Source organism: Streptomyces sp. NPDC034043 (assembly GCF_055575675.1).
On record NZ_JBVISF010000004.1, the window covers coordinates 448,946 to 506,616 of the forward strand.

The window sequence follows — 57,671 nt, forward strand, 5'->3', positions numbered from 1 at the left end:
TCGAGCGCGCTGAGAGTCATGCGCACAGGGTAGGCGGTGGCCACCCGGCCGGTGAGACCGGCGGCACCCGGAGTCCTACAGCCAGCCGTTGCGGCGCAGGGTCCGGTGGATGGCGAAGCAACTGCCCACGATGGCGGCCATCACCAGGGGATAGCCGTAGCGCCAGTGCAGCTCCGGCATGTGCTCGAAGTTCATCCCGTACACGCCGCAGATCATCGTCGGCACGGCGATGATCGCCGCCCAGGAGGTGATCTTGCGCATGTCCTCGTTCTGCGCGACCGAGGCCTGGGCCAGGTTCGCCTGGAGGATGGAGTTCAGCAGCTCGTCGAAACCGATGACCTGCTCGTGCACCCGCGCGAGGTGGTCGGCCACGTCCCGGAAGTACTTCTGGATGTCGGGGTCCACCAGCCGCATGGGCCGCTCGCTGAGCAGCTCCATCGGGCGCAGCAGCGGCGAGACCGCCCGCTTGAACTCCAGCACCTCGCGCTTGAGCTGGTAGATGCGGCCCGCGTCGCCGCCCCGGGCGACCCCTTTGGCGGGAGCGGCGAAGACCGCGCTCTCCACCTCGTCGATGTCGTCCTGCACGGCCGCCGCGACCGCGATGTACCCGTCGACCACGTGGTCGGCGATCGAGTGCAGCACGGCCGAGGGGCCCCGCGAGAGCAGCTCCGGGTCGTCCTGGAGGCGGTGGCGCAGGCTCCGCAGGGAACCCTGCCCGCCGTGCCGGACGGTGATGACGAAGTCGGGGCCGGTGAAGCACATCACCTCACCCGTCTCCACCACCTCGCTGGTGGCGGTGAGTTCGGCGTGCTCCACGTAGTGGATCGTCTTGAAGACGGTGAAGAGGGTCTCGTCGTAGCGCTCCAGCTTCGGCCGCTGGTGGGCGTGCACCGCGTCCTCCACGGCCAGCGGGTGCAGGCCGAAGGTGGCGGCGATCCCGGCGAACTCGTCGTGGGTGGGCTCGTGCAGACCGATCCAGGCGAAGCCCCCGTCCTCGCGCACCCGGCGCAGGGCCTCACGGGGCGTCAGGCAGTCCCCCTGCGCTCGCCGGCCGTCGCGGTAGACGGCGCAGTCGACCACCGCGCTGCTGGCGGAGGGGTCGCGGGTGGTGTCGTAACCGGGCTGTACGGGGGTGGGCTTGCGCAGTGCCGGACGGACGGCGGCACGGAGGTAGGGCAGCATCGACATGGCAGGCTCCTTCTCGCGCACGGCCGCTGGACCGTACGGGTGGGAGGCCCTCTGCGGACCGGGGGCGGGCAGCCCGGGGCCGACGGAGGGAAACAGGACGGGAGGACAAAGTTCTGCCGTCGCTCTTCTGCTGATCAGAAGATCAAAGGTGGCTGGAGCCGCCCTTGACGGACGCCGAAGAGCGATTGGTACTGCACGATCGACTTCGGTCCATCGCAGCCCCACCTCCTCCGGCCGGTCCCCCGTGGGGGACGTCCTGTCGCCGGAGCCCTGAAACAACTCTTCTGAGTGCGGCCCCGACCAGCTGTCAACACTATCAGCCGACGGATGGTCAAGACCCGCCCTTTACCCGCCGGATACGAGTTCTATGCTCGCTGCATGGCAGAAATTCTGGCCCTCGTCGAAGCCCGGCTGCGCAGCACGCTCGGCGAACCCGACGCCCGCGCCTCCGTCACCTTCCTTGGCACCGACCGCATCGAGGTCCTCCGCTTCACCGAGGGCGACTTCGTCCGGTACGCGACCCTCGGCATGTCCGCCCACCCGATGTCCGACCCCACCGCCGTCGTCGCCGACCCGGAGCGCGGCCCGCGCGCCGAACTGGTACTGACCGTACGCGCGGGCCTCGCGCCCACCGACAAACTGCTGCGGCCGCTGGCGGTGCTGGCGGCCTCCCCGATGGTCGAGGGGCTGGTCGTGGCCCCCGGCGCCTCCCTCGACATCGGCGAACCGCTGTGGGACGGGGCGCCGTTCAGCTCCGTCCTCGTCGCCGAGCCCGGCGGACTGGTCGAGGACCTGGAACTCGACGCGCCCATAGACCCCGTCCGCTTCCTCCCCCTCCTCCCCATGACGGCGAACGAGGCCGCCTGGAAGCGGGTGCACGGAGCCGCCGCGCTCCAGGAGCGCTGGCTCGCGCGCGGCACGGATCTGCGGGACCCTCTGCGTACGGCCGTCGCACTGGACTGAGCCCGGACGGGTGACCGCGTCTTGACGAGGCCCCGGGCGGGGAGGAGCGTGCTTCTTATGAGGGGCGAACCGAGTTGCCCGAAGTGCGGTGGCCGGGTCCGTGCGCCCGGCCTCTTCTCCGACTCGTGGCAGTGCGCGGTGCACGGCGCCGTCCACCCGCTACAGCCTGTGATCCCGCCCAGCGTCGAGGGGCTGGAGGTGGTCGTCAACCGGGCGAACGTGCCCGTGTGGATGCCGTGGCCGCTGCCGGTCGGCTGGCTGTTCACCGGCGTCGCGAGCGCCGGTGACGACCGCAGCGGTGGCCGCGCCACCGCCGTGGCCTGCACCGGCCCGGGACCGCTGGGCGGCCTCGGGGAGCTCGTCCTGATCGCGGAGGAGCTGGGCGTCGGCCTCGGCTCCCGCTTCGCCGGCATCGACGCCCCCGACCCGGGGCCGTACATCGACGTCTCCTCCCCGCCGCACGCCAAGGTCATCGCCGCCGGCCGGCCGACACCGCTGTGGCACCTCAACGGCGCCCCCGACGACCGCGCCGTCTTCGCGGGGGAGGCGCGCGGGCTGTGGCTGTGGGCCATCGTCTGGCCGGAGCAGACGGGCCTCCTGATGTACGACGAGCTGGTACTGACGGACCTCCGTGACGCGGGCTCGGAGGTCGAGCTCCTCCCGTGCGGCGCCCTGAGCCCCCGCATCCTGGGACCGTGAGGGCGGGCCGGGACACCGCCCCCACCCCACCCCCCCCGCCCCGTGGGGCCGGCTCGGGCCGCGCGAGCGGTACCCTGGAGTGTCCCCCGTCCGCGTGAACCCTGGAGTCCGGCTGTGCGCATCGACCTGCACGCCCACTCCACGGCCTCCGACGGCACCGACACCCCCGCCGAGCTGGTGCGCAACGCCGCCGCTGCCGGGCTGGACGTGGTCGCGCTGACCGACCACGACACCGTCGGGGGATACGCCGAGGCCATCGCCGCGCTGCCGGCCGGGCTGACGCTGGTCACCGGCGCCGAGCTGTCCTGCCGCCTCGACGGCGTCGGGATGCACATGCTGGCGTACCTCTTCGACCCCGAGGAGCCCGAGCTCGCTCGCGAGCGGGAACTCGTACGGGACGACCGCACCCCCCGCGCCCAGTCCATGGTGGGCAAGCTCCAGGCGCTCGGGGTGGACGTCACCTGGGAGCAGGTGGCCCGGATCGCCGGCGACGGCTCCGTGGGCCGGCCCCACATCGCCACCGCCATGGTCGAGCTGGGCGTCGTCCCCACCGTGTCCGACGCGTTCACCGCCGACTGGCTCGCCGACGGCGGCCGCGCGTACGCCGAGAAGCACGAGCTCGACCCCTTTGACGCCATCCGCCTGGTCAAGGCGGCCGGCGGGGTCACCGTCTTCGCGCACCCCGCCGCCGTCAAGCGCGGCGAGTGCGTGCCCGAGTCCGCGATAGCCGCCCTCGCGGCCGCGGGCCTGGACGGCATCGAGGTGGACCACATGGACCACGACACCGCCACCCGCGCCCGGCTGCGCGGACTGGCCGGGGACCTCGGTCTGCTGACGACCGGCTCCAGCGACTACCACGGCAGCCGCAAGACCTGTCGTCTCGGGGAGTACACCACCGACCCCGAGATCTACGGCGAGATCACGCGCCGCGCGGCGGGGGCCTTCCCCGTGCCCGGTGCCGGTGGAGACGCCCGCGCGTAAGCGCCGCGCCCACACCTCCCCCTCCCGCTTTTCGGTAACACCCCTCACTGCAAGGCATCACTGTGTTTGATTTCGCCGTCTTCGGATCCCTTTTTCTCACGCTTTTTGTGATTATGGACCCCCCGGGGATCACGCCGATCTTCCTGGCCCTGACCTCCGGCCGTCCCGCGAAGGTCCAGCGCCGCATGGCCTGGCAGGCCGTCTGCGTGGCCTTCGGAGTCATCGCCGTCTTCGGCATCTGCGGCCAGCAGATCCTGGACTACCTGCACGTCTCCGTCCCGGCGCTGATGATCGCCGGTGGTCTGCTGCTCCTGCTGATCGCGCTCGACCTGCTCACCGGCAAGACGGACGAGCCCAAGCAGACCAAGGACGTCAACGTCGCGCTCGTCCCGCTGGGCATGCCGCTGCTGGCCGGTCCTGGTGCGATCGTCTCCGTCATCCTGGCCGTGCAGAAGGCCGACGGCGTGAGCGGCCAGGTCTCCGTCTGGGTGGCGATCGCCGCCATGCACGTCGTGCTGTGGCTGACCATGCGCTACTCGCTGGTGATCATCCGCGTCATCAAGGACGGCGGCGTCGTCCTCGTCACCCGGCTCGCCGGCATGATGCTGTCGGCCATCGCCGTCCAGCAGATCATCAACGGCGTGCTCCAGGTGATCCGCGCCGCCTGACCGCCCCCACGCATGCGAAACGCCCCCGCACCGGATCGGTGCGGGGGCGTTTCGAAAGCATCAGGAGGACGCACTCTCGGCCGGTCGGATCAGGATGCGCTGGCCGATGGAGGCCGCCTGCTGCACGATCCGGTTGACGGAGGCCGCGTCCACGACGGTGCTGTCCACGGCGGTTCCGTCGACGTCGTCCAGGCGCAGAATTTCGAAGCGCACGGCTTCTCCCTTCGTCGGTGTTCTCCTTGCACAGGGGTCAACAGGTGCCGCGCGAGAAACATTCCCTACGCTAAGGAAATTTTTTCCCTACCTAACTACCGGGCGCTGGAAGATCGCCAGAAGTCCCCTAGAGCACCCGCCGTGACCTGCGGGTTCTCCGCGTTGGGGGAGTGCTCCGCGCCCTCAACCACCACACGGGAAGCAGCCAGACGGACGGCCATGTCGTCCATCAACGGCACCGGCCAGGCGTAGTCGACCACCCCGGACAGGACCAGCTTGGGCAGCGGCACCGCCGCCAGCTCCGCGACCCGGTCGGGCTCCGAGATCAGCACCCGCCCCGTGGTGATCAGCTGCTCGGGGACCGTGCGCAGCCACCGCTCGCGCAGGAACGCCGCCAGCTCGGCGGAGTCGGGCTCGGCGTCCGGCGGATCCTGGGCGCGCATCGCCGCCCATACGGCCCCCATGTCCTCCCTCAGCTCCTCCAGCGCCATGACCAGCAGCTTCGTACGGGCCTGCTGCTCCTCCGCGATGGCGGCGGGCCCGCTGCTCAGCAGGGTGAGGGAGGCGAAGGGCGCGGCGTCGCGGAGCACCGCGGCGCGCGCGACGAGCCCGCCCAGGGAGTGGCCGACCAGGTGCAGCGGCTCTCCTCCCGGGCCCGCGCCCAGGGCGCGGGCCTGCGCCAGCACGTCGAGCGCCAGCTCCGGGAGCTCGTACGCGGCCTCGTCGCGCGGGCCGGGGCTCTCGTACTGGCCGCGCCCGTCCACGGCGACCACCCGGTATCCGGCGGCGGCGAGCGGCTCCAGCAGGGCGATGAAGTCCTCCTTGCTGCCCGTGAACCCGGGGACCAGCAGGGCCGTTCCGCGTACGGGCTCACCCGCCTCGTGGACGGCGAACTCGCCACGGGCGGTGTGCAGGCGGTACGCGCGGGCGACCGGGGGCAGGGTGAGGCGCGGCGGCTTGCTCATGGCCCGAGGTTACCGGCCCGTAGGGCGGCCCGGGTACGGCGACGGCCCCGGCCCCCTCGAAGGGGACCGGGGCCGTCGTACGGGCGTCTTGCCCGGCCGGGTCAGCGGAACCGGCGGGTCGTCCTGACCGGCTCGACCGGCGGGGCCATCTGGAAGTCCGGCTCCGGAGCCGCGGCCACGGCCGCCTTCCGGGTCCGGGTCCGGCGCGGCGCGGGGGCGTCGGCGACGGCGCCCTTGACCACGTCGGGGATCGGGGTCGGCGCGGCCTTGCGCGTCGGCACCCGGCGCGGCTTGACCGGGGCCGCCTCGGCGGCCGGGTCCTCCACGGCGGGGGCCTCGGCGGCGGCGGCCTTGCGGGTCCGCGTCCGCTTCGGCTTGACCGGGGCCTCCTCGGCCACGGCCGGGGCCTCGGCCACGGGAGCCTCCACGACGGGGACCTCCACGACGGGAGCCTCCACGGCGGCGGCGGCCTTGCGGGTCCGCGTCCGCTTCGGCTTGACCGGGGCCTCCTCGACGACGGCCGGGGCCTCGGCCACGGGGGCCTCCACCACGGCCGGGGTCTCGGCCACGACCGCCGCCGGAGCGGCGACCGCGACCGGAGCCTCGGCGACGGCGGCCTCGGCCACCGCGGCGACGGCCGAAGCGCTCACCCGGGTCCGGCGGCGGCGCGGCCGGCGCGGCTCGTCGGCGGCGGGAGCCTCGGCGGCCGGGGCCTCGGCCACGGCGGCGGACTCGACGCCCGCCTCCGCGTCCAGCTCGGCACCGCCACGGGTCCGGCGGCGCTGACGCGGCGTCCGGGTACGCGGCGGCCGCTCCTCGGTCACCACGGCGGCGGCGGCAGCGCCGCGGCCGCCACGGCCACCACGCCCGCCGGTCTCGCCCAGGTCCTCGAGGTCCTCGGCCTTCAGGCCGGCCCGCGTGCGCTCGGCACGCGGCAGGATGCCCTTGGTGCCGGCCGGGATGTTCAGCTGCTCGTACAGGTGCGGGGACGTGGAGTACGTCTCGACCGGGTCGTTGAAGTCCAGCTCCAGCGCCTTGTTGATCAGCTGCCAGCGCGGGATGTCGTCCCAGTCGACCAGGGTGACGGCGATGCCCTTGTTGCCCGCGCGGCCGGTGCGGCCCACGCGGTGCAGGAAGGTCTTCTCGTCTTCCGGCGTCTGGTAGTTGATGACGTGCGTCACGCCCTCGACGTCGATGCCGCGCGCGGCGACGTCGGTGCACACCAGCACGTCGACCTTGCCGTTGCGGAACGCGCGCAGCGCCTGCTCGCGGGCGCCCTGGCCCAGGTCGCCGTGGACGGCGCCCGAGGCGAAGCCGCGCTTCTCCAGCTGCTCGGCGATGTCGGCCGCCGTGCGCTTGGTACGGCAGAAGATCATGGCCAGGCCACGGCCCTCGGCCTGGAGGATGCGGGAGACGAGCTCCGGCTTGTCCATGTTGTGCGCACGGAAGACGTGCTGCGTGATGTTGGCGACGGTCACGCCCTCGCCCTCGGGCGAGGTGGCGCGGATGTGCGTCGGCTGCGACATGTACCGGCGGGCCAGGCCGATGACGGCGCCCGGCATGGTCGCCGAGAACAGCATCGTCTGGCGCTTCGCGGGCAGCAGGTTCATGATCTTCTCGACGTCGGGCAGGAAGCCCAGGTCGAGCATCTCGTCGGCCTCGTCCAGGACGAGCGCCTTGACGTGCGAGAGGTCGAGCTTCTTCTGGCCCGCCAGGTCCAGCAGGCGGCCCGGGGTGCCGACGATCACGTCGACGCCCTTCTTGAGCGCCTCGACCTGGGGCTCGTACGCGCGGCCGCCGTATATGGCGAGGACGCGGACGTTGCGGACCTTGCCCGCGGTGAGCAGGTCGTTGGTGACCTGGGTGCAGAGCTCGCGGGTGGGAACCACCACGAGGGCCTGGGGAGCGTCGGTCAGCTGGTCGGGCCTGGCCCGGCCGACCTCGACGTCCGCGGGGACGACGACCCGCTCCAGCAGCGGAAGGCCGAAACCGAGCGTCTTGCCGGTTCCGGTCTTCGCCTGGCCGATGACGTCCGAGCCGGAGAGGGCGACGGGGAGGGTCATCTCCTGGATGGGGAAGGGGGACACGATGCCGACGGCTTCGAGGGCCTCGGCCGTCTCGGGGAAGATCCCGAGGTCACGGAAAGTAGTCAGGGTGCTGCCTCTTCTGTGAGACGCGGCGCGAGGCGGCGAGGGGGTCTTACCGTGCCGGGCCTGCAGTACTGCGCCCACGTTCGGGCGAGCCGTACAAAGCTGCGCGGGACCACTGGCCTTCGCTCAAGCGCTTCTGCCGCTGAGGGGGCCCCTCGTGCGGGCCGGTACGCATGGGCGCACCACCACGCTGAGGGCGGTCGGGTGGAGCCGATCGGGCCACCGACCGGGCATCCTCATTCGGATGGCCCGCCGAGTATCCGGCAGGCGCATTACCACTGTACCCCGGAATCGCGCAGGTGTGTCGGGTGAATTCACCACGTAGGCGTGTTTACACGGAGCGGCAGTGCGCGGCCGTGGTGACTTGTGCGCCCTTTAGGCGGGCTATTGTGCGGAGCATGTCGACCGTAGAAAACGCATCTCCCGCCGACGACAACACCCCGGGGGCCCAGGGAATCGCCAACCAGGACTGGGCGACGGCCTCCGCCTCCCCCCAGTACCGGGCCGCCGTCGTGGACCTGCTGGGCGCGCTGGCGTACGGGGAGCTCGCGGCCTTCGAGCGCCTCGCGGAGGACGCGAAGCTCGCCCCCACCCTCGGCGACAAGGCCGAGCTGGCGAAGATGGCCTCCGCCGAATTCCACCACTTCGAGCGGCTGCGCGACCGCCTCGCGGCCATCGACGCCGAGCCGACCGCCGCGATGGAGCCCTTCGCCAAGGGCGTGGACGACTTCCACCGCCAGACCGCCCCCTCCGACTGGCTGGAGGGCCTGGTCAAGGCGTACGTCGGCGACTCGATCGCCAGTGACTTCTACCGCGAGGTCGCCAACCACCTCGACTCCGACACCCGCGCCCTGGTCGTCGGCGTCCTCGACGACACCGGCCACGGCGGCTTCGCCGTCGAGAAGGTCCGCGCCGCCATCGAGGCCGACCCGCGCTGCGGCGGGCGGCTCGCGCTGTGGGCCCGCCGGCTGATGGGCGAGGCCCTCTCGCAGGCGCAGCGCGTGGTCGCCGAGCGCGACGCGCTGTCCACCATGCTGGTCGGCGGCGTCGACGGGATGGCGGCCGGCTTCGACCTGGCGGCCGTCGGCGAGATGTTCACCCGGATCACCAAGGCGCACACCAAGCGCATGGCGGCCCTGGGCCTCGCGGCCTGACGGTCCCGGGAACCCTCCCGGCACGCACCCCGCTCCACCCGGACGCGAGCTCTGCTCAGCCCCCCGACGAGAGCGAAAACGGAGCGCGCCGGGGGGACCGCCGGGAGCCGGCGGCGGGACGCAGCAGCAGGGAGAGCACGACGGCGGACACGCCGACGCCCCCCAGCAGGGTCGCGAACAGGGTGTTGTGCCCCGGGCCCAGCGACATGTGCGTCAGATACGCCCCGAAAAGGGCGCCGGCCACCCCGCTGACCAGGACCGTTCTCGTGGAGGGCAGTCGCTGCGCGAGGACCCGCGAGGCGGCGCCGGACAGTGCGAGGCCCAGCAGACCTGAGCCGAGCGCCTCCATCAGCAGCATCTGGTCACTCCCATGCGTCGGGGCAAACGGGTCACTGCGCTCCCTACCCGAAGCGGAAGAAAGGGAAACGGCCCGGCGGAACCATCCGCCGGGCCGTTTCCTTCGTCCTCGGTGCCTCGAAGAGCGTCAGAGCGCCCCGAAACCGACCTTGCGCACGCTCGGCTCGCCCAGGTCGACGTACGACAGGCGGTCGGACGGCACGAGGACCTTGCGGCCCTTGACGTCGGTCAGGCTCAGCAGCGGCGCCGTACCGGACAGCGCGGCGGCCACGATGGCCTCCAGCTCCTCGGCGCTCAGGTCGCTCTCCAGCACGATCTCCCGGGGTGCGTGCTGCACGCCGATCTTGACCTCCACGGCTTTGTCCCTCCGACGGTCCGGTTCGCGCGATCAGCCGCGCCGTACCCGGTCCACATTAGCCCGGAGAGGGGACACGATCGGCTCGCGGCGGACACGCTGGCAGCGAACAACCGCCGGTCAGGCCTCCGTGCCGTGCAGCGGGAAACCGGCGATACCGCGCCACGCCAGCGAGGTCAGCAGGCCCACCGCCGTGTCACGGGCGACCGGGCTCTCACTGGAGAGCCAGTACCGGGCGACGACCTGCGAGACCCCGCCCAGGCCCACCGCCAGCAGCATCGACTCGTCCTTCGACAGGCCCGTGTCCTCGGCGATGACGTCCGAGATGGCCTCCGCGCACTGGAGCGAGACCCGGTCGACGCGCTCGCGCACCGCCGGCTCGTTCGTCAGGTCCGACTCGAACACCAGCCGGAAGGCGCCCCCCTCGTCCTCGACGTACGCGAAGTAGGCGTCCATCGTCGCCGCCACGCGCAGCTTGTTGTCACTGGTCGACGCCAGCGCCCCGCGCACGGCCTGCAGCAGGCTCTCGCAGTGCTGGTCCAGCAGGGCCAGGTACAGGTCGAGCTTGCCGGGGAAGTGCTGGTAGAGCACCGGCTTGCTGACGCCGGCGCGCTCGGCGATGTCATCCATCGCGGCCGCGTGGTAGCCCTGCGCGACGAAAACCTCCTGGGCCGCGCCCAGCAGCTGGTTGCGCCGGGCCCGGCGCGGCAGTCGCGTGCCCCGCGGACGCGCTGCCTCGGTCTGCTCGATGGCTGTCACGCCGCCTCCCACTTTCTCTAAGAACACAGTGCGCTCTGCGCCGCGCCGCCATCGTACTTTTCGGTAACCGGATCTGGTGGGTTCAAGCCGAGTTTTCTCGCGGTACGGACCGCTCGGACACACGCCTGACACGCTGGTCAGCGCCCGTCGGAGGACGGGGTCAGCGGTAGTCCTCCTCGTCCAGCGGGACCACCCGGGCCTGCTCGGCGGCGTCCGCCACCGGCGCCTCGTCCGGATCCAGGCCGACGAGCGGATCGTCCTCCTGCGGCTGGATCTCGGTGTGCTGCTCGGCGGCGTCGGCTTCCGGCGCCTCGGTACCGAGGTCGTCCCGCAACTCTTCCCGGAAGGTGTCCGGCTCCGCAGGGTCCACAGTCATTCCGCTCCCCTCGCCTTCGCTCGTCATCCCACTACGAGACTAGGAGGATCGGCAGTCCGCCGCCAGACGGTCCTGTGACCGCGAACACAAGCGAACGCAAGGGGCCGGGCGTGATCGTCTCGTAACATTGGCCCATGTCTTCGACCGAGCCGCCGGGCGTACGGTCCACCACCGGACCGGCCTCCCAGGCGGGTGCCGTCCGGGTGGCCGACGGGGAGCAGCTGCGCACCGTCGCGCTGCCGGGCCTGGAAATGAACGTACGTTTCCGGCCGCCGCAGCGGGCGGGCCTGCCGCCGGCGCTCTTCGTCCACGGGCTCGGCGGTTCCTCCCAGAACTGGTCGGCCCTCATGGAGCAGCTGGCCGGAAGCGTCGACGGCGAGGCCGTGGACCTGCCCGGATTCGGCTGGTCCCCGCCGCCCGCCGACCGGGACTACTCGGTGACCGCGCTCGCCCGCGCCGTCATCCGCCACCTCGACGCCGCCGGGCGCGGGCCGGTGCACCTCTTCGGCAACTCCCTCGGCGGGGCGGTCTCCACCCGCGTCGCGGCCGTCCGCCCCGACCTGGTGCGCACCCTGACGCTCGTCTCGCCCGCGCTGCCGGAGCTGCGCGTGCAGAGGGCGGCCGTGCCCACCGCCCTGCTCGCCCTCCCGGGCGTCGCCGCGCTCTTCGGCCGGCTCACGTACGGCATGACGGCCGAACAGCGCACCCGGGGAGTGACGGCCCTCTGTTACGGAGACCCCTCACGGGTGACGGCGGAGGGCTTCCGCGCCGCCGTCGAGGAGATGGAGCGGCGCATGGCGCTGCCCTACTTCTGGGACGTGATGACCCGCTCCTCGCGGGGGATCGTCGACGCGTACACCCTCGGCGGGCAACACGGACTTTGGCGCCAGGCGCAGCGCGTGCTCGCGCCGACCCTGCTCGTCTACGGTGGGCGAGACCAACTGGTCTCGTACCGTATGGCGCGCAGGGCCGCCGCGTCCTTCCGCGGCTCGCGGCTGCTGTGCCTGCCCGAGGCCGGGCACGTGGCGATGATGGAGTACCCCGAGGTGGTCGCGGCGGCCTTCCGGGACCTGCTGCGTGACACCGCCGAGCGGGTATCCGACCGAAGTACCGAAGACGGCAAGGGCTGAGGACGTGGGACGACATAGTCGCAAGGCCTCCGCCCCGGTCCGTCCGCCCGCGGAGCCCGGGCAGCCGACGGCGGCGTACGAGCCGCAGGGATACGCGGCCGGCCCCCACGCCGTCGGCCCCCACCCGGACGGGCTGTACACCCCCGAGCCGTACGAACCCGAGGCCCCCGCGCACCGGCAGTACGCGCACGATCCGTACGAGCCGGCACCCCACGAGGCCAACGCGCACCGGCAGTACGCGCACGAGCCCGCGCCCCACGAGGCCCCCGCGCACTACCCGCACGGTCCGTACGAGCCGGCGCCCCACGAGGCCCACGCGCACCCGCGGTACCCCCACGACCCGTACGAGCCCGCGCCCCACACCGGCGCTGCCGGCGGAGCGCACGGGGACGCCGAGCCCACCGTGGTCCACCAGGGGTACGCGCCCCACGCCCGCCCCGCACCCCGCGGTGCGCGCCCCGGCGGTCACCCCGAGCAGCGCGAAGGCGGCGGCGCCGGCCGGGCCCCCGGGACGGGTGCCGTCCACGGCGACCGGTTCGGCGCCCCCCGGGCCGCCACCGCCGCGCCCGCGCCCGCTCCGGCGGCGGCCCGGCCCGCGCCGGGATCCGCCCCGCGCGACCCCCTCGGCTCGACCGGCTCCCACCGCCGGGTGCCCGGGCCCCGCACGCCCGCAGCGCCCGCCGCCCCCGCGAGCGGCCGTGGCGCGAAGATCCGTACGTACACCGGAATGGCCGCGGCGGCCGTCACCACCGTGCTCGCCGTCGTCGTAGCCGGACAGGTGGCCACCGAGGGCGACTCCGACGCCGCCGCCACCCGCGCCGCCGGGGACGACGCGCTCCCGCGCACCCAGAGCGACCGCTCGCCGGCCTCCCGCTCCGACGGCCGCCCCACCCCGTCCGTCCCGCCCGCCCCGGCCGCGCAGCCGCCCACGTACGAGGAGCGGATGGCGCGGCAGCTGCCCATCGACGCCAAGCTCGCCGGCCCGGGGACCTTCGACACCGTGCCCGGCGTCGACAAGGCCCCGGGCAAGGGGAAGCGGGTGCGCTACCGGGTCGACGTGGAACAGGGCCTCGGCATGGACGCGCAGCTGTTCGCCGACGCCGTGCAGCGCACCCTCAACGACCCGCGCAGCTGGGCCCACGACGGTGCGATGACCTTCGAGCGGGTGCCGGGCGGCGAGGCCGAGTTCGTGATCACCCTGGCCAGCCCGGGGACCACCGGCGTCTGGTGCGCGAAATCCGGTCTGGACACCACCGTCGACAACGTCTCCTGCGACTCCGCCGCCACCGAGCGCGTGATGATCAACGCCTTCCGGTGGGGCCAGGGTTCGCAGACCTACGGCCCCGACCAGATGCTCGCCTACCGGCAGATGCTCATCAACCACGAGGTCGGACACCGGCTCGGCCACGGACACGTCAGCTGTCAGACCCCGGGCGCGCTCGCGCCGATCATGCAGCAGCAGACGAAGTCCCTGACCATCGACAACATCCCCTGCAAGGCCAACCCCTGGGTGTACCCCGGCAACTGACCGGGTCCGCGGCCCCGGACCCGGTCCGCGGCCCCGGACCGGGTCCGCGGTACCGAACGCCGGGTGGCCTTCGCGTTACGCCCTTCCTAGCGTCCTCGAACGCGAACCGTACGGGAAAGTTACGACTCTTCACCCCTTCCGGTGGCGCGACGGACAACCGTCCGCCGCGCCACCGGCGCATCCGCTTGAGTTTCCCGCGGCGGGTCGCCGGACCGACGGCGACCGCCTGGAACGGGAGATCGGGGGTGCCACTCGTGCGGATCGGACTGGTCACGGAAGGTGGTTATCCGTACGCGGCGGGAGAGGCCAGGCTCTGGTGCGACCGGCTCGTGCGCGGACTGCCGCAGCACGAGTTCGAGCTCTACGCGCTGAGCCGCACCGCCGGCCAGGAGGAACGCGGCCGGGTCACGCTCCCGCCGCACGTCACCCGTGTGCGCACCGCCCCGCTGTGGGCCCCCGCCGACGACGGGCGGACGTACTCCCGCCGCGAGCGGCGGCGCTTCGCGGAGGGCCTCGCGGAGCTGGTCCGGGGGATCTGCGAGGACGGGCCCGAGGCCTTCGCCGCCGGACTGTACGGTCTCGCCGAACTCGCCGGTGAACAGGGCGGGATGTACGCGGCCCTGCGCTCCGAGACCGCCGTGCGGGTGGTGGAGGCCGGCAGCCGCGCCCGGGGCGCGAGCCGCGCCGTGCGGACGGCGGCGGTCCCCGACCTGCTCCAGTTCGTCGACGAACTGGAGCGCGCGCTGCGCCCGTTGTCCCTCGACTGGTACGAGGACGAGGGCCTCGGCCGGGTCGACGTGTGCCACGCCGCCGCCGGCGGGGTGGCGGCCGTTCCCGGACTGCTGGCCAAACGCTTCTTCGGAGTCCCGCTGCTGGTCACCGAGTACGGCGTCCAGCTCCGCGCCCACTATCTGGAACGGCGCGAGGAGACCCGCCCCGCCGTACGGGCCCTGCTGGCCGCCCTCCACATCCGCCTCGCCGGGGAGATCTACGCCCGCGCCGACCTGCTCACCCCCGGCAACGCGCACGCCCGCCGCTGGCAGGAGCGCTGCGGGGCGTCCCGGGAGCGGCTGCGGACGGTCTACCCGGGCATGGAGGCGGACCGATTCGCCACCGTCGGCGAGGACCCCGGCCGCGGGGACCCGGACACCCTGGTGTGGGTCGGGCGGGTCGAGCCGGCCAAGGACCTGATCGCCCTGCTGCACGCCTTCGCGGAGGTCCGCCGGGCCGCACCCCACACCCGGCTGCGGATCTTCGCCTCGGCGGCCGCCCCCGGATACCTGGCCGACTGCCGCTCGCTGGCCGCGCAGCTCTTCCCCGACGAGGCCGCCGACGCGCGCACGGTGGGGGAGAGCCCGGTCACCTTCGAGGAGATCGGCGGCCCCGAGGCGCCCACGCCCGCCGACGCGTACGGGGCCGGGCGGATTGTGCTGCTGTCCTCGGTGATCGAGGGCTTCCCCATCACCCTCGCCGAGGCCATGTTCTGCGGCCGGGCCACCGTCTCCACCGACGTCGGAGCCGTCCGCGAGGTCATCGGCGGCACTGGGCTCGTCGTCCCCCCGCGCAACCCCCGCGCCCTGGCCGAGGCCTGCCTCGCACTGCTGGAGGACCCCGAGCGGGCCCAGCGGCTGGGCGCCGCGGCGCGGGCGAGGGCGTTGGAACTCTTCACCGTCGAGCAGAACGTGGAGGCCTTCCGCGAGAGCTACCTGCGGCTGCTGGCCACCGGCTCGGCGCGGCCCGAGGGCGAGGTGCCGTTCGACTGTCCGGCGGAGGCGCGCGTGCCGGGGCCGTGGGTCGCCCGCCCGGCCGAGACGGGACTGGCTTCGGAGGCGATGGCATGACGACCTCGGACCTCGCGGGCGCGGCGCCCCCGCCGCCCGGGGCCCTGCCCGCGGACCCCGCCCCGGCTCCCGCCGGCGTGGCCGGTCCGCACGGGGCCGGTCCGCACGGGGCCGGGCCGGTCGCGGCCGCCACCGGGGCGGGGGCCGCCGGGGATGCGGCCGCCGGGCCGGAGAAGGCCCGCCGCAGGCCCGGCGGGGACCCCGTCAAGGCACTGCTGCACCGGCACCGGGAGCTCTGTGAGCGGGCCGTCGACCCGCTGGAGATCGCCGCCGGACTGGAGGCGCACGGCCTCACCGACCGCACCGCCGCACGGTTCCGGCACCGGGACGTCTTCACCCTCGCCGAGGAGCTGTACGCGCGGACCCCGCGCGGCGAGGCCCCCGGCCCCGCGCCCGCGCAGCCCCCGGCCACCGCCCGGGCCGTACGCGGCTTCGGGTACGCCCTGCTGCCCGGTGCCCTCGCCCTCGGCGCGGCCGCCACCGGGACCCCGGGGGCCGGACCCCTCGCGGCGCTCGTCACCGCCGCCGCGCTGGTGTGGCCCGGGCGCAGCGCCCGGGGCCGCTTCCCCCGCGCCGTCCACCTGCTGGCGGCGGCCGCCGTCGGCTGGGCCGTCCACCGGCACGGCCCCGCCCTCGGCGCGGCCCTCGCGCTGGCCGTCGCCCCCGGACACCTCGCCGCGGTCCTCTACGCCGCCCGGGCGCGCCGCCGGCTCGCCGGGAGCCGGGCCCTGGAGGACTTCGCCGCCGGGGCGCGGCCGCTGCTCGCCGGGACCCTCCTGCTGTTCGCCGCGGCCGCCATGGGGGCGGCCGCGCTCACCGGGGCCGCCCCGGGGACGGCCGTACCGCTCGCGGTGCTGCTGTTCCTGGCCCGGCTGCTGCTCCGGCACGGCGCCCGCCGCCCCCCGGTGGCCGCGGCCCTGGCGCTCGCCCTGGTCCCGGCCCCGGCGGCGGTCGCCGCCGCCGCGGCGGGACTCCTCGTACACGCCTTCCTCGCGCTGTCCCGTGCCTCCGCACACGCGCGTCACCGACCCCAGCGACACCAAGGAGAAACAGGATGACCGGCCAGCCAATCGACCAAGGGGTTGCGCGATGAGGGTGCTGCTGATCGGAGCCAACGGATACCTCGGGCGCTACGTCGCGGACCGGCTGCTCGCCGACCCCGCCGTACAGCTCACCGCGCTCGGCCGCGGCGACGACGCCGACGTCCGCTTCGACCTCGCCACCGGCAGCCCCGGCGCGCTCACCCGGTTCCTGGACGCCGTCCACCCGGGCGTCGTCATCAACTGCGCGGGCGCCACCCGCGGCGGCGCCCGGGAACTGACCCGGCACAACACCGTCGCCGTCGCCACCATCTGCGAGTCCCTGCGCCGCAGCGGCTGCGGGGCCCGCCTCGTCCAGCTCGGCTGCGCCGCCGAGTACGGGCCCAGCCAGCCCGGGTCCTCCACGGCCGAGGACGCGGTCCCGAGACCCGGCGGGCCGTACGGCGTCAGCAAACTCGCCGCCACCGAGCTCGTCCTGGGCTCGGGACTGGACGCCGTCGTCCTGCGGGTCTTCTCGCCCGTCGGACCGGGCACCCCGGCCGGCTCCCCGCTTGGCCGGCTCGCCGAGGCGATGCGGCGGGCCATGCAGTCCGGGGACGGCGAGCTCAAGCTGAGCGGCCTCGGGGTGCAGCGCGACTTCGTCGACGTACGGGACGTCGCGCGGGCGGTGCACGCCGCGTCCCTGTCCGCCGCCCAGGGCGTCGTGAACATCGGCACCGGCCGCGCGGTGCGGCTGCGCGACGCGGCGGCCGTCCTCGCCCGGGTCGCCGGCTACGGCGGCGCCCTGCACGAGCTGGACGTACCGCACGGCGACGGCCGGCACGGGCACGGCGGCCGCCCCCCGGGCCTGTCCGCCATCGGCTCCCCCCGCTCCGAGGCCACGCCCGAGCAGCTCGCCGCGGCCCCCCAGGCGTACCCCTACCCCGACGGCTGCGGCGCCTGGCAGCAGGCCGACGTCCGCACCGCCCGCGACCGGCTCGGCTGGCGGCCCCGGATCAACCTGGAGGAGTCCCTCGCGGACATCTGGATGGAGGCGGCGTGCCGCATCTGACCACCCCGCCCGGGTCCACGGCGACGGCAGCGACCGAGGCCGGCCGGCTCGGCCTGGGCATCCCCGGCTACGCGCACCCGCTGGTCGCCCCGGTGGAGTGGGCCGAGCTGACCCGCCCCGGGACCCCCCTGCACTGGGCGGTGCTCAACGTCGCGGCCGGCCCCGGCGGCCGGCCCGACCCGCACTGCACGGAGGCGGCCGCGAAGCTGCGGGCCGCGGGCGGAACCGTCCTCGGGCACCTCGCCGTACGGAACGGCTCCCGCTCCTTCGGGGAGCTGCTCTCCGACGCGCACCGGTTCCGCGACTGGTACGGCGTCAGCGGCTTCTACCTGGCCGGCACCCCCGCCGACCGGGCGGAGCTGTCCGCCGTCCGCCGGGTGACCGACGCGCTGAGGGGGCTCGGAGAGGACGTGCGGATCGTGCTGGGGCACGGAACGCACCCCTACGAGGGCTACGTGGAGGCCGCCGACCAGCTGGTCACCTACTCCGGGGCCTGGGCCGACTACCGCTGGTCGCAGGTGGCGGAGTGGACCGCCGACCATCCGCCGGAGCGGTTCTGCCACCTCGTCCACGGGGTGCCGCGCATGCACCTGGAGGAGGCCATGCGGATCGCCCGCTGGCAGGGAGCGGGCACCGTCTGGTTCACCGACCGGCGCGGCGCGGCCGACCGAGACCCCTGGGCCTCCATGCCCGCGTACTGGGACGAAATCGTCTCGCGGATCGGGACGGGTGTCTTGGAATGAAGACGGGCGTGGCACTGTTACGGGATAGAACAACCCTTAAATGCTCCCCGCGTCCGCGGGGATGACCCTGGAGTCCCCGTGTCGCTGCCACCCCTGGTTGAGCCAGCCGCTGAGCTCACCGTTGACGAGGTCCGTCGGTACTCGCGTCACCTGATCATCCCCGACGTCGGGATGGACGGGCAGAAGCGCCTGAAGAACGCCAAGGTGCTCGCCGTGGGTGCCGGCGGTCTCGGCTCGCCCGCCCTGATGTACCTGGCCGCGGCCGGTGTGGGCACGCTGGGCATCGTGGAGTTCGACGAGGTCGACGAGTCGAACCTGCAGCGCCAGATCATCCACAGCCAGGCGGACATCGGCCGTTCCAAGGCCGAGTCCGCCCGCGACAGCGTGCTGGGCATCAACCCGTACGTGAACGTGGTCCTGCACGAAGAGCGGCTCGAAGCCGACAACGTGATGGAGATCTTCAGCCAGTACGACCTCATCGTCGACGGCACGGACAACTTCGCCACGCGCTACCTGGTCAACGACGCCTGCGTGCTGCTGAACAAGCCGTACGTATGGGGTTCGATCTACCGCTTCGACGGCCAGGCCTCCGTCTTCTGGTCCGAGCACGGCCCCTGCTACCGCTGCCTGTACCCGGAGCCCCCGCCGCCGGGCATGGTCCCGAGCTGCGCCGAGGGCGGCGTACTGGGCGTGCTCTGCGCGTCCATCGGCTCGATCCAGGTCACCGAGGCCATCAAGGTCCTCACCGGCGTCGGCGAGCCGCTCGTCGGCCGCCTGATGATCTACGACGCCCTGGAGATGCAGTACCGCCAGGTCAAGGTCCGCAAGGACCCCGACTGCGCGGTCTGCGGTCCGAACCCGACCGTCACCGAGCTCATCGACTACGAGGCCTTCTGCGGCGTCGTGTCGGAGGAGGCCCAGGAGGCCGCCGCGGGCTCCACGATCACTCCCAAGCAGCTCAAGGAGTGGATCGACGCGGACGAGAAGATCGAGATCATCGACGTCCGTGAGAAGAACGAGTACGAGATCGTCTCCATCCCCGGCGCGAAGCTGATCCCCAAGGGCGAGTTCCTGATGGGCACCGCCCTCCAGGACCTGCCGCAGGACAAGCGGATCGTCTTGCACTGCAAGACGGGTGTCCGCAGTGCGGAAGTCCTCGCGGTGCTGAAGTCCGCGGGCTTCTCCGACGCGGTGCACGTCGGCGGCGGCGTCATCGGCTGGGTCCACCAGATCGAGCCCGAGAAGCCGGTCTACTAGCACCGGTCCACCGGTCCACCGGTCCACCGGTCTTCCCGGTAGTGTCCCGGAAAGGGGCCGTACCCGCCCGGCGGGTACGGCCCCTTCCTCATGCCGCCGCGCAGACGGTGCCCGCGCCCGGCACCTTCCCGTCCAGCAGGTACGCGTTCACCGCGCCCTGGACGCACTTGTCGCCGCTGTTGTACGCGCCGTGCCCCTCGCCCTTGTACGTCAGCTCCACCCCCACCCCCTTGCCGAGCCGCTCGGCCATCTTGCGCGCGCCCTCGTAGGGGGTCGCCGGGTCACCGGTGTTGCCGATCACCAGGATCGGCGCGGAACCGGGGGCGGAGACATCCGGGGTCCGCCAGGCGCCGGGCACCGGCCAGTCGGTGCAGCTCAGCAGGGCCCAGCCGAGGAAGTCGCCGAAGACGGGCGAGGCCGAACGGAACCGCGGCAGCCGGGCCTTGGTCTCCTCCAGGGTGTAGCGCTCCTTGGAGTCGGCGCAGTTGATGGCGGTGTTGGCCGCGCCGATGTTGCTGTAACGGCCGTTCTGGTCACGGCCGTTGAGCGCGTCGGACAGGGCCATCAGCAACTGCCCCTGGCCGCCTTCGGCCTCGTCCAGCCCCTGTTCCAGCAGCGGCCACAACTCCTTGGAGTACAGGGCCTGGGCGATGCCGTTGGTCGCCTGGGACTCGGTGAGCCGCCGGCCGCCGATGCCGGGGATCGGCCTGGCGCCCAGGTCCTTCTGCAGCTTGATGACGTTCGCCTCGATCTCCTTGGCGGTGCTGCCCTGGATCCGGCACTGGTCGCCGCGGTCCACACAGTCCTGGGCGAAGTTGCCGAGGGCCAGCTGGAAGCCCTTCGCCTGGCCGAGCGCGCCCTGTTCGGCGTCCTTGGTGGGGTCCACGACGGCGTCGAAGACGGCCCGGCCGACGTTCTTCGGGAAGAGGTGGGCGTAGACCCCGCCGAGTTCGGTGCCGTAGGAGATCCCGAAGTAGTTCAGTTTCTGATCGCCGAGGGCCTGGCGGATCCGGTCCAGGTCGCGGGCGGCGTTCTCGGTGCCCACGTACGGGAGCACCTTGCCGGACTTGGCCCGGCAGGCCTCCTGGTAGGTGCGGATGCCTTCGACGTAGGCCTTCTCCTCCTGCGGGGTGTCGGGGGAGGAGTCCTGCGCGTAGTAGGCGTCCAGCTGCCTGTCGTCCTCGCAGCGGACGGGAGCGCTGCCGCCGACCCCGCGCGGGTCGAAGCTCACCAGGTCGTACCGGGCGCGCAGGGCCTCGTACTCCTTGGCGGCGCCCGGCAGCGTGGCGATCCCGGACCCGCCGGGCCCGCCGAAGTTGAACACCAGGGAGCCGAGCCGGTCGGCCTGGCGGCGGGCCTTCGCGCGGATCAGGGCGATGGGGATGGTCTCGCCCTCCGGCTCGGCGTAGTCGAGCGGTACGTCGAGCGTGGCGCACTGCCAGTCCCGGCCTGGTGCCGGCCCGCTGCCCTGGGCGGCCGTGGGGGCGTTGCACTCGCCCCAGGAGAGGGGCTTTACCGGCTCGGCGGCGCCGGACCCGGTTCTCCGGCCGTTGCTGCCGTCTCCGTCGGAACAGGCGCCGGTCGTGAGCAGCGTGGCGGCGAGGGCGGCGGCGGTGGTGGCCCGGAGGACGTTTCTCGGCATGCCCCCATCCTGTGGGCGCACCCCGCCCCCCGCCCGCGCGCTGACCCGTCCGGGGGACGGGACGGCGACCGTTGCCCGCCGGGGGCGGAAGGTGGCGGTGGTGGCGAGGGGCTCCGTGGCGGGGGCGGCTGCGGCCTCGCGGGCCGGAGCGGGGCTGGTGGTGACGAAGGGCAGGGTGACGAGGGCGGGCGGCAGTGGCCTGTCGGGTACGGCGCTCGGGGCGGCTCGCGCCGTGGCCGGGGCCTGACGGGTGTCGGAGCGGGGCCGGTGGCTGCCACGGACGCCCTGGCCGAGGCGGCCTGGCCCGGCCTGGGGGCCGGAGCGTGGCCGGTGGTGGTGAGGGGCTCCGCGGCGGAGGCGGAGGCTCGGGATTGCCCGGGCCCCGGCGGTGGCCCTCCGAGGCCGGAGCGTGGCCGGTGGTGGCGAGGACTCCGTGGCGGGGGCGGCGGTGCCGTTCGCCGCCGCCGAACGGGCCGACGTGGCGGCGACCGGGAGGTCGCCCGGTGACAGAACCCGGCGTACAGGCCGGCTCCACGCCAACGCCTCTCCGCTCCCGGCGTGCCCGCCCCGCCCGCGGGGGCGCCCGCTGGACCTCGGGCCCCGCGGGCGGGACTCGGGGCGGGGTCGGCAGAGCCGGCCGCCGACGTGGGAGGCGCGGGGTCCGGGGCGGAGCCCCGGGGAACGGGCGAAGGGTGGGGAGGGGCAGGCCCCGCGCAGGGGCCGCGTACACGGCCCGCCCCCCCCGCTGCGCCACCCGCGGAGCTAGATCGCTTCCTTGCGGGTCAGGAAGTTGAACGACAGCCACCCCGGCAGCACCGGCAGCCAGAAGGTCATCAGACGGAACAGCAGCACCGCCGAGATCGCGACCTCCTTCTCCAGCCCCGCCGCGATCAGACCCAGCGTCAGGGTGGTCTCCACCGCCCCGATGCCGCCCGGCGTCGGCGCCGCCGAGCCGAGCGCGTTGCCCGCCAGGAACACCACCGCGATGCTCGCGTAGCTGATGGCCTCCCCGCCCCCGAAGGCGCGGATCGAGGCGTCCAGGCACATCACGAAGCAGCCGGTCAGCAGCAGCATGCCGCCGATGCCGGTCATCAGCTTCTGCGGCCGCTGGAGCACGTCCAGCATGCGCGGCACCACGCCCGCGAACAGCGCCCGCACCCGCGTCACCACGAACTTCCGCAGGAACGGCACCGCCGTGACGACCAGCACCAGCACCGCCACCGTCAGCAGGCCCGCGATGACCGTCCTCGACGGGGTCATCTCCGGGGTCTTCTCCGTGCCCGTCAGGTAGCCGAAGGCCAGCAGCAGCAGGATGTGGCTGGCCAGCCCGAAGAGCTGCGAAGCGCCGACGCTCGCCACCGCCAGCCCCGGCCGGACGCCCGCCCGTTGCAGGAACCGGGTGTTCAGCGCGACACCGCCCACCGCCGCCGGGGCGACCAGCTTCACGAACGACCCCGCGACCTGCGCGACCACCGTCCGCAGGAAGGACACCCGTTCCGGGACGAAGCCCAGCAGGCTCATCGCCGCCGCGAAGTACGTCAGCGCCGAGAAGGCGAGCGCCGCCCCGACCCAGCCCCACTGCGCCTGGCCGACGATGGTCGCGAAGTCCACGTGCGCCAGCTGCGTGAGCAGGAAGTACGCGCCGAAGGCACCCGCGATAAAGGAGACCAGCGTGCGCGGCCGGATCCGCTCCAGCCGGGCCGGCTCCACCGGCGCCTGCGGGCGGATCAGCAGCACCTGCCGACGGATCTGGCTGAGCAGGTCCTCCTCCCGCGCCCCCTCCAGCGCGTCGTCCAGCGCCCTCTTCTCGGCCTTGCGGTCGGCGGCCGGGCTGGGGGCCGCCGGTGCGGCGCCGTCGCCCGCCTCGCGCGCGGCCTTCGCCGCCCGCGAGGACTCCAGCACGGCTTCCCGCTGCCGGTCGGCCCGCTCCCGGGCCAGCTTGCGCAGGGTCGCCCGGGTGGACCGGCTCAGCGCGATCGGCTGGAGCAGCGGCAGGCAGTCCGCCACCGCGTCCGGGCCGAGCACCGACACGGCCGAGGCCACCGACCGCTCCGCGCCGATCCGCAGGCCGAGCGTGGTCAGCAGCTGCGCGATGTCCATCCGCAGCACCAGGTCACCGGCCGCGATCTCACCACCCCGCAGGTCCGTGAGGATCACCTTGCCGGAACGATCCACCACCAGCGCGTCTCCCGTGAGCCGGCGGTGCGCGATCCGGCGCGACTGCAGGGCCCGTACCTGCTCCCACGCGTTGCGGATCAGCTCGTCGGTGATCTCCTCGTCGGCGAGGGCGTCCAGGTTGCGGCCGCCCAGGTGCTCGTAGACGAGCATCACGGCGTCCGGGCCCAGCTCGGAGGTGGCGATCAGCTTCGGCGCGTTCGCACCGGCCGCGATGGCGGCGTACGCGAGCAGGGCCTCCTGCTCCAGCGCCTGGCGCAGGGACTGGATGCTGCGCCGGGTGGTGATCCCGCGCAGGGTCATCCGCCGCCAGACCCGGTAGAAGAAGCCCTGCGCCTGCTGTTCGCGGTCCACGACGGTGACGTCCAGCGGAGGACCGTCTTCCAGCGTGACGTGGTACCGGCGGCCACGGTCGCCGATCTCCGTGCCGTCCCCGTCCGGGGCCTCCGCGCGCATCGCGCTGACCGGCTGGAAGCCGACGCGGCGCAGCCCGGCGAGGAGGTTCTGCCCGGTGGGCCGGACGTTCGGCGAGCCGACCGCGTACAGGGTTCCGTACGCCACGCTCCAGCCGATCAGCACCGTCAGGATGATGGAGAACGGTGTGGTGTACCCGCTGACCAGCATCGCGAAGGCGTCCAGCAGCAGGACCACCCACAACGCGACCCGCCAGCGTGGCCGCCGGGTCATCCCGACGGCGGTCATGTACGCGATCACGGGCGCGAGGTACCCGTGCACCGGGTCCGTGGAGGCGCCGGGCGTGCCCGTGGCACGGGTGAGGGCGTCCTGGATGGTCCCGGGGGCGCCCTGGGACACCCACAGGTCGGTGGCCAGGGTCACCCCGTGCGCGAGGACCGCCGCGAGGACGCCGTCGGCGATGCGCAGCCCGTCGCGTTTGATCAGCCGCTCGATGGCGAAGGCCACCGGTACGAGGAGCACGGCGATGCTGGACACCAGCCCCGCGACCTTGATCAGCAGGTCCGGCGCCTGGCCGGTGCCCTGCGTGATGTCCTGCTCCAGGCCCGCGGTGGTGCCGTGGGCGAAGGCTGCGATGCCGAGCACGACGGCGATGCCGAGGATCCCGGCGAGCAGACGGACCAGGTCGGAGGGCCGGTGCACGCGGGCGGCGAGCAGCGGCTCGTCCACCTCGACCCGGTCGGCCGCCGTCGGCGTGTGGCCGGGCGGGTCGTCGGGGTGCGCCTCGTCCGGGCGCGCGTCATCGCCCCTCGCCGCGCCGTCCGGAGGGCTCACGACCCGCTCCTTCGCCGTCACATCCGTCTCTTCTTGATCACGTATCACCAGTCACCGCCCGGAAGATGGTGGCACGGACCGGCGGCCGAGCGGGGCAGCAGGGTGCGCGCCGGTACGGAAGGAAGGCTTCCACCGGGCAGCCCGGAACATCCGGCACCATGTGCCGAATGAGCGAAGAGCTGCCCGCCTACGCGGAGCGGGTACTGGAGGTCGCCGAGCGGATTCCGCCCGGCCGGGTGATGACGTACGGGGACGTCGCCGAGTGGCTCGGCGAGGGCGGACCGCGCCAAGTCGGGCGTGTCATGGCCCTGTACGGAGGAGCCGTGCCCTGGTGGCGCGTGGTGCGGGCGGACGGCGTACCCCTGCCCGGCAGCGAGCGGCGCGCCCTCGGGCACTACCGGTCCGAGGGCACCCCGCTGCGCGAGACCGCCTCCGGCGAGCCGCGGCTGGCGATGCGCAGGGCGCGCTGGGACGGGCGCGAGGAGGGACGCGGGGGCGACGAGGCTCACACCTGACAGCTTCCGGCATGCGAGACGCGGACGGAGGGTCGAAGGCCCGTACGGAGGACGGGGCCGCAGGCCTCCCGGGCGACGCCCGGCCCCGGCGGGACGGACTGCGGGGGCCGCCGCGGTTGGCGTAGCGTTGCCTCTTCGGCGTACGCGGCCGGGGCCCACCCGACCACTGCGGCCGCCGGCCAGACCGCAGCGACCGCAGACCCACCAGGACCGGCACCCCACGTGATCACCTCTTCTCCCGGCCGCTCGGAGCGGCGTACGCGGACACCCGACGCGTACCGCCTGGTGCGGACCGGGCCGCGGCAGGTGGCCGTCCCTGTGCTGGACGCAGCGCAGCGCGCGGTGGTTGATCACACCCGCGGACCGCTTCTGGTGCTCGCCGGACCGGGCACCGGCAAGACCACCACCCTCGTCGAGGCGGCCGCCGCCCGGGTCGAGGCCGGCACCGACCCCGCCCGCGTCCTGATCCTCACCTTCAGCCGGAAGGCGGCCGTGGAGCTGCGCGACCGCGCCGCCCTGCGGCTCGGCGGCGCCCGCGCCCCGCAGGCCACCACCTTCCACTCCTTCTGCTACGGCCTGGTCCGCGCCCACCAGGACCACGAGCTGTTCGCGGACCCGCTGCGGCTGCTGTCCGGCCCGGAGCAGGACGTGATGGTCCGCACCCTGCTGGAGGGCCAGCGGCGGCTGCGGTCCATCCGCTGGCCGGACGACCTGCGGGCCGCGCTGACCACCCGCGGGTTCGCCGACGAGGTCCGCGCCGTCCTCGCCCGCGCCCGCGAGCTCGGCCTGGGCCCCGAGGCCCTCGCCACCTTCGCCGAGCGCATCGGGCGCCCCGACTGGAAGGCGGCCGCCGCCTTCCTCTCCGAGTACCTCGACGTCCTCGACCTCCAGGGCTCCCTGGACTACGCGGAACTCCTCCACCGCGCCGTCCTCCTGGCCGAGGGCACCCCGTCGCTGTCCTCCGCCTACGACGTGATCTACGTGGACGAGTACCAGGACACCGACGCCTCCCAGCTGCGGCTGCTGCGCGCGCTTAACGGCCCCGCCGGGACGCTGGTGGCCTTCGGCGACCCCGACCAGTCGATCTACGCCTTCCGGGGCGCCGACATCAACAACGTCCTCGACTTCGACTCGGCCTTCCCCGGCGCGCAGGTCCGGGCGCTGGCCGTCGGCCGCCGCTCGGGCTCCGCCCTGCTGGCCGCCACCCGCCTCCTCACCACCCGCATGCCGCTGCCGCGCCTGCCCGCCGCCGCGGTCCGCGCCCACCGCGACCTCGCGCCCGCGCGGGAAGGCGGCCGGGTCGAGGTGTACACCTACCCGACGGCGGGCGCCGAGCTCGACAACATCGCCGACATCCTGCGCCGGGCCCACCTGGAGGACGGCGTGCCCTGGCGGGACATGGCCGTCCTGGTCCGCGCGGGCGGCCGCACCCTCCCGGCGATGCGCCGCGCCCTGATCGCGGCGGGAGTCCCCGCGGAGACCGACGCGGCGTCCACCCCCCTGCGCCACGAACCCGCCGTGGCCCCCCTCCTGACGGCCCTCCGCCTCACCGCCACGGCGGCGGCGGGACCGCTGCCGCCGGACGAGCGGGATGCCCCGGCGGACCCGGCCGGCCCCTCCGCGCCGCTGCCGCTCGACGGCGGGGACGCCCCGGCGGACCAGGCGGGCTCGCCCGCGACGCCGCTCGGCGGCCGGGAGGCTCCGGCGGGCCAGGCGGCGGCGCCGGTGCCGCTCGACGGCGGGGAGGCCGCGGTGGACGCGGCAGCCGCCCCCGCCCCGCCGCTGCCGCTTGACGGCCCGGATGCCCCGGCGGACCCGGCCGGCCCCTCCGCGCCGCTGCCGCTCGACGGCCGGGACGCCCTGGAGGACCCGACCGACCCGGCGGCCCCGGCCGGCCCCGCGGCCGGCGGAGGCGAAGGGTGGGTCGGGGTCGAGGGGGCCCTCGCGCTGCTCACCTCGCCGCTCGGCGGGATGGACGCCGCCGACCTGCGCCGGCTCGGGCGGGCGCTGCGCGACGAGGAGCGGGCCGCCGGGGTCGCCGTACCCGCGCCCTCCGACGTGCTGCTGGCCCGCGCCCTCGCCGAGCCCGAGCGGCTCACCGCCCACGACCCCGCCTACGCCCGCGGAGCGCAGCGCCTCGGCCTGCTGCTGCGCAAGACCCGCGAGCTGCTCCAGGGCGGCGGCACCGCCGAGGAAGCCCTGTGGGCCCTCTGGGACGGCACCCCCTGGCCGCAGCGCCTCGAACGCCGGGCGCGCCGCGGCGGCACCGCCGGCCGCAACGCCGACCGCGACCTCGACGCGGTCTGCGCCCTCTTCGACAACGCCGCCCGCGCGGAGGAACGTACAGGCGGCCGCGGCGCGCTCAACTTCCTCGAGCAGCTCGAGGCCGAGGACATCGCCGCCGACACCCTCACCGGGCGCGCCGTACGCACCGACGCCGTACGCCTCATGACCGCGCACCGCTCCAAGGGCCTGGAGTGGGGGCTCGTCGTCGTCGCCGGGGTGCAGGAAGGGCTCTGGCCCGACCTGCGCCGCCGCGGCTCCCTCCTGGAGGCCGACCGGATCGGCCGCGACGGCCTCGCCGAACCCCTCACCCCCGGCGCCCTCCTCGCCGAGGAACGGCGGCTCTTCTACGTCGCCGCCACCCGCGCCCGCCACCGGCTCGTCGTCACCGCCGTCAAGGCCCCCGCCGAGGACGGCGACCAGCCCTCCCGCTTCCTCACCGAACTCGGCGTCACCCCCAAGGACGTCACCGGCCGCCCCCGCCGCCCCCTCGCCGTCCCCGCTCTCGTCGCCGAGCTCCGCGCCACCACCGTCGACCCCGACGCCTCGCCCGCCCTGCGCGACGCCGCCGCCCGCCGCCTGGCCCGCCTCGCCGCGCTCACCGACGACGACGACCGCCCGCTGGTCCCCGCCGCCCACCCGCAGCGCTGGTGGGGCCTGTACGAACCGACCCGCGCGCCCGCCCCGCTCCGCGACCGGGACCGGCCCGTCGCCCTCTCCGGCAGCGCGCTGGAGCAGCTCGCCAACACCTGCTCCCTCCAGTGGTTCCTGGGCCGCGAGGTCAAGGCCGACGCCCCCTCCACCGCCGCCCAGGGCTTCGGCAACGTCGTCCACGTCCTCGCCGACGAGGTCGCCTCCGGCCGCACCCCCGCCGACCTCGCCGTCCTCATGGAACGCCTCGACTCCGTCTGGGACGCCCTCGCCTTCGACGCCCCCTGGAAGTCCCGCCAGGAGAAGGACAACGCCCGAGCCGCCCTCGAACGCTTCCTGCGCTGGCACACCACCGACCGCGGCGGCCGCACCGCCGTCGCCACCGAGCACGACTTCGACGTCACCCTCGACGCGGGCGAGTACGCCGTACGGATCCGCGGCTCCATGGACCGCGTCGAGGCCGACCCGCAGGGCCGCGCGTACGTCGTCGACTTCAAGACCGGCAAGGGCGCCCCGACCAGGGAAGAGGTCGCCCGCCACCCGCAGCTGGCCGTCTACCAGCTGGCCGTCCGCCAGGGAGCCGTCGACGAGGTCTTCGACGGCCGCCGCCCCGAACCGGGCGGCGCCGAACTCGTCCAGCTGCGCCAGGGCGCCGCGAAGCGCGACGGCGGCGACGCCGTCCCGAAGATCCAGGCGCAGGAGCCGCTGTCCGGCGGCAGCTCCGGCGCATGGGTCGGCGACCTGCTGGCCACCGCCGCCGGACGGGTCCTCGACGAACGCTTCGCCCCCGCCACCGGCGAGCACTGCACCCGCTGCGCCTTCCGCAGCGCCTGCAGCGCCCTCCCCGAGGGCCGCCAGACCGTGGAATGAGACGGCGGCGGGGAGTGTCGGCGGCTGCGGCTAGCCTTTTGAGGTGACCGCGTACGTGTCCGGGCGCCCCCCCGTCCTCGACGATCCCGAGCAGCTCAAGGAGCTCCTCGGGATCCCCTTCACGCCCGAACAGCTGGCCTGCGTCACCGCCCCCGCCGCCCCCCAGGTGATCGTCGCGGGCGCCGGTTCCGGCAAGACCACCGTCATGGCCGCCCGCGTCGTCTGGCTGGTGGGCACCGGCACCGTCGCCCCCGAACAGGTCCTCGGCCTGACCTTCACCAACAAGGCCGCCGGGGAACTGGCCGAGCGCGTGCGCAAGGCCCTCGCCCGGGCCGGCATCACCGACCCCGACCCTTCCCCGGCCGACGTCGAGGCCGGGACGGCCGGCGGCGAGCCCCGCATCTCCACCTACCACGCCTTCGCCGGGCAGCTCCTCAAGGACCACGGCCTGCGCATCGGCCTCGAGCCCAGCGCCCGCCTCCTCGCCGACGCCACCCGCTTCCAGCTCGCCGCGAAGGTGCTCCGCGAAGCCCCCGGCCCCTACCCGTCCCTCACCAAGTCCGTGCCCGACCTGGTCAGCGACCTCCTCGCGCTCGACGCGGAACTCTCCGAACACCTCGTCGAGCCGGCCGCGCTGCGCGCGTACGACACCGCCCTGCTCGACGGGCTCGCCGGCGCCAAGCTCACCAACGACGACCTGCGCAAGGTCCCCGAAGCGGTACGCGGCCGCCTTGAGCTGCTCGAACTGGTCTCCCGCTACCGCGCCGCCAAACGCTCCCGCGACCTCTTCGACTTCGGCGACCAGATCGCCCTCTCCGCGCGGCTCGCCACCACCCGCCCGGAGGTCGGAGCCCTGCTGCGCGAGGAGTTCCGGGTGGTCCTCCTCGACGAGTACCAGGACACCTCCGTCGCCCAGCGGCTGCTGCTGTCCGGCCTCTTCGGCGCGGGCACCGGGCACGCCGTGACCGCCGTCGGCGACCCCTGCCAGGCCATCTACGGCTGGCGCGGCGCGTCCGTCGCCAACCTCGACGACTTCCCCGAGCACTTCCCGCACGCCGACGGCCGCCCCGCGACCCGCCTCTCCCTCAGCGAGAACCGCCGCAGCGGCGGCCGCCTCCTCGCCCTGGCCAACGGCCTCGCCGCCCCGCTGCGCGCCCTCCACGAGGGCGTCGAGGCGCTGCGCCCCGGCCCCGGCGCCGAGCACGACGGCGTGGTCCGCTGCGCCCTGCTGAACACCCACGCCGAGGAGCTGGAGTGGCTCGGCGACTCCGTCGCGCACCTGGTGCGCACGGGCACCGAGCCGGGCGAGATCGCGGTGCTGTGCCGCTCCGCCGCCGACTTCGCCCGCATCCAGGCGGTCCTGGTCGCCCGGGACGTCCCGGTGGAGGTCGTGGGCCTGTCCGGCCTGCTGCACCTCCCGGAAGTGGCCGACCTCGTCTCCGTCTGCGAGGTGCTCCAGGACCCCGGGGCCAACGCCGCCCTGGTACGCCTGCTCATCGGCCCCCGCTGGCGCATCGGCGCCCGCGACCTGGCCCTGCTCGGGCGCCTGGCCCGGCAGCTGGTGGCCCGGCCCGGCGCCGACCGGGGCCCCGACGGCCGGCTCGCCGCGGCGGTCGAGGGCGTCGACCCGGCGGAGGTCGTCTCCCTGGCCGACGCGCTGGAGACCTTCCTCGACGGCGGCGCCGCCGAGGACCTGCCCTTCTCCGCCGCCGCCCGGGTCCGCTTCGCCCACCTCGCCCAAGAGCTGCGGGACCTGCGCCGCGCCCTCGCCGACCCCCTGATGGACGTCCTGCACCGGGTCCTGGCCACGACGGGCCTCGACGTGGAGCTGTCCGCCTCCCCGCACGCCCTGGCCGCCCGCCGGCGCGAGACGCTCTCCGGCTTCCTCGACGTCGCGGCCGGCTTCGCCGCGCTGGACGGCGAGGCGACCCTGCTGGCGTTCCTCGGCTTCCTGCGCACGGCCGCGCAGTACGAGAAGGGCCTCGACCACGCGCTGCCCGGCGGGGAGAACACGGTCAAGGTGCTGACCGCCCACAAGTCCAAGGGCCTGGAGTGGGACGTGGTGGTCGTCCCCGGCCTCTGCGCGGGCTCCTTCCCGAAGGAGAAGGCCCCCGAGGCCTGGACCTCGTACCCGAAGGTCCTCCCGTACGCCCTGCGCGGCGACGCCCCGACCCTGCCCGGGGACCCGGAGTGGACCGCGGCGGGCCTGAAGTCCTTCAAGGCGTCCCTGAAGGCCCACAAGCAGACGGAAGAACTCCGCCTCGGCTACGTGACCTTCACCCGCCCCCGCTCCCTCCTGCTGGCCTCGGGCCACTGGTGGGGCCCCACCCAGAAGCGCCGCCGGGGCCCTTCCGCCTTCCTCCAGGCCCTCCACGACCACTGCGCGGCCGGCTACGGCGAGATCGAAGCCTGGGCGGACGAACCGGCCCCCGACGCCGAGAACCCGGCCCTGGCGGCCGACGCCGACGCCGGCCACACCTGGCCCCTGCCCCTGGACCCGGCCTCCCTGGCCCTGCGCCGCGAGGCGGCCGCCCTGGTCGAGGCCCACCTCGCCGCCCCCCGCCCCCAGGCCCCGGACGAGGAAGACCCCTACCTCTGGCCCCCGCACTGCGAGGACCCGTCCTACGACGACGAACCCCCGCCCGACGAGCCCGCGCCCGCCGAGCCCGCGCCCGCCGCCTCCGCCTCCGCCGAGGACGACCTGTGGGCCGGCGAAGCGGTACCGACGGACCCGTGGGCTCCGCCGGGGCCCGCCGCCCCGCCGGAGGACCTCTGGGCCGGTGAAGCCGTCCGGCCCGCCCCCGCCGCCGGCCCCGGCCACCGGGGCGGCGAGGCCGTCGTCCCCCGGCAGGCGGGCCCGGCCCTCCCGTACCCGCACGCCGGCGGCCCGCGGCACGCCGCCGGCGATCAGCTGACCCCCGAGGAGGCCCGGACGGTGGCCTCCTGGGACCGTGACCTCGACGCCCTCGAGGGCGAGCTCCGCCGCGCCCGCGCAGCCGTACGGGACGTCGAGCTGCCCTCCGCCCTGTCCGCGAGCCAGCTCCTGCGCCTCGCCGCCGACGAGCAGGGCTTCGTACGCGATCTCGCCCGCCCCATGCCCAAGCCGCCGCAGCCCGCGGCCCGCCAGGGCACCCGTTTCCACGCCTGGGTCGAGTCCCGCTTCGAGGAACTGCCCCTGCCGCTCCTCGACGACCTCCTCGACCCCGCGACCGACCTCCCCGGCTCCGGCCAGGAAGTCGCCGACGAGGCCGACCTCGCCGCCCTCAAGGCGGCCTTCGAGCGCAGCGAGTACGCCGAGCGCACCCCGTACCGGATGGAGGCCCCGGTCCAGCTCACCCTCGCCGGCCGGGTGATCCGCGGCCGGATCGACGCCGTGTACCGCAATCCGGACGGCTCGTACGAGGTGGTCGACTGGAAGACGGGCCGCACCACCCAGGCCGACCCGCTCCAGCTCGCCGTGTACCGCCTGGCCTGGGCCGAAGCCACCGGCACCCCCCTCGACCGGGTCTCCGCCGCCTTCCTGCACGTCCGCAGCGGCCGGGTGATCCGCCCCCGCGGCCTCCCCGGCCGGGAGCGTCTTGAGCGGATCCTCCAAGGCGAATCCGGCGCGGACGGTGCCCACGAGGCGGACGGTTAGGCTCGTGGCCATGAGCGAAACCCCGGACAGCGTCGTCCGCACGTACATCGAGACCCACCGCGCCGCCTTCCTCGACGACCTCGCCGAGTGGCTCCGCATCCCCTCCGTCTCGGCCCAGCCCGAGCACGCGGACGACGTACGCCGCAGCGCCGACTGGCTCGCCGCGAAGCTCAAGGAGACCGGCTTCCCCGTCACCGAGGTCTGGGAGACCGCCGGCGCCCCCGCCGTGTTCGCCCACTGGCCGGCCGCCGACCCCGCCGCCCCCACCGTCCTCGTGTACGGGCACCACGACGTCCAGCCCGCCGCCCTCGCCGACGGCTGGCACACCGAGCCCTTCGAGCCGGTCGTCAAGGACGGCCGGATGTACGCGCGGGGCGCGGCCGACGACAAGGGCCAGGTGTTCTTCCACACGCTCGGCCTGCGCGCCCACCTCGCGGCGACCGGCGCCGGCGCCCCCGCCGTGCACCTCAAGCTGCTCGTCGAGGGCGAGGAGGAGTCCGGCTCCCCGCACTTCCGCGCCCTCGTCGAGGACCGCGCCGCCGCACTCGCCGCCGACGTCGTGATCGTGTCCGACACCGGCATGTGGTCCGAGACCACCCCCACCGTCTGCACCGGCATGCGCGGCGTCGCCGACTGCGAGATCGACTTCCACGGCCCCGACCAGGACATCCACTCGGGCGCCTTCGGCGGGGCCGTGCCCAACCCGGCCACCGTCGCCGCCCGCGTCGTCGCGGCGCTGCACGACGAGGACGGGCGGGTCACGATCCCCGGCTTCTACGACGGCATCGCCGAGCTGACCGAGGCCGAGCGCCGGCTGATCTCCGAGCTGCCCTTCGACGAGGCCGAGTGGCTCCGTACGGCCAAGTCCCACGCCACCGCGGGCGAGGCCGGCTACTCCACCCTGGAGCGGGTCTGGGCCCGCCCGACCGCCGAGGTCAACGGCATCGGCGGCGGCTACCAGGGCCCCGGCGGCAAGACCATCGTGCCCGCCTCCGCCCACCTGAAGCTGTCGTTCCGCCTGGTCTCCGGGCAGGACCCGTACGAGGTCGAGGCGGCCGTCCGGGACTGGGTCGCGGCCCGGGTGCCCGACGGCATCCGGCACAGCATCACCTTCGGCGCACCCACCCGTCCCTGCCTCACCCCGCTGGACCACCCCGCGCTGCGGTCCGTGGTCCGCGCCATGGGCCGCGCCTTCGGGCAGCAGGTCCGCTTCACCCGCGAGGGCGGCTCCGGGCCGGCGGCCGACCTCCAGGACGTACTGGGCGCGCCGGTGCTGTTCCTGGGGATCTCCGTACCCTCCGACGGCTGGCACTCGCCGAACGAGAAGGTCGAGCTCGACCTGCTCCTCAAGGGCGTGGAGACCACCGCCTACCTGTGGGGCGACCTCGCCGCGAACTGGTCGCCGCGGACCGCCACCGCCGCCACCACCTGACAACCGTTCCGTACGCCTGCCTTGTCCCACCACCGGGGGAGTTGGAAGTACCAGTGAGCACCCATACCGAGCGCCCTCTCTCGCTCACCGCGCCCAGCGGGATCGACCGCGCCGCGCACCACCGCCTCGACGAGGCGTGGCTCGCCGCGGCCTGGAGCCACCCGACGACCCGCGTCTTCGTCGTCTCCGGCGGCCAGGTGCTGATCGACGACACCCCCGACGGCGGGACGGGCATCGTGATGACCCCCGCCTTCGAGGCCCCGGTCACCGAGACGCACCGGTACTTCCTGGGCACCGACGAGGACGGCGTACGGTACTTCGCGCTGCAGAAGGACTCCCTGCCGGGCCGCATGGACCAGTCGGCCCGCCCGGCCGGGCTCCGCGAGGCCGGGCTGCTGCTGAACCCGCGCGACGCCGGGCTGATGGTGCACGCGGTGGCGCTGGAGAACTGGCAGCGCATGCACCGCTTCTGCTCCCGCTGCGGCGAGCGCACGGTCGTCGCCGCGGCCGGCCACATCCGCCGCTGCCCCGGCTGCGGTGCCGAGCACTACCCGCGCACCGACCCGGCCGTGATCATGCTGGTCACCGACGAGCACGACCGCGCCCTGCTGGGCCGCCAGGTGCACTGGCCGGAGGGCCGCTTCTCCACGCTGGCCGGCTTCGTGGAGCCGGGCGAGTCGATCGAGCAGTCGGTGATCCGCGAGGTGTGGGAGGAGGCGGGGGTGCGCATCGGCGCGGTCGAGTACGTGGCCAGCCAGCCCTGGCCGTTCCCGTACAGCCTGATGCTGGGCTTCAACGCCCGCGCCGTCAGCTCGGAGATCACGGTCGACGGCGAGGAGATCCAGGAGGCCCGCTGGTTCTCCCGCGAGGACTACCGCGCCGCGATCGAGGCCGGAGAGGTCCTGCCCCCGTCGGGCATCTCCATCGCGGCCCGCCTGGTCGAGCTCTGGTACGGCCAGCCGCTCCCCAAGGGACCGGCCACCGTCTGAGGGCTCCGTCCGGGACGCAGACGGCCCCCGCCGGGGCGGGGGCCGTTCCGGGAGCGGGCGGGTCAGACGGCGAGGGCCTGCTTGACCTGGGCCAGGCTCGGGTTCGTCATGACGGACTCGTTGCCGGCGGAGGACTTCACGAGCACGGTCGGAACCGTCTGGTTGCCGTTGTTGGCCTTCTCCACGAACGCGGCGGACTCCGGGTCGAGCTCGATGTTGATCTCGTTGTACGCGATGCCTTCCCGGTCCAGCTGCGTCTTCAGCCGACGGCAGTAGCCGCACCAGGTGGTGCTGTACATCGTGACGGTGCCCGTGTCCTGCATGCTCGCTCCTCTGTGAGGTCTCGGTGGATCGCGATGCCGGTCGATCCGAGCCGGATGATCCGAGGAGTCGAACGTCCCGCCGCGCCGCGCCATTCCCGCCCCGGCGACCGGTGTGACCGATCCGACTGCCGGTGCGAGCGATCCGCCTGCCGGCCGGTCCGCTCCCGGGATACCCGCCGGTCCGGCGGTTCCCGCCGGTATGACGGACCCCGCGGCCCTGTGGACAGGTTTCCCGTCCGGCCCACCGGACCTGGCAGCATGGCGGGGTGACAGCAGCAACGCACTCCTCATCCGTACCGGCCGGCGGCGGCGCGCCCGACGTCGACGCCGACGCCGTGCTCCAGGGCCTCGACCCTGAGCAGCGCGAGGTCGCCACGACCCTGCGCGGTCCGGTGTGCGTGCTGGCCGGCGCCGGTACCGGCAAGACCCGCGCGATCACCCACCGCATCGCCTACGGGGTCCGCTCGGGCCAGCTCATGCCGGCCAGCGTGCTGGCCGTCACCTTCACCAACCGCGCCGCCGGGGAGATGCGCGGCCGGCTGCGCGCCCTCGGCGCGGGCGGGGTCCAGGCCCGCACCTTCCACTCCGCCGCCCTGCGCCAGCTCCAGTACTTCTGGCCCCGGGCGATCGGCGGGGAGGTGCCCCGGCTCCTGGAACGCAAGATCCAGTTCGTGGCCGAGGCCGGCGCGCGCTGCCGGGTCCGCCTCGACCGCAACGAGCTGCGCGACGTCACCGGCGAGATCGAGTGGGCCAAGGTCACCCAGACCGTGCCCGCCGACTACCCGGCCGCCGCCCTCAAGGCGGGCCGCGAGGCCCCCCGCGACATGGCGGAGATCGCACAGATCTACGGCACGTACGAGCAGCTCAAGCGGGACCGCGGCATGATCGACTTCGAGGACGTGCTGCTCCTCACCGTCGGCATCCTCCAGGACCGCCACGACATCGCCGAGCAGATCCGCACCCAGTACCAGCACTTCGTGGTGGACGAGTACCAGGACGTCAGCCCGCTCCAGCAGCGCCTGCTGGAGCTGTGGCTCGGCGACCGCGACAGCCTCTGCGTCGTCGGCGACGCCAGCCAGACGATCTACTCCTTCACCGGGGCGACCCCCGACCACCTGCTGAACTTCCGCACCCGCTACCCGCAGGCCACCGTGGTCAAGCTGGTCCGCGACTACCGCTCCACCCCCCAGGTGGTCCACCTCGCCAACGGTCTGCTGAACCAGGCCCGCGGCCGGGCCTCCGAACACCGGCTGGAGCTCGTCTCCCAGCGCGAACCCGGCCCCGACCCGGTCTACGCCGAGTACCCCGACGAGCCCGCCGAGGCCGAGGGCGTGGCCCGCCGCATCCGCGACCTGATCGCGGCCGGGGTCCCGGCCGGCGAGATCGCCGTCCTCTACCGCATCAACGCCCAGTCCGAGGTGTACGAGCAGGCCCTCGCCGACGCCGGCGTCCCGTACCAGCTGCGCGGGGCGGAGCGCTTCTTCGAGCGCGCCGAGGTGCAGAAGGCGGTCCTCGCGCTGCGCGGTGCCGCCCGCTCCGCGGGCAACGACCCGCTGCTGGACGACGTCGTCGAGCTGGGTGCCCAGGTCCGGGCCGTGCTCAGCTCCACCGGCTGGACCGCCGAGCCGCCCGCCGGCTCCGGCGCGGTGCGCGACCAGTGGGAGTCGGTGGCCGCGCTGGTCCGTCTCGCCGAGGACTTCGCCCGCAGCCGCCCGGGCGCCGGGCTGGCCGAGCTCACCGTCGAGCTTGACGAGCGCAAGGCGGCGCAGCACGCGCCGACCGTCCAGGGCGTCACCCTCGCCTCGCTGCACGCCGCGAAGGGCCTGGAGTGGGACGCCGTGTTCCTGGCCGGCCTCACCGACGGCATGATGCCGATCACATACGCCAAGACCGACGAACAGGTCGAGGAGGAGCGCCGGCTGCTGTACGTCGGCGTCACCCGGGCCCGGCTCCACCTGACCCTCTCCTGGGCCCTCTCCCGGGCTCCCGGCGGCCGGGCCTCCCGTCGCCCCAGCCGTTTCCTGAACGGGCTGCGGCCGGGCTCCGCGGCTCCCGTGAGCCGGCCGGGCGTCCCGGCCGAGGGCGCACCGCGCAAGCGCGGCCGCCGGGGGCCGGTGCTGTGCCGGGTCTGCGGCAGGACGCTGACGGAGGCCGGGGACATCAAGCTGATGCGGTGCGGGGACTGCCCGTCGGACATGGACGAGGGCCTCTACGAGCGGCTGCGCGAGTGGCGCGCCGGCCAGTCGAAGCTCCAGGGATTGCCCGCGTACTGCGTGTTCACGGACAAAACCCTCATGGCGATCGCGGAGGCCGCACCCTCCGAGCCCGGGGAGCTCGCGATGATCTCCGGGGTGGGCGGCCGCAAGCTCGAGCGCTACGGCGCCGATGTCCTGGCCATCTGTACTGGTCAGGAACCTGAGGGCGGGGATTCTGACGACGCGTAGAAACTCGTCGGAAAAATAGTTTGCACATGCCCGTCGCAGCCCCATAGGTTCTTAGCAACGGAAACGGTGGCTTCTCCGAAGCCCTGGATCCGTGCTGTACTTATCCGAATACATGGGACAGGCCCCCGGGCCCGGTCCCCGAGACGCCGAGAGGAGGCGAGACCAGTGGCCAGCTTCATGACCTTCACCAAAATGACCGATCGCTCGGTCGACGCTTCCTGCCTGCTCGGTTCCGTCTCCCTCCGGGGCACCGGTCTGTCCGCGATTTCCGCTGACAGCCCCGCCCTGCTGGCGACCCTTCCGGTCAGCGAGCGCAATGAGCGACCGACCCAGGCACTGGTGGCAGTAGCGGAAGCCCCGCAGGCGCACGGCGCCTATGGCTTCGCGGCCGCGGCCGGTGCCGCCAGTGCCGGATTCAAGACGCAGACGAAGCAGCAGCACCACCTGATGTGGGCCTTCCGTGGGCTCGAACCCTGGAGTGATCCAGCCTGATCGCATGATCAGGCCGGCGCCTTCAGGGCCGCGGAACCCCACCCGGGATCCGCGGCCCTTCTGTTTGTCCCCGAACGGGGACGACGGAGCGAAGGGGCCTCGGGACTGGCAGGACCAGCCGCCACCCGGCCGACCGGCCGGAACGACTAGCCGAACAAGACGAGGAAGAAAACACCGTGCAACTCGAAGCGCACGCCCCGTCCGTACCGCAGACCCAAACGATCTCCCCGCCCGCAGTCCCGGAGGACTCCACCGTGACCCCCCTCACCGCGCTCACCGCGCTCGACGACGCGATCGAGAACCTCGGCGTGCCCGTCCCCTGCCGCACCTTCGACCCCGAGGTCTTCTTCGCCGAGTCCCCGGCCGACGTCGAGTACGCCAAGTCCCTCTGCGGCACCTGCCCGCTGGTCGAGGCCTGCCTCGCCGGCGCCAAGGAGCGCCGCGAGCCCTGGGGCGTCTGGGGCGGAGAGCTCTTCGTCCAGGGCGTGGTCGTGGCCCGCAAGCGGCCCCGCGGCCGCCCGCGCAAGAACCCGGTCGCAGCGGCATGACCGCCACCGGAACCATCGACCGCCCCCTCACGCACGACCCCCTGAAGCAGGCCCCCATGTCCCCCTACGCCACCACGAGCGAGCAGCCGCACGGCTCCGCCACCGCAGACTTCATCACCGCCGGTGCGATCACCTCGCGCCAGAACAGGACCCGCGAAATGCAACTCATCCCAGAAGCCCTGGCCCGTGCCCATATGGACGACCGCATGCGCGAGGTGGACGCCGAGCGTCACGCCCTGCGCCTGGTCGCCGCACGGCGCATGCAGCGAAAGGCCGAGCGCGTCTCCATGCGCGCCCGGCGCGCGCTGGCCATGGCCGTCATGCACTGAGCGCGCGACGAGCCCCACGGGGCTCGGAAGCGGCTTGAAGGCGACTCGAACGCCGCCGGATCCGGCTGAACGCGGCCGGCGGCGGCAGCACCCGGGGGGACCGGTCCGAACGGACCGGTCCCCCCGGTGCGTTGCGGGGCCCCGCACGACCCGGCGGGGATATCGTCTGGTGGTGGACCAGCCGACCCCCCACCCCACCCCGCCCGGGCCCGGCGCCCAGCCCGTCGTCTGCGCGCGCTGCGGTGCCCGCTCCCCGGAAGGCGCCCCGCCGCCACCCACCTGGACGTGCTCGGTGGAGAACGGGACCAGACAGTACTTCTGCGTCGACTGCGCGCGCGCCAACCTCAGGGCGATCGAGGGCCGGCTCGACTCCTCCTGGTGGTGACTCCCGCCTGGTACGGCCCGTGCCCTCCCGGCCGCGGGCCCGGCCCCGCACCGGCCGGCTTCGGGCCGGTCAGTCCTCGGGCAGGAACCCCGGCAGCCAGGACTCCAGTTCGTCGCGCAGCCGCACCGTCGCCCCCAGCTGGCACAGGACGCCGATGGTGCTCAGCGACACCCGGTGGATCAGCAGGTAGGACGGCGGCAGGTTGATCTGCCGCCCCAACTGGTGGGCGGGGGAGCGCGGATCGGCGATCCGCGCCGCCTGCCCGCGCAGCCACGGCCGGGTGAAGGTGAACTCCTCGGCCTCGGCGGGCTCGATGATGGGCTTGAGGTAGTCGAGCACCGCGTCCGGATCCAGTTCGACGCTCTCCCTGACGAACCCCTCCGCGCGCAGGTGCCCGTAGACCCCCTCGGCGTCCCCGTCCAGAGTCATCCGCAGCGACCGGCCGATCGGCTTGGGCCAGCCGCCCGGCAGCCGGTCCACCGTGCCGAAGTCCAGCACGCCCAGCCGCATCCGGCCGTCCGCCCCCGTTATCAGCCGGAAGTTCCCCGGGTGCGGATCGGCGTGAAGCAGCCCGGTGCGCGCGGGCCCCGAGAAGAGGAACCGGGCCAGCAACTGCCCTGCGCGGTCACGCTCCTCCTGCGTACCGTCCGCTATCACCTCCGACAGCGGGGTGCCCTCCATCCACTCGGTCACCAGCACCTGGTCGCCCTGGTGCACGACGTCCGGGACCACCACGTCCCCGTCATCGTCGAAGGCGTCGGCGTGGGTGCGCTGGGCCTCGGCCTCCAGCTCGTAGTCCAGCTCCTCCGCGACCCGGTCGCGCAACTCGGTGATCAGCGGCTTGATGTCCATGCCCGGCACCAGCGGACCCAGCAGACCGGCGAACCGGCCCAGCTGCTTGAGGTCCGACAGCAGCGCCTCACCGGCCCCCGGGTACTGGACCTTGACCGCCACCTGCCGCCCGTCGTGCCACACCGCCCGGTGCACCTGCCCGATCGAGGCGGCCGCGGAAGGCTTGTCCTCGAACTCCTCGAACAGCTCCCGCCAGTCGGCGCCGAGCCGCTCCGCCAGCACCTCGTGCACCCGCTCCGCCGGCAGCGGCGGAGCCGCCTCCTGGAGCTTCGTCAGCGCGGCCCGGTAAGGCCCGGCGACCTCCTCCGGAAGCGCCGACTCGAAGACCGAAAGGGCCTGCCCGACCTTCATCGCGCCCCCCTTCAGCTCCCCGAGCGTGCGGAACAACTGCTCGGCGGTGCGCTGCTGGAGCTCGCGCGCCACGATCTCGGCGGACTTGCCGCCGATCCGCTTGCCCAGCCCCCACGTTGCCCGGCCGGCGATGCCGAGCGGTAGCGCGGCCAGCTTGACGGTGCGCGTGACCGCCTTCCGGGGAAGATCAGACATGAGTCCCTCCAGTTCCCAGACCGCTCTGCCGCAAGCGGCGGTTCGAGGCGCGGCGCGGCCCCCGTCGCATCCTGCCATGACCCCCCGGGCGCCCGGACCGGGGCACCTGCCCCGGGTCCGGCGGGAGTCCGGCGGCTCACGACCGCACCGCCCGGGAGTCCGCCCCCGCGGGCTCCGCCGCCACCCCGCCCGGGAGCCCCGCCGCCACCGGCTCCGCCGCCGCGCAGGGGCAGTCCGGATGCGGCCGCAGCGCGGAGCGCGCCCAGTGCAGCGCGGGCAGGGCGGCCTCCCAGCGGGCGGCCGTCGAAGCGGGCAGCTGCCCGTCGAGGAAGGCCAGGGCGTGCGCCGCGGCCAGGCCGGCCACCGCCGTCGACAGCCCCAGGTCGCAGGCCGCCGTCCCGCGGCGGCGGTGTGCCGAGCGCCACTGGACCAGCATCCGGGGCCAGGCCGGATCCCGGTCGACGCGGTCGCGCTCCATGCACCCCGCGCAGGCCGTGGATCCGGGGAGCACCAGGGGCCCGACCAGCCCCGTCCCCTCCAGCACCCCCGCGTACAGGTGCGGGGTGCCCGTCGCCACCCAGTCGGCGGCCGTCGCCGGATCGGGGGCCCAGGCCTGGAGCCCGTCCCGGGGCGCGACCACCACCAGGGCCAGCTCCGGCCCCGGGCCCTCGGGATCACCCGCGCGCGGAACCCGACCCGGCGCCGACTCCCGCACCAGCACCCCCGCGGCCTCGGCCCGCGGCCTGCCCACGCTCCCCGGATCCAGGCCGCCCGGGGCCACGTCGGCCGCTTCCGCCCGGCCCCCGTCGAGCACCTCGACCCGGCCCACCCCGGCCCCCGCCAGTACGGAGGCGATCACCGCTCCCACCCGGCCGCTCCCGCGCACCTGGACCCGTAACGCCCTGCGCGCCGCGACCCCCATCAGGTCACCGCCCGGCTCCCGGTGCACCAGCGAGAGCGAGGCCAGATCGGGCCCCAGCCGCTCCAGCGCCTCCGGCCGGCGCCGCACGGCCTGCGCCCGGGGCCCGCCGGCGGTGAGGTCGTCGAGCAGCCCGGCCCCGGCGAGGTGCCGGACCAGCCCGTCCACCTGCCCCTCCGGCAGCCCCATCCCGGCGCCCTCGGCCCGCAGCAGCTCCATGCTCCGCGTCCCGTCGATGCGGTCGATGAGCGACCCGGTGGCCGTGTCCAGCGGCCCGAGCACCACCGCGTGGGCGGGCGTCACCCCGAACTGCACCGTCTGCAGATCCCGCCACGCCCGCGCCAGCGCCGGCTTCACCTTCGGATACATCGCGGCCTCCCCGTTCACCGATTTCCCGATTCCCACTGACGCGGCCGGTTCTCCCGTGTTGCTCCGCGTCTTCGCCACGATGCCCGAGCGCCGGACCGGGTGCCGGAGTTTGTCCACAGGCAAGGGGTATTGGGCATATGAGATGAAGAAGGGGCGTACGTGTGTCCCCGCCGCGAACCGGTCGTGCTCGAACCGCGGACGCGCGGGACTTCCGCCACGGCGACCGGGTACGGTCGAGGCGTGCCAGCCGACCCGCCACAGAGCGCCGTCGAAGTCCGCCGGAGCGCGCGCCGCCGCAGGACCGTGTCCGCCTACCGCGAGGGCGAGCGGACGGTCGTCCTGATCCCCGCCCGGATGTCCGAGGCGGAGGAACGGCGCTGGGTGGGCGTCATGCTGGACAAGCTCGCCGCCCAGGAGAGCAGGCGCACCCTCGGCGACGCGGAACTGATCGCGCGCGCGGAGCGTCTGTCCGAGCAGTACTTCAGCGGCCGCGCGCGGCCCCGCTCGGTCCGCTGGGTCACCAACCAGAACACCCGCTGGGGCTCCTGCACCCCCGCCGAGGGCAGCATCCGGCTGTCCCACCGGATCCAGGGGATGCCGGAGTACGTCGTCGACTACGTGCTGCTGCACGAGCTGGCGCACCTCCTGGTGCCCGGGCACGGCCCCCGCTTCTGGCAGCTGCTGGAGGCGTATCCGAGGACCGAACGGGCCCGCGGATTCCTCGAAGGAGTGGCCGCGGCGGAGCGCATGCCCCGCGTCCCGGCCGCCCGCGAGGAATGATCTTCCGTCGCGGAAGGCGGTGTGTACCGGGTCGGTACCGGGTCGGTGCCGGCTTGGCCGGATGTCGGCAGGAGCCGTTAGCCTGAGCGGCACACATCGAGCGGTGAGCAAGCCGCACCCACGGCGGTCGCGGTCCACACGGCGTTCGCAGTACACGCAGCATCCGCAGTACACGCAGCACTGACAGACAGCACTGACAGCACCAACAGCACTCACGCATTCAACCGGGCAGCGCGCAGCAGGCGGCGCACGCAGTCGGAGTCGGGATGGGGGACGGTCGGACACATGGCCAGGGAATTCCAACGCGGCCACAAGGCCAAGATCAGTGATCTGACGGCGGGCACCGATCTGTACGTGGGCGTCCAGATCGCCGGGCCCGGACTCGCCTTCGACATCAGCTGCTTCGGCCTCGACGCCGACGAGCGCCTGTCGGACGACCGCTACTTCGTCTTCTACAACCAGCCGAAGTCGCCCGAGGAGTCGATCCAGCAGCTCGGCCCGCAGGCCGGGGACACCGAGTCCTTCCGGGTGACCCTCGACCAGGTGCCCGCGTCGATCCACAAGCTGTCCTTCAGCGCCACCCTCGACGGCCCCGGACAGATGTCGCAGATCGGGCCCGGTTACATCCGGATCGTGGCCGGCGGCGAGGAAGTCGTCCGGTACTCCTTCACCGGTGCGGAGTTCAGCACCGAGCGCGCCCTGATGATCGGCGATTTCTACCGCAAGGACGTGTGGCGCTTCGCCGCCGTCGGCCAGGGCTTCGACGGCGGGCTCGCCGCGCTGCTGCAGCACTTCGGCGGCGAGGTCGCGGAGGAGGAGGCGCAGCCCGAGCCGCAGGCCCCGGCCCAGCCGCAGGCCGCCGCGCCCGGATTCGCCCCGCCCCCGCAGGCCCCCGCCCCCGCCCCGCAGGCCCCGGCCCCGTCCTTCGGCGCCCCGGTCCAGCAGCCGCCCGCCCCCGCCCCGTTCGCCCCGCCGCAGCAGCAGCCCCCGGCCCAGCAGCCCCCGCAACAGCAGCCCCCGGCCCCCGCGCCCGTGCACGCGGCGCCCACCATGGTCGCCCCGCTCGGCGCTCCCGCCCCGGCGGCCCCGTACGGCCAGCCGCCCCACCCGCCGCAGCAGCCCGGCCAGCCCCCGTACGGCCAGCAGCCGCAGCCCTCGTACGGCGGCCAGCTCCCGCCGCAGGCCCCGGCGCCCGCGCCCTACGGCCAGCAGCCGCAGCCCTCGTACGGCCAGATCCCGGGCCAGCAGCCGGGCGCCCCGCAGGTCCCCTACGGCCAGCAGCCGCCGTACGGCCAGCAGGCCCCCTACGGCCACGCCCCGCAGGCCGCCGCGGCCGGCGCCGGCCTCGCCGCCGCCCTCCAGCCGTACAAGGAGGCCCCCACCGGCGCCCGCTGGACCCCGCAGAACCAGCAGCTCATGCGGGTGGACCTCGCGATGGGCGGTCAGGCCGTCCTCGCCCGCCAGGGCAGCATGGTCCTGTACCAGGGCAAGGTCGACTTCAGCTACAAGGGCGCGGGCTTCGCCGGCCGCATCGTCGGCAACGCCACCGGCCAGGAGATGCAGCTGATGCGCTGCACCGGCCGCGGCCAGGTCTTCCTGGCCGAGAACGGCGCCCACCTGCACGCCATCGAGCTCCAGGGCGACGGCATCTGCGTCTCCGCCGAGAGCGTCCTCGCCTTCGACGAGTCCCTCCAGCACGAGGTCCGCCGCATCGAAGGCCACGGCATCCCCGGCGGCGCCCTGTTCACCATGCTGTTCCAGGGCACCGGCACGGTCATCGTCAAGACGCACGGCGTGCCCGTCGTCCTGCCCGTGACCCCCACCACCTTCGCGGACAGCAACGCCATCGTCGCCTGGTCGGCCGCCTCACAGGTGATCATTTCCAGCCAGGTCCGGCTGCGCCGCAACGCCTACCCGGGCCACAGCGGGGAGACCGTGAACCTGCAGTTCCGCGGCGCCCCCGGCAACTTCATCGTCGTCCAGCCGTACGAGGTCTGAGGGAGCCCCACATGAACGCCATGAACGCAATGAACCAGCAGCTCGCGGGCTACGCCCCGACCCCCGTCACGGCCCGCATGGAGAACCACGGCCGCGCCATGCTCAAGGTCGCCATGCAGAGCGGCCAGGACCTCTTCGCCCGCACCGGATCGATGGTCGCCTACGAGGGCTTCGTCCAGTACGAGCCCAACCCGCCCGCCGTCCGCCAGATGGCCTCCCAGTGGCTGACCGGCGAGGGCGCGCCCCTGATGAAGTGCACCGGCGACGGCCTCCTCTACCTCGCCGACTACGGCGCCGACGTCGTCTGCATCAACCTCAACAACGAAGCCCTCTCCGTCAACGGCACCAACCTCCTCGCCTTCGACGCCCACCTCCAGTGGGGCGTCGAGCGGGTCAAGGGCATGGCCAAGTTCGCCGGCCAGGGCCTGTTCAACGTCCAGGTCGCCGGCACCGGCTGGGTCGCCGTCACCTCCCGCGGCACGCCGATCGTGGTCGACTGCGGCCGCGGCGATGACGAGACGTACGTCGACCCGGACGCGCTCGTCGCCTGGTCCCCGAACCTCAAGGTCAAGGGGAAGCGCAGCTTCAAGGCCTCGTCGATGATCGGCCGGGGCAGCGGGGAGGCCTACCAGATGGCCTTCTCCGGCCAGGGCATCGTCGTCGTACAGCCCAGCGAGGACAGCACCGACCGGCTCCGGACCCGGGGCTGAGGGGGAGCGGACACATCATGCAGAGCTCACTTTTCGGCCACGCCGAACAGCAGTCCCAGGACCGCTACACCGTCCAGAACCCCCAGCTCCTGAGGGTCACCCTGACCGGCTCCGACGACGTCCTCGCCCGCAAGGGCGCCATGGTCGCCTACCAGGGGATCATCGACTTCGACGGCGAGTACCAGAGCGGCAACCAGCGCGGCGCCCGCCGCCGCACCGGCGAGGGCCTCGACCTGATGCGCTGCTCCGGCCAGGGCACCGTGTACTTCGCCAACCTCGCCCAGTACGTCCACGTCGTCGACGTCGACCACGACGGCCTCACCGTCGACAGCGCCTACGTCCTCGCCATGGACTCCACGCTGCACACCGAGGTCATCGCCGTCGACAGCCAGTACGGGATCTCCGGCACCGGCAAGTACCAGCTCAACATCTCCGGCCGCGGCAAGGTCGCCCTCATGACCTCCGGGCAGCCGCTGATGATGCAGGTCACCCCGGACAAGTACGTCAACGCCGACGCCGACGCGATCGTCGCCTGGTCCACCTCGCTGCGCGTGCAGATGCAGGCCCAGACCCACTCCACCGGCGTGTGGCGGCGCCGCGGCAACACCGGCGAGGGCTGGGAGCTCAGCTTCCTCGGCACCGGCTTCGCCCTGGTGCAGCCCAGCGAGGTGCTGCCCCCGCAGAACGCCCAGCTCGGACAGGGCGTCGCCGCCCAGTACGGCATGGGCCAGAACGGCGCGCACGCCCAGAACCAGAACAACGCCTGGAACTGACCCGGCCGGCACGGCGCGGGGGGCGGACCCGTACGGATCCGCCCCCCGCGCACACCGTCACGCGCCGAGCCGCGCCCGGGTCGCCTCCAGCAGCCGCACCACCGAGGTGTCGGCCACCGCCGCCACCTCCGCGTACGGGAACCAGCGCAGGTCGAGCGACTCGTCGCTGATCTCCGCCTGCGCGCCGGCCGGAGCCAGCACCGCGTACTGCACGTCCAGGTGCCAGTTGCACGGCGCCGGGATCGGGTGCCGGTCCAGGCGGACCGGCCCGCCCGCCACCAGGGTCAGCCCCGAGCCGATGCCCGACTCCTCCACGGCCTCGCGCATCGCCGCACCGGCGAGACTGGTGTCGCCGGGCTCGCAGTGCCCGCCCATCTGGAGCCACATGCCGAGCTTCTTGTGCAGGGTCAGCAGCACACGGCCGCCGACGGGGTCGACGACCAGCGCGCTGCCCGTGACGTGCCCGGCCGTGCAGGGCTTGTAGACCCCGTCCGGGTGGGCGGCCAGGTGCTCCAGGTAGACCCCGCGCAGCTCGTCCTGCCGCGCGTCCTGGCCCTCGTACCCCTTCAGGACCAGGACGGCGTCCTCGTACAGGCTCACTTGTCGCCGTCGCCCTCTTCGTCACGCCGCTCGGCGGCCTCGCCGAGCATCTTGTCGATCTCGGAGAAGTCCAGCTGCTCGCGGTGCACGAACCCGTCCGGGTCGTCCAGGTCGGACGCCGTCGGCAGCATGTCCGGGTGCTCCCACAGCCCGTCGCGGCCGTCCACGCCGCGCGCGTCGGTGAGCGAGGCCCACAGCCGCGAGGCGTCGCGCAGCCGCCGCGGACGCAGCTCCAGCCCGATCAGCGTCGCGAAGGTCTGCTCCGCCGGACCGCCCGAGGCACGCCGCCGGCGCATGGTCTCGCGCATCGCGTCGGCCGAGGTCAGCCGGGGCTTGGCCGCCTCGTGCACGACCGCGTCCACCCAGCCCTCGACCAGCGCGAGCGCCGTCTCCAGGCGGGCCAGGGCGGCCTTCTGCTCGGGGGTGTCCTGCGGCTGGAACATCCCGCCCTGCAGGGCCTCCTGGAGCTGCTCCGGGTTCGTCGGGTCGAGCTGGCCGACCACGTCCTCCAGCTTCGAGGTGTCCACCTTGATGCCCCGCGCGTACCCCTCGACCGCCCCGAACAGGTGCGAGCGCAGCCACGGCACGTGCGCGAACAGGCGGGCGTGCGCCGCCTCGCGCAGCGCCAGGTAGAGCCGTACCTCGTCCGAGGGGACTCCCAGGTCCTTGCCGAAGGCCTCGATGTTCAGCGGCAGCAGTGCCGCCCGCCCGGCCGGGCCCAGCGGCAGCCCGATGTCGGTGGAGCCGACGACCTCGCCCGCGAGGGTGCCCACGGCCTGACCGATCTGCTGGCCGAACATGGCCCCGCCCATGGAGCGCATCATCCCGAGCAGCGGGCCCGCCATGGCCTGCATCTCCTCGGGCAGCACGCTGCCCATGGCCGCGCCGACGCGCTCGGCGACCGGGTCCACGAGCTCCTTCCACACCGGAAGGGTCGCCTCGACCCACTCGGCGCGGCTCCACGCGACGGCCGCGTTGGCGCCCGACGGCAGGGAGGTCGCACCGTCCAGCCACAGGTCGGCCAGGCGCACGGCCTCCTGGACCGCGGACTTCTCCGCGACGCCGACGCTCACGTCCTTGACGCCGTCCGCGGTGCCCTGCGCCACGGTCTGGCGGGCGATGTCCTTGGCCATGTCCCAGTTGACCGGTCCGCCCTCGTAGCTCAGCATCTGGCCGAGCTGCCGGAAGGCGGCACCGAGGTCGTTCGGGTTCATCGAGCCGAACATCGCGGCGAACGGATTCTCCGCACCGCCGGGCAAGCCGCCCGGGCCGAACCCGAACGGATCGGCGGGACCGCCCTGGCCGCCCTTCTTGCCCTTGTCGCCGTCCTCCGGCTCCTCCGGCGGAAGGCCGAATCCGAATGGGGTGTCGCTCACGGGTTTCCTCGGCTCGTAGGGCCGCCGGCGGGAGCCGGCGGGCGATGGTCCGACAACACCACCCAGCGTAGACACCACTCCCGCTTCCGGGCTCGGTGCTCCGCCCGGTCCTGGGCTGCGGCAGGATGGACATCACCTGGTGGGTACGCGTCACGGCGCGTCCCCACTGAAGACAACCGCTGGAGACGCCCGGTGAGTTCCCCAGATCCGCAGGCTCGCGCGCCGCACGACGCCGAAATCCGCCCTGAGCACGACGACAGCGCCCCCGGCGTTCGCCAGCCGCGAAACCAGGCCGGCCCCCGCAGGCACAGCCCGGTGATCGCGGTGACCGGCGCCGCCTCGGGCGTCGGAGCCGCCCTGGTGAGCCGCCTCGCCGCATCCGACGAGGTCAAGCAGGTCGTCGCCATCGACGAGCGGCGCGGGGACTGCGCCGCCGCCCAGTGGCACGTCCTGGACGTACGGGACCCCGCGATCGCCGAGAAGCTGCGCGGCGCCGACGTGGTCGTCCACCTCGCGCTCGACCTCGACCTGGAGACCGACCCGGCGGCGCGCACCGCGTACAACGTGCGCGGGACCCAGACCGTGCTCACGGCCGCGGCCGCCGCCGGCGTCCACCGGGTCGTGCTGTGCACCTCCGCCATGGTCTACGGGGCCCTGCCCGACAACGACATCCCGCTCTCGGAGGACTCCGAGCTGCGCGCCACCGCCGAGGCCACCGGCGTCGGCGACCTGCTGGAGATCGAGCGCCTCGGCCGCCGGGCGCCCCGCGCGCACCCGGGGCTGAACGTGACCGTTCTGCGCCCGGCGGTCCTCGTCGGCGGCACCGACACCGCCCTGACCCGGTACTTCGAGTCGCCCCGCCTGCTCGTGGTGGCCGGATCCCGCCCCACCTGGCAGTTCTGCCACGTGGAGGACCTGGTCAGCGCCCTGGAGTACGCGGCCCTGGAGAAGGTCGAGGGCGAGCTGGCCGTCGGGTGCGAGGGCTGGCTGGAGCAGGAGGAGGTCGAGGAGCTCAGCGGGATCCGCCGCATGGAGCTGCCCTCCGCCGTCGCCCTGGGCGCCGCCGCCCGGCTCCACCGGATCGGCCTCACCCCCTCCCCGGCCGGCGACCTCGCGTACACGATGCACCCGTGGGTGGTCAGCGTCAGCGGGCTGCACGCCGCGGGCTGGCGGCCCCGCTGGACCAACGAGGAGGTGCTGGCCGAGCTGCTCCAGGAGGTGGCGGGCCGGCACACCGTCGTGGGCCGCCGCCTGGGCCGCAAGGACGCCGCCACGGCCGCCGGTGCCGCCGGTGCGACGGTGGCCCTGCTCGGTGCCGCCGCCGCCGTACGCCGCGCCCGGCGCCGCCGCGGACTCTGAGCCGCGGGGGCGCGGCCCCGGACCGGTCCGGGGCCGGGGCGGGGCCGGTTTCCTGTAGGAGGCTCCCAACCGGGGCGCCGGGCCCCGGGCGAAACGGCTATTCCACCGGGTCCGTGGCTAGGGCACGATGGGGAACATGGCACCGCACTTCGACCACCCCGGCGAGCAGGCCGCTCAGGACCCCGTCCGGCTGCTCGAGATCCGTGAGACCCCGCTCTCCATCGACGAGGTCTTCCAGGCCGTCGGCGACGACGCCACGGGCGGCACCACCCTCTTCGTGGGGACGGTGCGCAACCACGACGGCGGTGCCGACGTCGACTCCCTCGGCTACTCCTGCCACCCGACGGCGGAGGCCGAGATGCGCCGCATCGCGGACCGTGTCGTGGCGAAGTACCCGGTCCGCGCGCTGGCGGCCGTGCACCGCATCGGCGACCTGGCCGTGGGCGACCTGGCCGTGGTCGTGGCCGTCTCCTGCCCGCACCGGGGCGAGGCCTTCGAGGCCTGCCGCATGCTGATCGACGACCTCAAGCACGAGGTGCCGATCTGGAAGCACCAGACCTTCGCGGACGGCACGGAGGAGTGGGTCGGCGCCTGCTGAGGCCGGGGGCCGGGCACCCGGCCCGTTCCGGCGGGGAGTAGCGTCACCCCCGTTCGGCCGCGCAACACGCCCTCGATTTGCGTAACCCCCCTCCGGGCACGAGCGTTGAAGCCACAACGACACGCACTTTCGGGGCAGGGAGGCACCTTCATGGCATCACTGGTGTGGCTGCTGATTCCGCTGTTCGCCGCGATCGGAGCGGCGATATGGGGCAGCTGGGCGGCCCGGGACCGCACCCAGGGGGACATATCCGAGCTGGCCGGCTACGCCAGGTTCCGCGAAGCCATGGACAGGGCCGACCGGGCCAGGACGAACGAAAAGGCGCACTCCGGTTCCGACGCCGTCTGACGCGTCCCGTGAGCCCCTTCCCCGTCCCCACGGGCCCCGCCCCCGCCCGTCCCGCACGCCCCCGACCAGGGCCCCGCTGAGAATCCGGCGAGGGTTCCGCCCGCGGGCCCGTACGGACCGGCCCCACGGGCCGCCCTGGCGGGCCGTCCCGTACTGTCGATCCATGCCACGCCGCACCGCGACGATGCTCGCTTCCTTCCTCGTGCTGTTCGCGCTGCTCTGCGCGGGCGTCTTCATCAAGGTCCCGTACTCCGAGATGAGCCCGGGCCCGACCGTGAACACACTGGGCGACTCGCGCGGCGAGCCGGTGCTCAACATCTCGGGGCGCAAGACGTACCCGACCAGCGGCCACCTGAACATGACCACGGTCCGCGTCACCGGCGCCGACTACGACATGAACCTGCTGGAAGCGGTGTACGGCTGGATGGCCGGCGACAACATCGTCGTACCGCACGAGAACCTCTACCCGAACGGCAAGACGGACAAGGAATCCACGCAGGAGAACGCCGAGGAGTTCAGCCAGTCGCAGGAGAGCGCCAAGGTGGCCGCCCTCAAGCAGCTCGGCATCCCGGTCACCGCCCGCGTCGTCGTCTCCACCGTCGTCAAGGGCAGCCCCTCCGAGGGCAAGCTGCACGCCGGGGACGTGATCAGGGAGGTGGACGGCGCCGCGGTGACCGCCCCGGGGGACGTCGCCAAGCTGGTGACCAAGCACAAGCCCGGAGAGCCGGTCGAGTTCACCATCGTGCCCGCCGCCGAGGCGGCCGAGGCCGAGAAGGCGGGCCGCGAGCCCACCGGCACGTCGAAGGTGACCATCACCGCCGGCAAGGCGGAGGACGACGGCCACGCCATCGTCGGCATCCGGGCCGGAACCGACCACACCTTCCCGTTCTCGATCGACATCAAGCTCGCCGACGTCGGCGGCCCGAGCGCCGGCCTGATGTTCGCCCTCGGCATCGTCGACAAGCTCACCCCCGAGGACCTCACGGGCGGCCGGTTCGTCGCGGGCACCGGCACCATCGACGACGAGGGCAAGGTCGGCCCCATCGGCGGCATCCAGATGAAGACCATCGGCGCCCGCAAGGCCGGGGCCGAGTACTTCCTGACCCCGGCCGAGAACTGCGCCGCCGCCGCCCGGCACACGCCCGAGGGCCTCACCCTGGTGAAGGTCTCCACCATCGGCGACGCCACCACGTCCCTGGAGAAGATCCGCAAGGGGGACACGGCCGCACTGCCGAAGTGCACCGCGTCCTGACCGGCGCCCCGCCCCCGCCCCCACAGGGCCTAGACGAAGGTCGCCGCCAGCGCGTCGGCCAGGCCCGGCACCAGGCTCGCGCCGGTCAGCACCTCGCTGGGGGAGTCCTTCTCCCTCAGCCGTACGGCCGACTCGCGCGACCCGTCGCGCAGGACGCCCACCGTCAGGCGCACCTCCTGCCGCTCGGGGTGCGCGGCGACCCACTTGGCCAGCTGCTTGTCGTTGAGCCCCTCCGGTACGGCGGCCTCGGCGGACGGCGGGAGCATCAGCCGCTCCACCGTCAGGGCGCACCCGACGACCGCGTCGGGCCAGGCGATGGTGCCCAGGAACTTGTCCAGCGGGGTCCCGGCCGGCACCTCGTCCTGCTCGATCGGGGTCAGCTGGTTCTTCCCGGTGTCGTCCTGGTCCTGGCCGAGCTGACCGGCGAGGCGGGGTTCCTGCCGGCGCAGCCGGGCCGTGTCGACCAGGGCGAACAGCCGGGCCGGCTTGTCCCAGCCGAGGGTGGAGGCGTACTCGTCGATCTCGAGGACGGCGCGGGTCAGCGGGCTGGCCGCCATGGGGGTGCCGGGGGAGGGCGAAAGGTTGGACATGGACAACATCCTGCCTCCTTTCCCCCCGATACCGGGAACTGACTAAAGGCTCAGTAAGTTGCAGGGGTGGGCCCTACGATCGTGGGCCCAGGACCAGACACAGCGACTTTCGAGGTGCGCACCTTGGCTTTCCAGATGCCGGACCGCGGCGGAGGCCCCTCCGGGCCACGGATGAGAGTCGGCCGCCCCTCCCGGCGTGCCCGGACTCTTCTGACGACATTGGGCGTCCTAGCCGTCCTGGCCATGGCGTTCATCATGTTCGCCGGGTTCTGGACGGACTGGCTCTGGTTCCGCTCCGTCAAGTACTCCTCCGTCTTCACCACCACCCTGTGGACCAAGGTCGGCCTCTTCGCCGTCTTCGGTCTGCTGATGGCGGGTGCCGTCGGGCTGAACATCTGGCTGGCGTACCGGCTGCGGCCGCCGCTCAGCGCGATGTCGATGGAGCAGCAGAGCCTCGACCGCTACCGGATGAGCGTCGCCCCGTACAAGAGGTGGCTGCTCCTGGCCGTCGCGGCGATCGTCGGGCTGATCGCGGGCGCCTCGGCGGCGGGCCAGTGGAAGACCTGGCTGATGTACGTCAACGGGGTGCCCTTCGGCCGCAAGGACCCCCAGTTCCACCTGGACGTGTCGTTCTACACCTTCGACCTGCCCTGGTACCGCTTCCTGCTCGGCTTCGGCTTCGCCGCGGTCGTGCTCTCGGTGATCGCCGCCGTCGTCGTGCACTACCTGTACGGCGGACTGCGCGTGACCAGCCCGGGCGCCCGGGCCACAGCCGCCGCGACCGGGCACCTGTCGGTGCTGCTCGGCCTCTTCGTCACCTTCAAGGCCGTCGCGTACTGGCTCGACCGGTACGGCCTCGCCGTGAAGTCCAGCGACTTCAAGGCCGCCGACAACTGGGCCGGCCTGCGCTACGTCGACGCCAACGCCTACCTGCCGGCGAAGACGATCCTCGTCGCCATCGCCGCCATCTGCGCGGTGCTGTTCTTCGCCACCCTGTGGCGGCGCACCTGGCAGCTGCCGGTGATCGGCTTCGGCCTGATGGTGCTCTCGGCGATCCTGATCGGCGGGCTGTACCCGGCGATCGTGCAGAAGTTCCAGGTCCAGCCGAACGAGCAGGCCAAGGAATCCCCGTACGTCGAGAAGAACATCAAGGCCACGCGCGACGCGTACGGGATCGACGAGGCCGACGTCAAGGACTACCCGGGCGTCCCGCAGACCGAGGACCGCACCAAGCTGCGGTCGGTGGCGGACACCACCGCCAGCCTGCGCCTCCTCGACCCGAACATCGTCTCGCCGGCCTTCCAGCAGCTCCAGCAGGTCAAGGGCTACTACGGCTTCCCGTCCACGCTGGCGGTCGACCGGTACGCGGGCCAGGACACGGTCATCGGGCTGCGCGAGCTGAACATCGGCGGCATCCCGAAGAACAACTGGATCAACGACCACTTCAAGTACACGCACGGCTACGGCGTGGTCGCGGCCAAGGGCACCACCGTCAAGGACGGCGCCCCCGACTTCACGCAGTCCGACCTGCCCTCCAAGGGGATGTTCGGCACGGACTTCGAGCAGCGCATCTACTACGGCGAGCAGACGAAGCAGTACTCGATCGTCGGCGGTCCGCAGAAGGAGCTCGACTACTCGGACGACAAGGGCGAGAAGGAGACCAGCTACCGGGGCGACTCCGGGGTCAACCTGGACAACCCGGTCAACCGGGCGGCCTACGCGCTCGCGTTCAGCGAGCCGCAGATCCTGTACTCCGGGGCCATCGGCGAGGGCTCGCGGATCCTGTACAACCGCACGCCCAAGGACCGCGTCGAGGCCGTCGCCCCCTGGCTGACCATCGACGGGGCCCCGTACCCGGCCGTCATCGAGGGCCGGATCAAGTGGATCGTCGACGCCTACACGACGACGAACGGCTACCCGTACGCCTCGCGCACCACGCTGGGCCAGAGCACCGCGGACTCGCTGACCAACAGCCAGCGCGCGGTGGTCGCCCAGGAGAACCAGGTCAACTACATCCGCAACTCGGTGAAGGCGACCGTCGACGCGTACGACGGCACGGTGGACCTGTACCAGTGGGACACCAAGGACCCGGTCCTGAAGACCTGGATGAAGGCCTTCCCCGGCACGGTGAAGCCCAAGGGCGAGATCTCCAAGCCGCTCATGGACCACCTGCGCTACCCGCAGGACCTGTTCAAGGTCCAGCGCGAGCTGCTGACCCGGTACCACGTCACGGACCCGCAGACCTTCCTCAGCGGCAGTGAGGCGTGGGCCGTCCCGGACGACCCGACGACCAAGGCCGGCACGGCGGTCCCGCCGTACTACCTGTCGATGAAGATGCCGGGGCAGCCGGAGAAGGACCAGGTCTTCTCGCTCACGACGACCTTCACGCCGAACGAGCGGCCCAACCTCAGCGCCTTCATGGCGGTGAACGCCGATCCCGGGACCCGGGACTACGGCAAGATCCGAATCCTGAAGATGCCGACCAGCAAGCCGCCGGACGGCCCCGGCCAGGTCCAGAGCAAGTTCCAGTCGGAGCCCAAGATCGCCGAGTCGATCCGGCTGCTGCGCGGCGGTGACTCGGAGATCGAGTACGGCAACCTGCTCGCGGTCCCGATGGACGGCGGAATGCTCTACGTGGAGCCGGTGTACGTGCGCAGCTCCGGGCTGAAGTACCCGCTGCTGCGCAAGGTGCTGGTGACCTACGGCGGCCAGACGGCCTTCGAGGACACCCTGGAGAAGGCGCTGAACGTGGTCTTCGGAGCCGAGGCCCCGACCACGCCCACCACGCCGACCCCGCCCACCACGCCGACGAACCCGAACACCCCGCCGACCGCGCAGGACCCCACGGTCAAGGCGGCCCTCGCCGACGCCCAGAAGGCCGTCGAGGAGGCCGACAAGGCCATGAAGGCGGGCGACTGGGCCGCGTACGGCAAGGCGCAGAGCGACCTCCAGGCGGCGCTGAAGCGGGCGATCGACGCGGAGGCGAAGCTGACGGCGCCCAAGCCGGGCGGCTAGGCGGTGCGCGAAAGCCGGTAATGGCTCCGTCCCGCGTCGTGATACTGTGGTTTCACCGACGCGGGGTGGAGCAGCTCGGTAGCTCGCTGGGCTCATAACCCAGAGGTCGCAGGTTCAAATCCTGTCCCCGCTACTGAAGACGAAGGCCCGGATCCAATGGGATCCGGGCCTTCGTCATGCCCGGACCGCCCGTCGGGTACGACCGGCCGAAAGGGCCGCAGGGAGACACGGGGTCACTGGGGCGGGTGAGTTGGGGCGGGAACGTGTTTGACTTGTCTCTCTGTGGGCATGTCGACAAAACGCTGTAGTGACCTCACTGGCTGCGACATACCAGGTGTACGCGGGTAGCAGGTGATGCGACGATGGGATTTATGGGGGACAGGTCAACTCTGCTGGAGACAGGGCGGTTTGTGAGGGCGGAGGCCGAGCCGGGCGTGGGAACGGGCGAGGCCGCTCCGACTGTTAACGCGCAGACCGCACTGACCGATGCGGATTTCGCGGCAGAAGCCTTCGGCGACGCCGAGGGCGCCACCGACGCCGAGCTGGAGGCCCGCCACCGAGTGGCCGCCGACAAGGGCGACCCGGGCGCCATGAGCGTGCTCGGTGCCCTGCTGCTGCGCCGCGGCGACCTGGCCGGGGCGGAGCCCTACCTGCGCGGAGCCACCGCCGCGGGCGACCGCGCCGCCGCCAACAACCTCGGCGTCCTGCTCCTCCAGCGCGGCTACCCCGACGAGGCCGCCGGCTGGTGGCGGGTCGCCGCCGTCGCCGGGTCCGCCCCCGCCGCGCACGCCCTGGGCCGCCACTACCGCGAGCGCGGGGACGAGCCCGCCGCCGAGTACTGGCTGCGCCAGGCGGCGGAGTCCGGACACGCCCTGGGCGCGTACGCCCTGGCCGACCTGCTGGAGCACCGCGGGGACAAGGGCATCGAGCGCTGGTTCCGGGCCGCCGCCGAACAGGGGCACCGCGAGGCCGCGTACCGCCTGGCCCGTCACCTGCGCAAGGGCGACCCCGCCGAGGCCGAGCAGTGGTACCGCCAGGCCGCCGCGCGCGGACACCGGCGCGCCGGGCTGCACCTGGGCGCCCTGCTGGAAGCCCGCGGCGAGCTGAAGGAGGCCGGCCGCTGGTACCTGAGCTCCGCCAAGCAGGGCGAGGCCCGTGCCGCGTGCGCCCTCGGCTTCCTGCTGCGCGACGCCGGTGACGAGGACAGCGCGGCCGCGTGGTGGCACCGGGCCGCGCAGGACGGCGACGGCAACGCGGCGAACGCCCTGGGCGCGCTGCACGCCGCCCGGGGCGAGACCCAGACCGCCGAGAAGTGGTACCGGGCGGCGATGGACGCCGGCGACCAGAACGGCGCCTACAACCTCGCCCTGCTCTGCGCCGCGCAGGAGCGGACCGCGCAGGCCGAGCAGTGGTACCGCCGGGCGGCGTACGCCGGGCACCGCGAGGCGGCCAACGCGCTGGCGATCATGCTGCTCCAGGCCGGTGACGCGGCCGGCGCCGAGCCGTGGTTCTCCAAGGCGGCGGAGGCCGGCAGCGTCGACGCCGCCTTCAACCTCGGGATCCTCTTCGCCAGCCGGGACGAGGACCGCGCCGCCCTGAAGTGGTACGAGCGGGCCGCCGCCGCCGGGCACACCGACGCGGCGCTCCAGGTCGGGATCGCCCTGGTGCGCGACGGCGAGGAGCGGGCCGCCGAGCGGCACCTGCGGTGCGCGGCGGGCGGCGGCAGCGCCGAGGCGGCCTTCCGGCTGGCCTCCCTGCTGGAGTCGCTGGCCCCGCCGCCGGAGCCGGTGGCCCTCGGCGAGCCCGCGGGCGGCGGTGCCCGCACCGAGAGCGAGGAGTGGTACGCCCGCGCCGCCGAGCAGGGCCACCGGCGGGCGCAGGTGCGGGTCGGGATGCTCGCCGCCGCCCGGGGCGACCTCGCGGTGGCCGCGCGGTGGTACCGGGAGGCGGCGGAGGCAGGCTCGCGCAACGGCGCCTTCAACCTCGGGCTGCTGCTGGCCCGCGAGGGCAACGAACCGGAGGCGGCCCTGTGGTGGACCCGCGCGGCGGTCGCCGGGCACGGCCGGGCGGCCCTGCGGCTCGGGCTGCTCGCGGCCCGGCACGGGGACCTCGCCGAGGGGCAGAAGTGGTGCGTACGGGCCATGGAACTGGGTCCGGCCGAGGTGTCCGAGCGCGCCGCCCGGCTCCGTGACGCCCTGGCCGAGG

Annotated in this window: 49 protein-coding genes and 1 tRNA gene (2 of these 50 running past the window's edge); 33 read left to right on the forward strand and 17 right to left on the reverse strand. The window is 73.8% G+C overall.

The window, feature by feature from the left end; all coding sequences use genetic code 11:
* On the reverse strand, positions 1–20 hold the start of the coding sequence (locus tag ACZ51S_RS13375) for a hypothetical protein (RefSeq protein ID WP_388933991.1). Its footprint begins 493 nt before the window's first position; the window shows 20 of its 513 coding nt (coding positions 1–20); the start codon lies at positions 18–20; its stop codon lies off the left edge, out of view.
* A 55-nt stretch (positions 21–75) separates the two neighbouring features.
* On the reverse strand, positions 76–1,188 hold the full coding sequence (locus ACZ51S_RS13380) for a magnesium and cobalt transport protein CorA (RefSeq protein WP_468169458.1): 1,113 nt from the start codon (positions 1,186–1,188) through the stop codon (positions 76–78).
* A 378-nt stretch (positions 1,189–1,566) separates the two neighbouring features.
* On the opposite strand from ACZ51S_RS13380, the gene ACZ51S_RS13385 reads away from it, so the two are divergent.
* From ACZ51S_RS13385 to ACZ51S_RS13400, 4 genes are all read left to right on the forward strand, one after another.
* Positions 1,567–2,151, forward strand: coding sequence for a suppressor of fused domain protein (locus tag ACZ51S_RS13385; RefSeq protein ID WP_468960771.1), 585 nt, complete (start codon positions 1,567–1,569; stop codon positions 2,149–2,151).
* Positions 2,152–2,208: 57 nt separating this feature from the next.
* A complete protein-coding gene (locus ACZ51S_RS13390) occupies positions 2,209–2,850 on the forward strand; it encodes a DUF6758 family protein (protein ID WP_468478349.1) in 642 nt (213 codons plus the stop codon).
* A gap of 114 nt (positions 2,851–2,964) precedes the next feature.
* On the forward strand, positions 2,965–3,831 hold the full coding sequence (locus tag ACZ51S_RS13395; RefSeq protein ID WP_468696286.1) for a PHP domain-containing protein: 867 nt from the start codon (positions 2,965–2,967) through the stop codon (positions 3,829–3,831).
* A 62-nt stretch (positions 3,832–3,893) separates the two neighbouring features.
* A complete protein-coding gene (locus tag ACZ51S_RS13400) occupies positions 3,894–4,499 on the forward strand; it encodes a MarC family protein (protein ID WP_388933972.1) in 606 nt (201 codons plus the stop codon).
* Between the two features lie 60 nt (positions 4,500–4,559).
* On the opposite strand, the gene ACZ51S_RS13405 is transcribed toward ACZ51S_RS13400, so the two are convergent.
* The 3 genes from ACZ51S_RS13405 to ACZ51S_RS13415 all read right to left on the reverse strand — a co-directional run bounded on the left by ACZ51S_RS13405 (position 4,560) and on the right by ACZ51S_RS13415 (position 7,764).
* On the reverse strand, positions 4,560–4,712 hold the full coding sequence (locus ACZ51S_RS13405) for a hypothetical protein (protein ID WP_183067205.1): 153 nt from the start codon (positions 4,710–4,712) through the stop codon (positions 4,560–4,562).
* Between the two features lie 95 nt (positions 4,713–4,807).
* Entirely contained in the window at positions 4,808–5,677 is an 870-nt protein-coding gene (locus ACZ51S_RS13410; RefSeq protein WP_468478347.1) for an alpha/beta fold hydrolase, read from the reverse strand.
* A 101-nt stretch (positions 5,678–5,778) separates the two neighbouring features.
* Positions 5,779–7,764, reverse strand: coding sequence for a DEAD/DEAH box helicase (locus ACZ51S_RS13415; RefSeq protein ID WP_468960773.1), 1,986 nt, complete (start codon positions 7,762–7,764; stop codon positions 5,779–5,781).
* Positions 7,765–8,225: 461 nt separating this feature from the next.
* Here ACZ51S_RS13415 and ACZ51S_RS13420 point away from each other — a divergent pair, with 461 nt between their 5' ends.
* Complete coding sequence (locus ACZ51S_RS13420; RefSeq protein ID WP_468478346.1) at positions 8,226–8,981, forward strand: ferritin-like fold-containing protein; 756 nt, start codon at positions 8,226–8,228, stop codon at positions 8,979–8,981.
* A gap of 55 nt (positions 8,982–9,036) precedes the next feature.
* Here ACZ51S_RS13420 and ACZ51S_RS13425 read toward each other — a convergent pair whose 3' ends face one another.
* The 4 genes from ACZ51S_RS13425 to ACZ51S_RS13440 form a co-directional block, all read right to left on the reverse strand.
* A complete protein-coding gene (locus ACZ51S_RS13425; RefSeq protein WP_468478345.1) occupies positions 9,037–9,339 on the reverse strand; it encodes a hypothetical protein in 303 nt (100 codons plus the stop codon).
* A gap of 126 nt (positions 9,340–9,465) precedes the next feature.
* Positions 9,466–9,693 (reverse strand): DUF3107 domain-containing protein, encoded by a 228-nt coding sequence (locus ACZ51S_RS13430; protein ID WP_362467386.1) that lies wholly within the window; start codon positions 9,691–9,693, stop codon positions 9,466–9,468.
* A gap of 120 nt (positions 9,694–9,813) precedes the next feature.
* Positions 9,814–10,452 (reverse strand): TetR/AcrR family transcriptional regulator, encoded by a 639-nt coding sequence (locus ACZ51S_RS13435; RefSeq protein ID WP_467894006.1) that lies wholly within the window; start codon positions 10,450–10,452, stop codon positions 9,814–9,816.
* A 160-nt stretch (positions 10,453–10,612) separates the two neighbouring features.
* Complete coding sequence (locus tag ACZ51S_RS13440) at positions 10,613–10,828, reverse strand: hypothetical protein (protein WP_388933954.1); 216 nt, start codon at positions 10,826–10,828, stop codon at positions 10,613–10,615.
* Between the two features lie 134 nt (positions 10,829–10,962).
* On the opposite strand from ACZ51S_RS13440, the gene ACZ51S_RS13445 reads away from it, so the two are divergent.
* From ACZ51S_RS13445 to moeZ, 7 genes are all read left to right on the forward strand, one after another.
* The gene (locus ACZ51S_RS13445) at positions 10,963–11,958 is read left to right on the forward strand and encodes an alpha/beta fold hydrolase (RefSeq protein WP_468478344.1); all 996 of its coding nucleotides are present in this window, start codon (positions 10,963–10,965) and stop codon (positions 11,956–11,958) included.
* A 4-nt stretch (positions 11,959–11,962) separates the two neighbouring features.
* Positions 11,963–13,486 (forward strand): DUF3152 domain-containing protein, encoded by a 1,524-nt coding sequence (locus tag ACZ51S_RS13450; RefSeq protein WP_468960776.1) that lies wholly within the window; start codon positions 11,963–11,965, stop codon positions 13,484–13,486.
* A gap of 254 nt (positions 13,487–13,740) precedes the next feature.
* Positions 13,741–15,327 (forward strand): DUF3492 domain-containing protein, encoded by a 1,587-nt coding sequence (locus ACZ51S_RS13455; RefSeq protein WP_468960778.1) that lies wholly within the window; start codon positions 13,741–13,743, stop codon positions 15,325–15,327.
* On the forward strand, positions 15,324–16,385 hold the full coding sequence (locus ACZ51S_RS13460) for a hypothetical protein (RefSeq protein ID WP_468960781.1): 1,062 nt from the start codon (positions 15,324–15,326) through the stop codon (positions 16,383–16,385). Before ACZ51S_RS13455 ends, ACZ51S_RS13460 begins: the two co-directional genes overlap by 4 nt.
* 31 nt (positions 16,386–16,416) lie before the next feature.
* The gene (locus tag ACZ51S_RS13465) at positions 16,417–17,418 is read left to right on the forward strand and encodes an NAD-dependent epimerase/dehydratase (RefSeq protein ID WP_388933939.1); all 1,002 of its coding nucleotides are present in this window, start codon (positions 16,417–16,419) and stop codon (positions 17,416–17,418) included.
* Entirely contained in the window at positions 17,406–18,161 is a 756-nt protein-coding gene (locus ACZ51S_RS13470; protein WP_468960783.1) for a spherulation-specific family 4 protein, read from the forward strand. The genes ACZ51S_RS13465 and ACZ51S_RS13470 overlap by 13 nt, the downstream gene beginning before the upstream one ends.
* Before the next feature lie 78 nt (positions 18,162–18,239).
* Entirely contained in the window at positions 18,240–19,418 is a 1,179-nt protein-coding gene (moeZ, locus tag ACZ51S_RS13475) for an adenylyltransferase/sulfurtransferase MoeZ (protein ID WP_388933935.1), read from the forward strand.
* 88 nt (positions 19,419–19,506) lie between these two features.
* Here the strand turns inward: moeZ and ACZ51S_RS13480 are convergent, their stop codons facing one another.
* Both ACZ51S_RS13480 and ACZ51S_RS13485 read right to left on the reverse strand, forming a co-directional pair.
* Entirely contained in the window at positions 19,507–21,060 is a 1,554-nt protein-coding gene (locus ACZ51S_RS13480) for an alpha/beta hydrolase (protein ID WP_468478465.1), read from the reverse strand.
* A 762-nt stretch (positions 21,061–21,822) separates the two neighbouring features.
* Complete coding sequence (locus ACZ51S_RS13485) at positions 21,823–24,531, reverse strand: lysylphosphatidylglycerol synthase transmembrane domain-containing protein (RefSeq protein ID WP_388933930.1); 2,709 nt, start codon at positions 24,529–24,531, stop codon at positions 21,823–21,825.
* Between the two features lie 119 nt (positions 24,532–24,650).
* On the opposite strand from ACZ51S_RS13485, the gene ACZ51S_RS13490 reads away from it, so the two are divergent.
* The 5 genes from ACZ51S_RS13490 to nudC all read left to right on the forward strand — a co-directional run bounded on the left by ACZ51S_RS13490 (position 24,651) and on the right by nudC (position 34,860).
* The gene (locus ACZ51S_RS13490) at positions 24,651–24,998 is read left to right on the forward strand and encodes an MGMT family protein (protein ID WP_468478464.1); all 348 of its coding nucleotides are present in this window, start codon (positions 24,651–24,653) and stop codon (positions 24,996–24,998) included.
* 222 nt (positions 24,999–25,220) lie between these two features.
* Entirely contained in the window at positions 25,221–28,802 is a 3,582-nt protein-coding gene (locus tag ACZ51S_RS13495; RefSeq protein WP_468960785.1) for an ATP-dependent helicase, read from the forward strand.
* 43 nt (positions 28,803–28,845) lie between these two features.
* Positions 28,846–32,439 (forward strand): UvrD-helicase domain-containing protein, encoded by a 3,594-nt coding sequence (locus tag ACZ51S_RS13500; protein WP_468960788.1) that lies wholly within the window; start codon positions 28,846–28,848, stop codon positions 32,437–32,439.
* Positions 32,440–32,449: 10 nt separating this feature from the next.
* Positions 32,450–33,871: a dipeptidase gene (locus ACZ51S_RS13505; protein WP_468960791.1), complete on the forward strand. Its 1,422-nt coding sequence runs from the start codon at positions 32,450–32,452 to the stop codon at positions 33,869–33,871.
* Between the two features lie 41 nt (positions 33,872–33,912).
* Positions 33,913–34,860, forward strand: coding sequence for an NAD(+) diphosphatase (nudC, locus tag ACZ51S_RS13510; protein ID WP_467893982.1), 948 nt, complete (start codon positions 33,913–33,915; stop codon positions 34,858–34,860).
* A 62-nt stretch (positions 34,861–34,922) separates the two neighbouring features.
* On the opposite strand, the gene ACZ51S_RS13515 is transcribed toward nudC, so the two are convergent.
* Positions 34,923–35,183, reverse strand: coding sequence for a mycoredoxin (locus ACZ51S_RS13515; RefSeq protein ID WP_388933917.1), 261 nt, complete (start codon positions 35,181–35,183; stop codon positions 34,923–34,925).
* Positions 35,184–35,449: 266 nt separating this feature from the next.
* On the opposite strand from ACZ51S_RS13515, the gene ACZ51S_RS13520 reads away from it, so the two are divergent.
* The 5 genes from ACZ51S_RS13520 to ACZ51S_RS13540 all read left to right on the forward strand — a co-directional run bounded on the left by ACZ51S_RS13520 (position 35,450) and on the right by ACZ51S_RS13540 (position 39,381).
* The gene (locus ACZ51S_RS13520; RefSeq protein ID WP_468478459.1) at positions 35,450–37,627 is read left to right on the forward strand and encodes an ATP-dependent DNA helicase UvrD2; all 2,178 of its coding nucleotides are present in this window, start codon (positions 35,450–35,452) and stop codon (positions 37,625–37,627) included.
* 165 nt (positions 37,628–37,792) lie between these two features.
* Complete coding sequence (locus tag ACZ51S_RS13525; protein WP_468478458.1) at positions 37,793–38,119, forward strand: hypothetical protein; 327 nt, start codon at positions 37,793–37,795, stop codon at positions 38,117–38,119.
* A gap of 176 nt (positions 38,120–38,295) precedes the next feature.
* Positions 38,296–38,667 carry a WhiB family transcriptional regulator gene (locus ACZ51S_RS13530; RefSeq protein ID WP_468478457.1) on the forward strand — a complete coding sequence of 124 codons (372 nt, stop codon included), beginning with the start codon at positions 38,296–38,298 and terminating at the stop codon, positions 38,665–38,667.
* Entirely contained in the window at positions 38,664–38,996 is a 333-nt protein-coding gene (locus ACZ51S_RS13535; protein ID WP_388933910.1) for a hypothetical protein, read from the forward strand. The genes ACZ51S_RS13530 and ACZ51S_RS13535 overlap by 4 nt, the downstream gene beginning before the upstream one ends.
* A gap of 172 nt (positions 38,997–39,168) precedes the next feature.
* Positions 39,169–39,381 carry a hypothetical protein gene (locus tag ACZ51S_RS13540; protein ID WP_388933908.1) on the forward strand — a complete coding sequence of 71 codons (213 nt, stop codon included), beginning with the start codon at positions 39,169–39,171 and terminating at the stop codon, positions 39,379–39,381.
* Positions 39,382–39,450: 69 nt separating this feature from the next.
* Here ACZ51S_RS13540 and ACZ51S_RS13545 read toward each other — a convergent pair whose 3' ends face one another.
* Both ACZ51S_RS13545 and ACZ51S_RS13550 read right to left on the reverse strand, forming a co-directional pair.
* Positions 39,451–40,779, reverse strand: coding sequence for an ABC1 kinase family protein (locus ACZ51S_RS13545; RefSeq protein ID WP_468478456.1), 1,329 nt, complete (start codon positions 40,777–40,779; stop codon positions 39,451–39,453).
* 136 nt (positions 40,780–40,915) lie between these two features.
* Positions 40,916–42,067 (reverse strand): ThiF family adenylyltransferase, encoded by a 1,152-nt coding sequence (locus ACZ51S_RS13550; protein ID WP_468960794.1) that lies wholly within the window; start codon positions 42,065–42,067, stop codon positions 40,916–40,918.
* Positions 42,068–42,307: 240 nt separating this feature from the next.
* Here ACZ51S_RS13550 and ACZ51S_RS13555 point away from each other — a divergent pair, with 240 nt between their 5' ends.
* The 4 genes from ACZ51S_RS13555 to ACZ51S_RS13570 all read left to right on the forward strand — a co-directional run bounded on the left by ACZ51S_RS13555 (position 42,308) and on the right by ACZ51S_RS13570 (position 46,328).
* On the forward strand, positions 42,308–42,847 hold the full coding sequence (locus tag ACZ51S_RS13555) for a M48 metallopeptidase family protein (protein ID WP_388933900.1): 540 nt from the start codon (positions 42,308–42,310) through the stop codon (positions 42,845–42,847).
* A 285-nt stretch (positions 42,848–43,132) separates the two neighbouring features.
* Entirely contained in the window at positions 43,133–44,845 is a 1,713-nt protein-coding gene (locus tag ACZ51S_RS13560) for a TerD family protein (RefSeq protein WP_468800898.1), read from the forward strand.
* Positions 44,846–44,874: 29 nt separating this feature from the next.
* The gene (locus ACZ51S_RS13565) at positions 44,875–45,555 is read left to right on the forward strand and encodes an AIM24 family protein (RefSeq protein ID WP_388934977.1); all 681 of its coding nucleotides are present in this window, start codon (positions 44,875–44,877) and stop codon (positions 45,553–45,555) included.
* Between the two features lie 17 nt (positions 45,556–45,572).
* On the forward strand, positions 45,573–46,328 hold the full coding sequence (locus tag ACZ51S_RS13570; protein WP_468478453.1) for an AIM24 family protein: 756 nt from the start codon (positions 45,573–45,575) through the stop codon (positions 46,326–46,328).
* Between the two features lie 57 nt (positions 46,329–46,385).
* Here the strand turns inward: ACZ51S_RS13570 and ACZ51S_RS13575 are convergent, their stop codons facing one another.
* On the reverse strand, positions 46,386–46,928 hold the full coding sequence (locus ACZ51S_RS13575) for an NUDIX hydrolase (protein WP_468960796.1): 543 nt from the start codon (positions 46,926–46,928) through the stop codon (positions 46,386–46,388).
* A complete protein-coding gene (locus ACZ51S_RS13580) occupies positions 46,925–48,304 on the reverse strand; it encodes a zinc-dependent metalloprotease (RefSeq protein ID WP_468478451.1) in 1,380 nt (459 codons plus the stop codon). The genes ACZ51S_RS13575 and ACZ51S_RS13580 overlap by 4 nt, the downstream gene beginning before the upstream one ends.
* Before the next feature lie 237 nt (positions 48,305–48,541).
* On the opposite strand from ACZ51S_RS13580, the gene ACZ51S_RS13585 reads away from it, so the two are divergent.
* The 4 genes from ACZ51S_RS13585 (at position 48,542) to ACZ51S_RS13600 (ending at position 51,861) form a co-directional block, all read left to right on the forward strand.
* On the forward strand, positions 48,542–49,663 hold the full coding sequence (locus tag ACZ51S_RS13585) for an SDR family oxidoreductase (RefSeq protein WP_388934975.1): 1,122 nt from the start codon (positions 48,542–48,544) through the stop codon (positions 49,661–49,663).
* Between the two features lie 136 nt (positions 49,664–49,799).
* The gene (locus ACZ51S_RS13590; protein WP_388933886.1) at positions 49,800–50,261 is read left to right on the forward strand and encodes a molybdenum cofactor biosynthesis protein MoaE; all 462 of its coding nucleotides are present in this window, start codon (positions 49,800–49,802) and stop codon (positions 50,259–50,261) included.
* A gap of 150 nt (positions 50,262–50,411) precedes the next feature.
* Complete coding sequence (locus ACZ51S_RS13595) at positions 50,412–50,609, forward strand: hypothetical protein (RefSeq protein ID WP_125818082.1); 198 nt, start codon at positions 50,412–50,414, stop codon at positions 50,607–50,609.
* A 163-nt stretch (positions 50,610–50,772) separates the two neighbouring features.
* Positions 50,773–51,861, forward strand: a complete 1,089-nt coding sequence (locus ACZ51S_RS13600; RefSeq protein ID WP_468478450.1) for a YlbL family protein — start codon at positions 50,773–50,775, stop codon at positions 51,859–51,861.
* 29 nt (positions 51,862–51,890) lie between these two features.
* Here the strand turns inward: ACZ51S_RS13600 and ACZ51S_RS13605 are convergent, their stop codons facing one another.
* Positions 51,891–52,460 (reverse strand): PPA1309 family protein, encoded by a 570-nt coding sequence (locus ACZ51S_RS13605; RefSeq protein ID WP_468478449.1) that lies wholly within the window; start codon positions 52,458–52,460, stop codon positions 51,891–51,893.
* 105 nt (positions 52,461–52,565) lie between these two features.
* Here ACZ51S_RS13605 and ACZ51S_RS13610 point away from each other — a divergent pair, with 105 nt between their 5' ends.
* The 3 genes from ACZ51S_RS13610 to ACZ51S_RS13620 all read left to right on the forward strand — a co-directional run.
* Complete coding sequence (locus ACZ51S_RS13610; RefSeq protein ID WP_468478448.1) at positions 52,566–55,466, forward strand: UPF0182 family membrane protein; 2,901 nt, start codon at positions 52,566–52,568, stop codon at positions 55,464–55,466.
* 59 nt (positions 55,467–55,525) lie between these two features.
* Positions 55,526–55,599, forward strand: a tRNA-Met gene (locus tag ACZ51S_RS13615).
* Between the two features lie 229 nt (positions 55,600–55,828).
* Positions 55,829–57,671 carry the 5' portion of a tetratricopeptide repeat protein gene (locus ACZ51S_RS13620; protein ID WP_468478447.1) on the forward strand. It continues 14 nt past the right edge of the window, so the window shows 1,843 of its 1,857 coding nt (coding positions 1–1,843); the start codon lies at positions 55,829–55,831; its stop codon lies off the right edge, out of view.

Bases quoted from the DNA above. Each gene is read 5' to 3' on its own strand.
- ACZ51S_RS13380 (WP_468169458.1), bottom strand. From the start codon at position 1,188: ATGTCGATGCTGCCCTACCTCCGTGCCGCCGTCCGTCCGGCACTGCGC.
- ACZ51S_RS13385 (WP_468960771.1), top strand. From the start codon at position 1,567: ATGGCAGAAATTCTGGCCCTCGTCGAAGCCCGGCTGCGCAGCACGCTC.
- ACZ51S_RS13390 (WP_468478349.1), top strand. From the start codon at position 2,209: ATGAGGGGCGAACCGAGTTGCCCGAAGTGCGGTGGCCGGGTCCGTGCG.
- ACZ51S_RS13410 (WP_468478347.1), bottom strand. From the start codon at position 5,677: ATGAGCAAGCCGCCGCGCCTCACCCTGCCCCCGGTCGCCCGCGCGTAC.
- ACZ51S_RS13420 (WP_468478346.1), top strand. From the start codon at position 8,226: ATGTCGACCGTAGAAAACGCATCTCCCGCCGACGACAACACCCCGGGG.
- ACZ51S_RS13425 (WP_468478345.1), bottom strand. From the start codon at position 9,339: ATGCTGCTGATGGAGGCGCTCGGCTCAGGTCTGCTGGGCCTCGCACTG.
- ACZ51S_RS13440 (WP_388933954.1), bottom strand. From the start codon at position 10,828: ATGACTGTGGACCCTGCGGAGCCGGACACCTTCCGGGAAGAGTTGCGG.
- ACZ51S_RS13445 (WP_468478344.1), top strand. From the start codon at position 10,963: ATGTCTTCGACCGAGCCGCCGGGCGTACGGTCCACCACCGGACCGGCC.
- ACZ51S_RS13460 (WP_468960781.1), top strand. From the start codon at position 15,324: ATGACGACCTCGGACCTCGCGGGCGCGGCGCCCCCGCCGCCCGGGGCC.
- ACZ51S_RS13465 (WP_388933939.1), top strand. From the start codon at position 16,417: ATGAGGGTGCTGCTGATCGGAGCCAACGGATACCTCGGGCGCTACGTC.
- ACZ51S_RS13480 (WP_468478465.1), bottom strand. From the start codon at position 21,060: ATGCCGAGAAACGTCCTCCGGGCCACCACCGCCGCCGCCCTCGCCGCC.
- ACZ51S_RS13490 (WP_468478464.1), top strand. From the start codon at position 24,651: ATGAGCGAAGAGCTGCCCGCCTACGCGGAGCGGGTACTGGAGGTCGCC.
- ACZ51S_RS13505 (WP_468960791.1), top strand. From the start codon at position 32,450: ATGAGCGAAACCCCGGACAGCGTCGTCCGCACGTACATCGAGACCCAC.
- ACZ51S_RS13515 (WP_388933917.1), bottom strand. From the start codon at position 35,183: ATGCAGGACACGGGCACCGTCACGATGTACAGCACCACCTGGTGCGGC.
- ACZ51S_RS13535 (WP_388933910.1), top strand. From the start codon at position 38,664: ATGACCGCCACCGGAACCATCGACCGCCCCCTCACGCACGACCCCCTG.
- ACZ51S_RS13545 (WP_468478456.1), bottom strand. From the start codon at position 40,779: ATGTCTGATCTTCCCCGGAAGGCGGTCACGCGCACCGTCAAGCTGGCC.
- ACZ51S_RS13550 (WP_468960794.1), bottom strand. From the start codon at position 42,067: ATGTATCCGAAGGTGAAGCCGGCGCTGGCGCGGGCGTGGCGGGATCTG.
- ACZ51S_RS13560 (WP_468800898.1), top strand. From the start codon at position 43,133: ATGGCCAGGGAATTCCAACGCGGCCACAAGGCCAAGATCAGTGATCTG.
- ACZ51S_RS13565 (WP_388934977.1), top strand. From the start codon at position 44,875: ATGAACCAGCAGCTCGCGGGCTACGCCCCGACCCCCGTCACGGCCCGC.
- ACZ51S_RS13570 (WP_468478453.1), top strand. From the start codon at position 45,573: ATGCAGAGCTCACTTTTCGGCCACGCCGAACAGCAGTCCCAGGACCGC.
- ACZ51S_RS13590 (WP_388933886.1), top strand. From the start codon at position 49,800: ATGGCACCGCACTTCGACCACCCCGGCGAGCAGGCCGCTCAGGACCCC.
- ACZ51S_RS13595 (WP_125818082.1), top strand. From the start codon at position 50,412: ATGGCATCACTGGTGTGGCTGCTGATTCCGCTGTTCGCCGCGATCGGA.
- ACZ51S_RS13600 (WP_468478450.1), top strand. From the start codon at position 50,773: ATGCCACGCCGCACCGCGACGATGCTCGCTTCCTTCCTCGTGCTGTTC.
- ACZ51S_RS13605 (WP_468478449.1), bottom strand. From the start codon at position 52,460: ATGTTGTCCATGTCCAACCTTTCGCCCTCCCCCGGCACCCCCATGGCG.